Raw genomic sequence first — 57671 nt, 5'->3', positions numbered from 1 at the left:
AACCTACCACAGTTCCTCATAAAATTATGGATTCTCTACTTTTAAGAAAAGAAGGTAAAAGAAGTTATTATGTTAGAGGGCATATGTTAAATCACAATATTCATGGGCCTGGCGAATGGTATAATATGACTCCATTATCTCAAAAAGGAAATAAAAACCATTTGAGAAAAGCTGAGAAAGCGATTAAAACCGCAGTAGAGTCAGGAGCAGTAGTTGATTATACTTTAATTGTGAAATATGATCGAAATGTTTCTAAAATTAGTGATAATCAATTAGAACGAGCTGGATTTAAGAGTGGTAAAGAAAAAGAAAAAATTAATAGTCTTAGAGAAGCCGAACAATATGTGCCCGAAAAAATGATATTACGTTCCTACATGCTTAAGAAAGTTAATGGAAAGTATCAACGTACAGAACTTCTTGTAGAACAAACTAATGTGCAAAATCCAGTAGATTTAGATATTAATAATTATAAAATAAAACCAGAGAAGAGTATTGTTGATTTTAAAATTAATTCAATTGAAGAAATAAAGAAAAATACAAGTTTAGATATTGAAGAGGCGAAAATTGTAAAAAGAGCAGCAAATATAGTAGATAACCCACTAGATTTTAATCAAATAATTACTAAATTGCCTAAGGTTACTGATGATCCAATTACTATAAGTAGAATCTCTAAGATATTAAAAGAATTAAATAAATCATAATGAAGCATAGGTTTAATAAATATTTAGAATATTATTTAATCGAAGTTGAGAATGAAGAAAAAATTGAAAGCCTTAATTTTGAAATCCCTAATAATTTAGAATCCAAATTACCTCAATTAACTGCTTTGGATAAAGTACATTTCGGGATTGAAGATTTTTATGAAAATGCTTGCAATGGTTATGATATAGAATGGAGGAGGGATAGTGAATCGGAAGTTGGAGGTAGAATGAGACTTAATGACACGGAGTTTATGTTTAATGCACCTTACGAGCCAGATGAGTATATAGTGTCATTAAATCCTGAACTAGCTGATTTTAGAGATTTTGACCTATGTACAGATGAATCTCAAGTTGGTTTTCTTATTAATAAAGAAGACAATACAATTTCTAAATACTTATATTATCATATATCCGGTGATCCTGATTTGCATTTGTTAGATTTAAATTTTAGTGGATATACTCAAATGGCGGTTGAAGCTAGAGTTTTTTATGGTTGGCAACGGATATTACTTCACTATGATGGTTGGGAATATGGAAAAGAAGAAACAAAATTATTTAAAGAAGAAATGCCTAAATTATTCTCAGATTGGACATGGGAAGGTTTTATTGAGAAGTATGAGAGTTTAAGACTTTCAAAGAAATAAATTTACATAAATAGAGATATATGCCCCACAGTAACTTGTGGGGTTTTTCTTTTCGCGAAAGCGTGAAAAAGTAAATAGGATGGTTGAGATTATGTATATAAACTTTGTAAATTGAAGAGGTACTATTTCTTACTCAAATCACCATCAGTTACAAACTAATAGGAGCACTATTATACTTTCTCAAACAAAAACTACAGATTCTTGCTGTAACCCTATAAAACGTCTTTTCATAGAATTCAAGAGATATGAAATAGTATATATGCTTTTGTGAAAACGCTATAAAGCATCTAATAATCTCTTTTAATACCAACCTTACAAATCGTACTGTTTTTTAACGTTTCAATACATTATCGGAACGTATAAAACTTGTAAAATGTGATATCTAAACAAGAATATTACAAAATATAACTTCATGTTTTACAGGTATTTGAGGTTGTTTTGTATTCTACTTACTGAAACTACGGATTAGACGCTGTAAAATGTTTGGCTTTACTGGGCTCTCTACGTATGTTTGTACTGTGATTAACAAATAACACAAGAAGTACTTCACTTATTAGCAATCACATTTGTCTTACCATTCTAGAAACCAAGACAAGAGAAGCTAGTGGCACTGGCTACATACTAAATGCTTTTATATAACAATAAATCAATAAAAAGGAGACCATGATCTACGATGTATTAAGAATACTCAAAAAGGAAATAGGAAATTATCTGGATGATGAAAACCTAGTGGTATTAGAAAATATTGCCAAAGCAGAAGACGCAAGTGATACGTCATTAAATGATAAAGTGATCGTTACTTTATTAAGTACAGAAGAAGAGTCTACTCTGAAAAATACACCAAGACACGAGATTAAAAACGGAACCAAAATTTATAAAAGTGGTGCGGCGTATCTCAATGTGTATATGATGGTAGCGGCTAATAGAAGTACGTATGAAAAATCATTGCAATCTATTTCTAAAGTGGTAGAATTTTTTCAAGACAAATCCATTTTTACAAACAACAATACAGATCCTTCCATTTTTACACTTGATGATGAAGATTCTCAAATTGAGGAATTCAAATTTATGGTTGATCTCAAATCACTTCGTATCGAAGAATTGAGCTATGCTTGGACCGTATTAGGAGGAAGAACAATGCCTTCTGCTTTATATAAAGTGAGTATTGTAAAAGTGCAAAGACAGAAAATTAAAGGTGTAGGACCGGCAATCACTACAATACAAGAAACCACGCTTAATCTTACAGAAAATGAGTAGTACAATAACATACCTGCCTATATTCAATTTGAATATATTACATAATTATTTCCTAGATGTAGGAGATACTAAAATCTTTGACGATACACAGAAACCAGCTAATTTATCTAGCTATAATGTATCTGAATTTCTACACATAACACCTAGTCAAGACACCAAAAGAGTTCTTGCAAACCATAAAGTTGTTTTTAAAACAACTACAGATGGGGGAACATGCTTTATCTCGGTAGATCAAGATTCAAAACCAGTAATTGATAGTACAAATGTAACAGTAACTCTTTTAGTATATAGCAAAGATGCTTTTTTTGAAAAGTATACAGATATAAAGGCGAGTCCAAAGGGGGTTTACTTTTTTACAAATGATCCTACAGAACCTGATAATGAAATCAATGCTTTAAGTGATACAGCATCAAATCTTGACGAGTATAAAGTAGTATCTAGTATGGATCCTATGAGTAAATACCAAGAGCTTCTAGGAACATTGACAGGGAAAGAACAACGCTCTTTATTAGGGATTGTATCGATAAAACTTGATGAATTATTAGTGGCAGGAGCTGTAGGTGATACAACAGAGTTCAAGATAGTTCTCAAAAATAGAAAAACAATATGGGTATATCTGGAACAAGATGGGACAGTAGCTTCACAAACGGGGCAAACATTACCATTTACTCAAAAAGGAAATATCATTCCTAAAGATGCAGCAAATGCTGATATCCCTCACAGAATGGCAACTCCTTTTGATGCTTTTAACTATCCAGAAGATTCAAATCAGCCCATAGAAACACAAATATATATTTAAACAAGAACTTTTTTAAAATAGATAAATATGTTAACACAATTAAAAACACCAGGTGCATTTATAGAGGAAGTATCAAAATTTCCTCCTTCAGTAGCACAGGTGGAAACAGCAATTCCTGTATTTATAGGACTTACTGAGAAGGCTACAAGAAAGGTAGATGGTGATTTGTTAGAGTCGCTTGTGAGAATTACTTCATTATTGGAGTATGAAACGTTGTTTGGAGGAGCAAACAAAGAAACATTAGAATTAAAAGATGACGCCGTAAATGGACTTACACTAGTAACTCCTGATACAAAATTTCTAATGCCATATGCAATGCAAATGTACTTTGCAAATGGAGGAGGACCTTGCTATATCATATCCATAGGTGATTTTGAAGATACTTCTGATTCTAGTGCATTAAAATCAAGAATAGAAACCTGTTTAGAAGCAGTATCTAGAGAAGATGAGATCACATTATTGGTTTTTCCTGATGCTACAAAAACACTTAATGAAGGAGATTTTTATGGGATGTATCAAATCGCATTAGATCAAGCAAATGAGCTAAAAGATCGTTTTGTGATTATAGATACTTATAAAGGAAATAGCACTGAATTAACTCAGCTTATTGAAGAAGGACCTAGTAATAATACAATTTCTAATTTAAGAGATAGTATACCTGGAGATAAATATGGAGCAGCCTATTTTCCGCATGTAAAGACCATTTTAAATTATGCATATGATGAAACTGCTGCAATTACGCACACAGGTACAGGATATAATTATAGTGCTGAAGAAACACTATTAAATAATTTAATAGCTGAAATTAATGCTGATACAGCAGGAGATGATCTTGAAGAGAATCGAACAGCGCTTCTAGCCATTTTTGAAACAATCAACGAAACATATGATTTTCCATTTGATTTAACTCCATATATAGATGCTACAACTTCAGCAGAATTGGTAGCGGCATACTTTAATAATGTGATAGATGCAGGAGGATTTAGTAGTGATAACTTAGGAGCACTTAGTGGACAAAAGCTAGAAGATCTAAAAGGAACTACTGTTTACAACGAAATTCAAGCGTTAATTAATGCTGATCCGGTAGTACTACCTCCATCGGCAGCAATGGCAGGAGTATATGCTAAAGTAGACAGCACAAGAGGGGTGTGGAAAGCACCAGCTAATGTAGGCTTAAACTATGTAGTTGGACCTACAGAAAAAGTAAATAATACACAGCAAGATGGACTCAATGTAGATGTTAATGCAGGAAAATCTATTAATGTTATTCGCACATTTACAGGAAAAGGCACCTTAGTATGGGGGGCAAGAACATTAGATGGCAATAGTAATGAGTGGCGCTATATCTCAGTGCGTCGATTCTTTAACATGGTGGAAGAGTCTGTAAAAAAAGCTTCAGAGCGTTTTGTATTCGATTCTAATGATGCTAATACTTGGATCAAAGTAAAAGGAATGATCGAAAATTTCTTGAATACACAATGGAGAGCTGGTGCACTTGCAGGAGCGACACCAGAAGACGCATACTTTGTAAGTGTTGGATTAGATGAAACAATGTCTGCGCAAGATATTTTAGAGGGAAGAATGATTGTGGAAATTGGAATGGCAGCAGTACGTCCAGCAGAATTCATCATACTTCGATTCTCACATAAATTACAAGAATCATAAAAATTAAACAGTAAAAATTAAAACAGAAAGTTATGAATGAATACCCATTAGTAAAGTTTTCCTTTCAAGTAGATTGGGGAGGAACTCAAATAGGTTTCCAAGAAGTATCAGGATTAGATATCGAAGTAGAGCCTATTGAGTATCGCCAAGGGGCAAGTCCAGATTTTACAAAAATCAAGATGCCTGGGATGACCAAGTTTAGTAATATCACCTTAAAACGAGGGTCGTTTAAAGGAGATAATGAATACTTCGATTGGTTTAACAGTATCCAATTAAATACAGTAGAACGTAGAACACTTACCATCTCATTATTAGATGATACAGGAGCACCAGCAATTACTTGGAAAGTAAATAAAGCATTTCCAATCAAGGTACAATCTACAGATCTAAAAGCAGAAGGAAACGAAGTAGCCGTAGAATCTATCGAAATCGCTCACGAAGGATTAGTGATCGAAAACAGTTAATAACACATTAAAAATAAACATTAAACATTTTATATTATGAATTATAAAACACCAGGTGCATTCATAGAAGAGGTATCAATATTTCCACCTTCAGTAGCACAAGTTGAAACAGCGATCCCTGCATTTGTGGGATATACGGAAAAAGGACCCGTAAATGATCCTACTCGAATTACTTCTCTTTTGGAGTATGAAACATTATTTGGAGGAGCAGAAGCTCAAACAGGCATTTCTTTGACAATTACAGATGGAGTAGCAACAGCATCTCTTCCTACAGCAAGTGTAAGTGATTTTAAAATGTACTATGCGATGCAAATGTATTTTGCAAATGGAGGCGGTCCTTGTTATATCGTATCGGTAGGAGATTATAGTGCAATGGGAGTTGCAGTTACTGGTTTTGAAACAGGACTTGCAGAAGTAGCTAAAGAAGATGAGCCTACGTTATTAGTTTTTCCAGATGCAGTATCATTATCAGAAAGTGATGCACATTCAGTATATAATAGCGCATTAGATCAGTGTACACTATTACAAGATCGTTTTGTGATTATGGATACCGTTGCAGATAATCAGGCATCTGTAGATAGTTTTAGAACAGGAGTTACAAGTGATTTAAAATACGGAGCAGTATATTATCCACATTTACAGACGATCTTAAACTATGAATATAATGATGCAGATGTAGTTGTTACTTCAAGTACAAATAGTAGTGGAGGAGTAATTGCAGCAGAAAACTTAGCAGATTTAAAGAATGAAAATTCTGGAGCTTATAATGCAGCAAAAAATGAAATCGCTTCATCTTTACGTGTAGTGTTAGCACCATCGGCAGCTATGGCAGGAGTGTATGCAAAAGTAGACAGCACTAGCGGCGTTTGGAAAGCACCAGCAAATGTAGGATTAAACTATGTAGTAGCTCCTACAGTAAAAATTTCTAGCCAAGATCAAGAAGACCTTAACGTAGATCCAGTAGCTGGAAAATCAGTAAATGCGATCCGTACATTCACAGGAAAAGGAACCTTAGTTTGGGGAGCTAGAACACTAGATGGTAATAGTAACGAATGGCGTTATGTATCTGTTCGTCGTTTCTTTAACATGGTTGAAGAGTCTGTAAAGAAAGCTTCAGAACGTTTTGTTTTTGAATCTAATGATTCTAATACATGGGTACGTGTACGTGCGATGATTGAGAACTTTTTAAATACACAATGGAGAGCAGGTGCACTTGCAGGAGCTTCACCAGAAGATGCGTATTTCGTAAGAGTAGGATTAGGAGAAACGATGTCTGCACAAGACGTATTAGAAGGAAGAATGATTGTAGAGATTGGAATGGCAGCAGTGCGTCCAGCAGAATTTATTATCCTTCGTTTTTCTCACAAACTACAGGAATCATAAAAATAATTTAAGGATGTAAAAATATAAATACGGCGTACGCTTTCGCGAAAGCGTAAGAAGGCTCACCACACGTAATTTATATTCTTTATTACAAATTAAATTAGAAAAATTAAACAGTAAAAATTAAAACAGAAAGTTATGAATGAATACCCATTAGTAAAGTTTTCCTTTCAAGTAGATTGGGGAGGAACTCAAATAGGATTTCAAGAGGTTTCAGGTCTAGATATAGAAACAGAAGTAATTGAATATCGTCAAGGTGCAAGTCCTGATTTTACAAAAATCAAGATGCCAGGAATGATCAAGTTTAGTAACATTACCTTAAAACGTGGATCGTTTAAGGGCGATAATGAGTACTTTGATTGGATTAATTCAATCCAATTAAATACGGTAGAGCGTAGAACACTTACCATCTCATTATTAGCAGAAGATGGCGCTCCAGCAATTACATGGAAAGTAAATAAAGCATTTCCAATCAAAGTACAATCAACAGACCTAAAAGCAGAAGGAAACGAAGTAGCTGTAGAATCTATTGAGATTGCACACGAAGGATTAGTCATCGAAAACAACTAAAATCATGGCAGCAATATATCCACCCACTAGTTTCTCTTTTATTGTCAACGGAGTCTCTACTTTAGAAGGAATTGATTCTCAATTTCAATCGGTAACAGGACTTAGTACTGAGATTGGAGTTGAGGAGTATGCCGAAGGTGGAGAAAACAGATTCTTACATCAATTACCAACACGTCCTAAGTATCCAAACTTAGTTCTGAAAAGAGGGTTGATTACAAACTCTGGCTTGATTAAATGGAGTAGAGATGCTATGGAAAAATTTCAGTTTGAACCTCGAGACCTAATTATAACACTTAATGGAGGAGCAGAATCTACAGCGCCTTTGATGGTGTGGAATGTAGTAGGTGCGTATCCTGTTAAATGGGATGTGTCAGAATTTAATGCTGAAGAAAACAAATTGGCAATAGAAACTGTAGAGTTAAAATATAGATATTTTACAATACCTAGCGCTAGCTTTGGCCTGTAAGTGATCAAAAAACAACACATAGGGCGCTGATTCATAAGAGGTAAATCAAAAACATTTTTTGAATAATACATGCAGAGATTCATGGAGTATTTCATGATGCTGAGAGGGCGTGCTATGTGTTTGATTTTTGAAGATGTTGTTTTAAAAAAGAATAAAAACATAAGTAAATAAAACAATATGCCAATAGAAATTAAAGAGTTACACATAAAAATTAATGTGGACGAGAATACTACAGGAAGTGCAGGAGCAACTACTGTTGATCAGAAAAAAGTGACACGATTGATACATGAGAATGTAGAGCAAATAATGAAAATACAACACCGTAAAAAAGAAAGATAATGCAAGGAGAATTAGCAAAACTAGAAATCATTACTTACAAGGATTCTAGTTATAATAACAAAGTGTCAAGTAATGCATTTAATGCGTTCATAAATCCTGAAAATTACTCGGTTACTTATAAAACTGAATTTGATTCGCAGCAATCAATTGGTACGCCAAAAAGTGAGCAAAGATATATAGCTTCTCCTCCAACGGATCTTAATCTTGAGTTTCTTTTTGATGGAACAGGAGTCGTACAGAAAAACAGTGGAAATAGATTGTTGAATTTAATTACAGGAGGTAGTGATTTTGCAAGAGAAACCGTTAAGAAACAATTAGACGACTTCTATCAAGCTACTGGGCAATATAATGGAGGCATTCACAGACCTTATCATGTTATTATTAGTTGGGGAGAGTTTTTATTTAGAGGTGTCCTTTCAGAGTTTACTATAGAATATAAATTGTTTGACAATGAGGGACTTCCATTAAGAGCTGTAGGGAAAGCAAAATTTTGTGAATCTATCAGTTCTACTTTAGCGGAAGCCGAATGCAAAACAAATTCTCCAGATCTCACACATACAAGAATGGTCAAAGCGGGAGATACTCTACCGCTAATGACGGAACGTATTTATGGAGATGATAAATACTATTTAGAAGTAGCAAGAATCAATAACATCACAAGTTTTAGACAATTACAACCTGGAACGGAAATTTTCTTTCCACCGATTGAAAAAGTATCATAAATATGAATAATAGCGGATACATACAAACATCAAAAACTGCTGATCTAGTTACTTATAAAGTACTATCAGGAGGAAATGAATTGCCTGGAAAGTATGGTGTAAAAAGCATTGTAGTAGAGAAGGAAATCAATAGAGTTCCTCATGCTCAAATTGTTATACTAGATGGAAGTGCTTCAGATAGGGAGTTTGAATTGAGTAATGAAGAGTTACTTACACCTGGTAAAGAAATTGAAATTACAGCAGGATATCAGCTTGATGAAGAAACCATTTTTAAAGGGATTGTTATTAAACATAACATCAAAGTAAGAAAAGGGATGTCTTATCTAGTTGTAGAGTGTAAAGATGAAGCTGTCAAGATGACGGTAGGTAGAAAAAGTAACTATTTCTACGATAGTACAGACAGTGCTATTATAGAAGAACTCATAGGAAATCAGAGTTTAACAGCCGATGTTGAAGCTACTACTAACGAACATCAAGAATTAATACAATACCGTACTTCAGATTGGGATTTTATGCTTACAAGAGCACAAGTAAATGGGAAATTGTGTTTTGTTGATGATGGAATTATAAAAGTAGCAGCGCCAGAATTAAACGGTGATACAATAGAAACAGTAGTATACGGATCGTCAATTCATGAGTTTGATGGCGAGATAGATGCAAGAGATCAATTTGATCGAATCACATCATATTCTTGGAGTTATACAGATCAGGAACTATTAGAGACAGAAGCACAAGATCCAGGTGTAAATCTTAATGGAGATTTAACTGCAAGTGATTTAGCAAATGTGTTGCAATTAGAAAACTTTGAATTAAGACACGGAGGAAATCTTACTCAAGAAGAATTACAAGATTGGAGTGATGCAAAGGCATTGTATCAACAATTAGCAAAGACAAGAGGTCGTGTAAAATTTCAAGGTATTTCAACTGTAAAGCCAGGTACACTTTTACAATTAGAAGGTGTTGGTAATCGCTATAACGGTACTATTTATGTAACGGGAGTGCGTCATGAGATTGTAGACGGAAATTGGCTAGTAGATGCACAATTTGGGTTATGTCCAACATGGTTTTCAGAAACATATGACGTAACAGATATGCCTGGTTCAGGAATTATACCAGCCATAAGTGGATTACACATTGGTGTGGTGACACAATTAGAATCAGATCCAGATGGAGAAGATAGAATCTTAGTTCAAATTCCAATCATTAATAATGAACAACAGGGTATTTGGGCTCGTATAGCTACACTTGATGCAGGTGAAAATAGAGGATCTTTTTTTAGACCTGAGATAGAGGACGAGGTTATTATAGGTTTTATCAATGATGACCCTAATGATGCAGTTGTCTTAGGAATGCTCAATAGTAGTACAAAACCTGCTCCACTAACAGCTTCTGATGATAATCATGAAAAGGGATTTGTAACTCGTAGTGAGATGAAAATGATTTTTAATGATGATAAAATTTCCTATGTCTTAGAAACTCCAGCTGGTAAAAAAGTGACACTAGATGAAGATGCAGATATTGTCCAAATTGAAGATGAGCATTCAAATATTCTCACTTTTAATAGCGATGGTATTACCATGGAAAGCGCAGGAGATATAAACATTAAAGCTACTGGAGATGTTAATATAGAAGGTATGAATATTAATGGAAAAGCAAATGCCCAATTAAAAGTTGAAGGCAGTGCTGGAGCAGAAATATCATCAGGAGCAGTTACAGTTGTTAAAGGCTCTCAAGTACAAATTAATTAATAAAATAATAAATGAAACCAGCAGCCAGAATTACAGATATGCATACCTGCCCATTAGTAACGGGAACTACTCCTCACGTAGGAGGTCCTATACTACCAGCAGGAGAACCTACAGTTTTGATAGGTAAAATGCCAGCTGCTAGAGTAGGAGATAAAGCTCTGTGTACAGGGCCTCCAGATACAATAGCAACAGGATCTGGTACAGTCTTGATAGGAGGGAAACCAGCCGCAAGATTGGGCGACACTACAGTTCATGGAGGTATGATAGTAGCAGGAGAAGCAACGGTTTTAATAGGAGGATAATTATGAAAATAGATAGAGATTTTTTAGGAAGAGGGTGGAGTTTTCCTCCTGAATTCAATAAGGCTCAAAAGGAAGTAGTCATGACAACTGATGTAGAAGATATCAATAATAGTTTGATCATTTTACTTTCTACCCGATTAGGAGAACGTGTAATGCTTTCTGAATACGGGTGTGATTTACAAGAGCTATTGTTTAAACCACTTACACTCACACTTGCAACACAGATACGTGGAATAGTAGAAAGAGCTATTCTGTACCATGAACCAAGAGTGAATATTTTGAGTATTGATATTGATAGCGCTAATGAACTAGAAGGAGAAATCTTGATAGTTGTAGACTATGAAGTTAGAAACACAAATACAAGAAGTAATATCGTCTTCCCTTTCTATAAAGGAGAAGCAACAGAAATCTAAAAACATGAAGAAACAAATAGATACATTTTCACACTATAGCGACGGTAAGTCACAATCGCAACGCTTTTTAGAGACATTAGATCCTAAGAGTTTCAAACTTCATGATTTAAACATGGCAGATTGGTTGCTTTTTGCATACAATTTTGCAAAGCATGTAAATTACTTTGATAAAGATAATAATACAATTCCTGAAGGAAATTGGCAGGACTTCTTTAATTATTTTGAAATTGATCAGGAAAGTATTCCTAGAAGAGAGACTATTGCGTACAAAAAACTAGAAAAAAATGTTTTAAAGACACTCTCTGATTTTGAAAATGAAAGAGCACTTACACCACACTTAAGTCTTTTTGTATGCTTTATTAGACTACTCGAGTTTTCTCAAGAAAAGTTTAATAACCTAACAAAGAGACATCTTGATTTCTATTATGGAGAAGTGTTGAAAATTGAAAAGAAAGAAGCCGTTGAAGATAAAGCATATATCATTTTTGAACTTGCTAAAAAAGCAATGCAGGAAAGAATCCCAGAAGGAACAGCTCTAGACGGAGATAAAGATGCTCTTGGAAAAAGACGAGTATATAAAACAAATGAAGAACTCATAGCAAATCAAGCAAAAGTTGTCGAGTTGAAAAGTTTTTTGAATGATGAAAACAAACAAGAACTCAAACTTGCTAGAAAAGCAGATTCATTAGATGGCTTAGAAAAAGAACTGCCAGAAGAAAGTAATTTTTGGTGGCCTTTTGGATATAATTCTGATGAAACTAATTATGAAGAATTACCAGATGCTAATCTAGGATTTTCTATTGCGTCATCATTGTTAAACTTAAAGGAGGGAAAAAGAACAGTCACTGTAAAGATTGATTATGAAACCTCTTCAAGAGGTGTATTAGACTTTACTACAAATGACTTTAGAAATACGATTGAGATTCAATGTAGTGGAGAGGAAGAATGGTTGTCTGGTATCACATTAAAAAGTGTTACAAATGCAACCAAATCTTTAACACTATCATTTGAATTGGCAAAAGATTTTCCTGCGGTAGTGGGTTATAATCCAGAAGTGTTATTAGAAAGTTTTGATACAGAATTTCCAGTAGCTCGATTTTTAATCAAAGGAAATAAGCGCTATGAATTTTATCAAGCATTATCAGCAAAAGCAGTTAGAAATATAACAGTTACTGTAGATGTAGAAGGTATTTCAACAGCAATGATTGAGAATGATAATGGAGCTCTAAATGCAGAAAAACCTTATTTCCCATTTACAGGACAGCCTACTAGAGGGTCCAACTTTTACATTAGACATCCAGAAATATTTTCTAAAAACTGGAAAAATGTGAATGTGAAAATAAATTGGAAAAATACCCCAAATTCTATAACAGATCATTATAAGGCCTATGTTTTTAATTCTGGGGATAATCTTTCACAGCAAACTTTTAATACCATTGCACCAACGGCGAGATTAGAGTCAGATGTAGAAACATCATCATTACAAGCATTTTCATTAGCTACGGCACAACCATCAGGATCGGTGGTAAATTCAGACTCTTATTTTAGAGCAAATGCTTTTCTGTTAGATAGAAAAGAATGGAACTTGAAAAATGCCAATGTAGTGTTGTTTAATCAAACAACAGATGGATATAATACTGCTTTTACTATTACCAACACAACAAGTGATATTGGGACTGCAGAAGCAATACGATTATCTCTAAATCAAACAGCTTTACAAGATATATATCCACAGTTGTACACATTAGCATTGTTAGATGCTAATACAGGGGAAGAAGGAAATTCTGACACACTCATTCCTAATGAGCCATATATTCCAGAAGCTCAGGATATAGAGTTAAGTTATACAGCGTCAGATGTAGCATATTCTTATTTATCTAGAAGCATAAGTGCAGGACCTTCAGAAAACAAAGAGGTTACTATATATTGTGAAGATGTTTTTGGGCAATACGCAAAGACCTTTAATTCTAAACAGTTAGTGCCTGTATATGGTCCTGGTGGAGAGTTTTATGTAGGATTAGAAGCAATGCCTAATCAGAGAATATCATTACTTATTCAAACATTAGAAGGAAGTGAAAATCCATTAGTAGAAACCTTTGAAGATCGAGAAAAAATAACATGGGAAATCCTTTCAGGAAATACTTGGAGGAATTTGTCAGAATATATTCTAGAAGATGATACTAATAATTTCCTAAGATCAGGAATTGTAAAATTTGATATTCCTAGAGATTTAGATGTAAATAACACACGTCTTTCTAAAGATCTTATCTGGGTAAAAGCCAGTATGAAAAGAAGTTATGATGCTGTATGTAGAGTACAAGGTGTTTTTGCACAGGCAATTTTGGCCACATTTGAAAATAATGAAAATGAGGTGTCCCACCTAGAAACTGGGCTGGCAGCAGAAACCATTAGTAAGCTCATTACTAGAATTCCTAAAATCAAATCTGTAAGTCAAAATTACAACTCTTTTGGAGGGGTTTATGAGGAGTCAGATGCACAGTATTATAGAAGAATTAGTGAGCGTTTAAGACATAAAAACAGAGCCATTACTTCATGGGATTATGAACAACTTATTTTAGAAAACTTCCCAGAAGTATTTAAAGTAAAATGTTTAAACCACACTTCTGAAGATTCTTTTATGGTACCTGGTTATGTAAGTTTAGTTGTTGTGCCAGATACAAGAAATAAAAATGCTTTTGACATCTATCAACCTAGAGTGAGTAGAAATAGTTTAAGCGCTATAAAAGAGTATATCAATAGTTTAAATACTGCGCATGTAAATGCAACTGTTATGAACCCTAATTACCAGGAGGTAGAAGTGTCTATAACGGTAAAATTCTTTGAACAATTTGATGAAGAATTCTATAAAAAGCAACTAGATCAAGATATCAAGAAATACATTTCTCCTTGGGCTTTTGAAGCAGATCGTTCTATTGTTTTTGATGTGTCTTTAAACACAAACCTTATGTTAAATTATGTAGAGCATTTACCATATGTAGATTACATAGATAGCATAGCGGTATATGTAGATGGGCAATTGCAAAGTAGTGCTTCGATAACAGCAGATCCTAGATCTATTCTAGTATCAGCAAAACAACATCAAGTAGCTATCACTCAAAGAGTATGTGCCTCTAAATAATCATATAAAAGAAGCATAACATCAACCATTTATTGATCTGGAAAGAATGATTTATAGTAGGTGTTTACGCTTTCGCGAAAGCAAAAAAATATTAATTACAAGTACATGTCATCTTGGTTTTGTACTTAGAAAAAACATAAATAAATGTTAGAAAATCAGCATATCAGTATACCTAAAAAAGTTGAGACTCAAGATGATTTGGATTTTCAGTTTTTGAGAAGAACGGGTATTAATTATATAGAACAATTGGGGAGTGGGCTTTGGACTGATTTTAATTCTCATGATTCGGGTATTACCATATTGGAAGTGTTGAGTTATGCGATCACTGACCTAGGTATGAGAATGGATCTAGATACCGCAGATATCTTAGCCTCAAATGAAGCCGACAAAGGAATACAAAATCAATTTATCAAAGCTTCAGAAATTTTACCTGCAAAACCTTTGACGCAAATCGATTATAGAAAGTTAATCTTGGATATTGGTGATAGTTCCATGGGAGAAAAGCTAGTAAAAAATTGCTGGATTATGCCTAGAGAACAAACATTATTTGTAGACTGTAAGACAGGAGATATTGCTTTTGATAGTACAGATTTACAAACAAGTAATCCGCAAAGCTTTAATGTAAAAGGACTTTACGATGTCTTAATTGATTATAATGACGAGATCGATGATTGCGGTAGATCTACAGTGTTATCTGAGACATTAAACCGTTTTCATGATAATAGAAATCTATGTGAAGATCTTATCGAAATAAAAGAAGTGCCTACTCAAAATATTGCTGTTTGTACAAGAATTGAAGTAGAAAACAATGCAGATGAAGAGTGGGTACATGCAAATGTCTTAAAAGTAATTAATAATTACCTAGCACCAGATATTAACTTTTATTCCCTAAGTCAATTATTAGAAGAAGGGTATACTACAGATACAATATTTGAAGGGCCTTTATTAGATAATGGATTCATAAAGACAGAAGAGTTACAGAATAGTGAGTTGCGTAGAGAAATACGCGTTTCTGATCTTATTAAAGAAATCATGTCTGTAGATGGTGTAAAGGTCATTAATGAAATTTCTATTAATAACTGTGATGGAAAGATTAATGTAGATGATTGGGTAATATGTGTTGATTATGGAAAGAAACCTGTATTATGTGATTTAAGTTCTTTTAGTTATAGCAAAGGGACATTGCCTTTAAATATTAATGATGCGCAAGTAAAAGCTTTTCAAGAACAAATTCGAGAAGAGGAGGCATTAGCTAGAGAAAATGCAAGACTTAATAAGGAATTGGAAATTCCTCTAGGAACAGCTTTTGATATTGAAAATCATACAACGATATTAAATGATCTTCCAGATACATATGGAGTAGGAGAAGCTGGTATTATATCAAAATCGACACCCGAAAGAGAAGCATTAGCAAAACAACTCAAGGGGTATTTGTTATTCTTTGATAAAATGCTTGCGAGTTACTTTCAGCATTTAGGAAAAGTAAAAGAATTACTAAGCGTTAATGGATCATTAAAGCGTACGTATTTTACACAAGCTATAAAAGGTGTTAAAGGTTTTGATGAATTAGTAAACGATTATGAAACTTCTGATGATACTCAACTTACAGATACGCTGTATAAAGCATTAGATAATAGTGTAGAAAGAAGAAATCAAATCTTAGATCACCTAATTTCAAGATTCTCAGAGCAATTTAATGAGTATACTTTTTTAATGAAAGCCTTATATGGAAGAGCTTCAGATGAAATTATTCTAAATAATAAAGAAGTATTTCTACAAGATTATAAAGATATAAGTGCAGAGAGAGGTTTAGGGTATAATTATTATATGCAGCCAGATTCAGAATTATGGGACACATCAAATATATCTGGAGCGCAAAAAAGAATAGCACGATTATTAGGAATACAAAATTATGATCGTAGACATTTATCAGATTCGCCAGTAGTTATTAATAGCACTACAGATACAGATGGTAATACTACGTATACTTGGAAGGTTAAAAATGCAAATGGAAATATTGCGCTTTCATCTGTAAATACAAAGGTGCTAGAATATGCTGCTTTACAAGAAATGTATGAGGCTGTCTTTCTATCTATTCAAATAGATATGGAAGATTTAGAAACAATCTTTGAAGGGCCTCTAGCAGAAGGGGATTATGTCGGGAACTTAAAAATATGTGTATCTGGTGGCGGCAAATACTATTTTAAAGTAGTTAAAAGAGCAACGGCAGATGATGCTGAAGAGATCATAGCTAATCACAATAACTATTACGATACCCAAAGTGAGTTAAAAGATGTTATCCGAACACTCATTAATTACTTCAAGTTTGAGTTTTCAGAAGAAGGAATATTCCTAGTAGAGCATTTATTGCTAAAACCAAGAACGGCTCTTGATTATGAGCTTTTAGGAATTGGATGTATGGATGTAGATAGTAGCTTTATTGTTGCTTCAGATATTAAAACACAAGCAGAAGAAGGAAGTGAAGAGTTTATGACTTCCTGTGAAGAAGATTGTGAAAAAGACGTATTTGATCCGTATTCATATAGAGTAAGTATTGTATTGCCAGGCTATACATTTCGTTTTTCCAATCCTGACTTTAGAAAATATGCAGAGACAGTAATTAGACAAGAATTGCCAGCTCATGTGTTAGCTAAAATTTGTTGGGTAGGAGATAGACAGGATGGTACTGAAGCTGCAAATGATCTCTATGATTTTGAGAAAGTATACAAGAAATACTTAATAGATAAGTCCGGAGAAGATCTTGTGAGTTTAGCTGAAAGTACAAGAGATCTCATAACAGCAATGAATAACTTAAATAATATATACCCTCCAGGAAGACTTCTAGATTGTGATCAAGACGATAGTGATGACTTGAATGGAAAAATAATCTTAGGACAATCAAACATTTAAAAGCGTTTAAAAAAAATAAAAGATGAATACTAAATTAGATAATATAACAGCACAGTATAGAAAGTTCAACGAGAACCAGGCGCTTACAGAAGACCAGTTGAACGAATTTATAGATTATTTTGAAGACCAAGATCGCCTCTCAAGAACCCGACTTAGTGGTACAGGTATTGTTTGTGGTTTTAAAACAGCAACTGCATTTGGGTTACCTGATCCTAGTTTAAATGGTTTAGGTATCAGTCAGGGAGCTGGAGTTACTACAGATGGTGATATCATTACTTTGAGAAATAATATTGATGGCGTAAAAGATGTATCAATAGATTTTGATGGAAAAGTATTTACGCATTATAAAGCGTATACAGATATACTCAAGTATCCGCATTTTTCAGAAGTAACAAGTATTATTGAGCTAAGAAGTCAAGATGATATTTTAGAGGGAGAAACAGGATTTGCAGTTGTAGATGAAAACCTACTGAACGGAAAAGTAGTTCTTCTGTATTTAGAAAGTTATGTAAATGAAGAATCTCCATGTCAAGATGCAGATTGTGATAATCAAGGAGAAGAGCAAGTCTCAGAATTAAGAGTGTTACTTGTAGATTCTGCAGATGCTCAGAATATCATAGATGGGAATACTCAGGATACCATTTATAATAAACATAATGAGTTTGAAGAACTTTATGATGCACTACCAAATATAGAAGTGAGTAGAGCTTTTTTAACAGCAGATGTAACAACAAATAATGAAGTAAGAGCAAAGTTTACAAATGCTATAGAGAGAGATAATGTTGTAAGTAAGTTAAGCGCAGGTTTTGAATCTATTAGCCAGACTTTTAATGTAGAAATTAACTTAGGTGGTCAAACATTGAATACACTACTAACGAATCTTTTAAATACGTCTGATACAGATTTTCAGTATCGTTATGATGTACTAAAAGATTTAGTAGCAACATATAATGAGGTTAAAGATTTGCTTTTACACTTAAAAGCAGAGTGCTGTCCAAGTATTCATTCTTTTCCTAAGCACTTAATGTTAGGACCGGTAAGTGCTTCTTTAGAGTTAGGAGAAAATACAGAATATCGTCATGACTTTTATAAATCTCCAATACTTTCTGAAGAAGATGAGAATTATACAAGAGTTGTGTTATTGGCAGAACGTTTTGTGCAGAAAATTGAAAGCTTTCGAAAATTTATTGGTCCTGTTAGAATCACACCTTCTAAAAAAGATGCAAGCTTAGGAGAAAAAGCAGTTCCTTTTTATTACAATGTAACTGATGAACTATTAGAAACTTGGGATTATGAAAAATCAGAAAATGATAAAGAAGACCATAACTTAAGTTATCATAAAGGGAATTTATCAAGTGAAGATTTTATTCAAAATCCATTAAATTATACACTAGATGACAATAACTTCTTTAGAATAGAAGGTCATTTAGGCCAATCATATAAGATTGCCTACGAAAATATCAATAAGATTAAAACAGATTATGGATTGTCATTTGATATTAAAACACTAATGCTTCGTAGAAAAGCAGTAGATGTAATTAGCGGTCCAGTAAGAGGGTTTCCTATTACTTCTCCGACAAGAGCATTAGATACTCAAATAGTTTCATTAGAGCCTACTGCAGATGTAAATGATGCACAAATAGTGAGTGCAGATTTAGTAAGTGATCAAGATGTTTTACGAAGAGCAGAAGAGCTCCCAGAATTATCATTAGAATCTGAAGCAACTGAAATCTCAATTGCAGATTTAAGACAGCAATTACTGGAAGTTTCTGAAGCGTTTGTAAGTAATGCAGAGGCAGATCAACAAGAGACATTACAAACGATTGCGAATCTGGATTATCAACTAAATTTATTAAATGAAGTTGAGGCACTAACAAAACCACCATTAACTCAAGACGGAGGTGTAACTGTAGTGACGCAAGATCAGAAAGAAGATGAAATAGAAAGTGAATTATTGAGTGACTTCATGGAAAGACACTCAGGTATAGAACACTTTGCAGGGGTAGAACCAGGAGGTACATTTATTCTTGTACATGAATCTGAAGATAGACCTCAAGTCATTGCTGATTTTTCATTACCATATTTATGTTGTGATAAAAAAGACCCAGTATTCTTGGTATTACCAGTAACTCAGCTTTGTGAGAATGACGACCCTATCCTAATGACAGTAATTCCATTAGATGGAGAGATTAAAGCCTTTGCAAATGGAGTAGCAATTCCTGGGATTACTACAAATAGAGGAGGACAAAGTGTCTTTAATCCAAGCTTAGTGCCAACAGCAAATCATGGAGATCAAATTACATTTACAGTAAATGATGATCCTGTAGAAACAGTATTAACAGTAGTACCTCAATCGCAAGTAACTGTTGTTGCAGATAATATTGTGTACGATGATAATGCAGAAAGCGCAGAAGTAGATTTTGTAGTAACAGGACATAATGCAAGTTATACATATCAATGGAACTTTGGTGATGGTAGTCCATTAGTAGCAACTCAACCAGTTAATGGTATTGTTAAGCATACATACAACTTAGTCGTAGGACAAGAAGATATTTATAACCCGACGCTTACAATTACTAATGCAAATGGATGTAGTACAATGGTAAGTATAGAACCATTATCTCTTAAACTTGTGATTAATAGAAATACACAAATACGTATTTACTTTGATTCATCAGGATCTATGAATTCCTCTCTCGCACCTTTAACAACAATGAAGGACGGAGTGCTTAAGAATACATTATTGCCATTATATGATAATGATGTAGCGGCTTATGAAGATAAGGTTAGAATACGTAATTATGGAAATGAGAGAACATTCAACGTCTTGAATTTAGAAGGGGAAGCAGCTCCTGAAGGTAATGTGATTGTATTAGTATTCCAAGATGAAGCTAGTCCTGTTTATCATTCAAGTGCTATTACACCAAGAAGAACTCAATTTAATACAGATATAGCAGCATTTAAGAGTAGACTGTCTAATAATTTTGGAACAGGAAATCCAAACTATTATAGAGGAATTGTATTCCAAGTAGATGGTAACGGAACATTTAAAACATTAATGCAAGCGGTAGAAACAGGTAATCAATCGGATTATGCTTCAGTAAGTAATAATTTAATTACAGAAGTAGCAGATGGTCAAGTACAATTCCAGTATGATATTCAAGATGGAGATACAGCTCAGAACTACTTTAATATTATTAAAGCAGCATTAGAGTCATTCGGATATGACATACCAGATAGTACATTAAGAGTTGCTGCACCATCTAATCCAACTCCTCCTTCAACGCTATAATTGCTAAAAAAATAAAAGATGATGAATAATCGATTAACTAATATAACAACAGAATATAGAAAGTTCAGCAAAGGACAATATGTAGAGCATACACAATTTAATGAGTTTTTAGATTATTTTGAAGATCAAGATCGCCTTTCTAAAACCTTATTGCGAGGAGTGGGAATTGCTTGTGGGTTTGAACATCAACTTACCTATACAAATTCTATAAATAGTAGAAGAGTACGAGCAGTAAATGGGGTGGAAATATCTCAAGGAATTGGTGTCACAACAGATGGTGATCTTATTACACTAAGTGATATTATTCAAGTAAGTGATGAGTTAGGTGTAAGTGATCTTAAATCAATAGATCTAAAAAGTAAAAGATATTCTTTCTCTAAACCTTATGATAATTCTAAGGTAAATTATCCTCCTTTTTATTATGATGATGGGAATCAAATTCCTCTTTGGGAGCTATCAGAAACTAATAATAGCGCAGGTGAATTTGAACCCGTAAATGCAACAGATGAAGCTATTTTAAATGTACTATACTTACTTGTATATATAGAATCTTATGAAAAAGAGGTGCGCCCTTGTAGAGGGGTAGATTGTGATAATCATGGATTGGAACAAGTGCAAAATGTAAAAATACTTTACACTACTTTGGCAGGAATTAGGAATATTGTTGAGAAGGGGGATACACTGTACCCACATCCATTAAATACTTCTATTCCTGAACTAAAATTAAGACGAGCACTTGTAGATACTGACTTTGATAGTATTAGTGATTTTAAAAATGCGTATAGTAAAATTGCCTTAGATGAAGGTTTATTAAATAAAATGTCGCAAGGGATTGCTACAATCACCTCACATTTTAATCTAGAAAATAATTTTGATGTTGCTTCAGTTACTTCAAAATTAGAAACTGCAATAGCAATTGATAATGATGGGGCTACAGGATTTCAATATGCATATGATTTCATAAAAGATTTAGTAGATACTTATACAGAAATCAAAACATTATTACCTAAGTCATTTACAAGTTGTTTTCCAAACTTTAATGCATTTCCTAAACATATTATGATAGGAAAAGCTGTAGACAATACACCAGACAACTATAAGCATAGATTTTATAATTCTCCAGTATTGGATGATGAAGAGATAGAAGCTAAAGTAAAAGTGTTAATTCAACGATTTAATGAATTGGTAGACAACTTTGGATTGCCAGTAGTGACAAAAAAAGAACTTGAAATTAATATTACACCATCAAGAAAATCAGGGTTATTAGAGACAAAAGCTATCCCGTTTTATTATGATATAGATGAAACGTTTTTAAAACGATGGAGTTTTGATAAAACAAGACATAGAATTGCTGATAGGAATTTGACATATAATAATTTAAACCCTCTACTTTCTAATGATTTATCTATAAGTGATGCGATCAACTTTAATTTAGAAAAAAATACATTTTATAGAATTGAGGGGCATCAATCTCAACCCTATCAAACTGTTACAGGGGTATTAAACTTAAAAAAAGATGCTGCTCAATTATCTTTTGATATAATGGCGCTCTCATTAGAAGAGTTGAGTAATAATAAAGACCTTTCTAAAGCCTATTTTAAAGAATATGTAGAGAAACATCCTGGAATAGAGCATATAGCAGGAGTCGAACCAGGAGGGACATTTGTAGTTGTTTATGAATCGGAAACAAATCCTGGGGTAATTGCCGATTTTGCACTGCCATATTTATGTTGTGGTCCAAAAGTAGACGTGAGTCTAAGCTTACCTGTAGATGAAATCTGTAGCGGAAGCAAAGCAATTCCTTTTACAGTATCTCCATTAGATGGTGTTGTAGATGTTGTGAATGGTATAAGAGGGACTGGAGGAGTTATAAAAATTGGAGAGCAATATTTCTTTGACCCAACACTCATAAGTTCAGTGTTTCATAATACAGATATCGAGTTTTCTGTAAATGGTAAAGCTACAGGAACAACAATACGAGTAGTATCACAACCTAATGTTCTGATTACAATCGAAGAAATCATACCATCTGAAAATGAAACTGATGTTTTCGTGACTTATAGAATTCAAGGTTTAAACATTACAGATTATCAATATGAATTTGATTTCTTAGGGAATGATAATTATGTTTCAGTAATACCTTCTAATGGACTTGTTACCTATACCTTCTTTAATTTTAGGAATACAAAAAGTTTAGAAATACCAGTAACGAAGATAAGAGTAAGTGGAAATGGATGTTCAGATATTCTTGAAGTTCCAATAGATATTCAGTTGAATCCTGAGATTTCTGAGATCTTATTTCCAGATGGTAATTGTTGTGCAGAGAATATAATTCCAAAAGTTAGTGCTGTTAATTTCTCAACAGGTAATTGTTGTGTAGAGAATATAACTCCAAAAGTGAATGCTGTTAATTTCCTTCCAGATAATTGTTGTCAGGAAGGTGGAATAACACCAAGAGTTGTCGGAGTTATTTTCCCAGACCCTGCATGTTGTGTAACATTAATATCCTAAATAATAGATGTGTAATAAGCATCGTGAATACAATAAATAGAATAAGTATAATAGATTAAATAAATTTTAAATTATGTGTAGTATAAATTTTGCGGTAGTACCAGAGAGTACTGTTGATCCTATTCTTAAAATCAATGGGAGATATAGACTATCTGGAGAAGTAAACTGGATTCTTTTTCCGGTAACGGTATCAAATCCACAAACCCCAGATATTCCTTTAATAGGAACCTATGATATGGGTATTCAAATTGAAACTGCAGGAGGGGTTAGTGCATGGTTCGATACAGTGGCAGCCTTTAGTGTTGCTAGATCGTGTGATAAAGGTCCTATTGATACTGGCGGAGGAGATCCTATCGATACAGGAGGAGGAGACCCAATAGACACTGGCGGCGGCGGTGGCGGCGGTGGCGGTGAAATCATCGCTCCAGATGACGGCGGTCAAGCAGCGGAATAAAAAAAGCAATAATAAATATTTTGTTGATTAATAATTGGTAATTAGTAAAACCTAAGAAACACATCTTAGCACTTTTGAATTATTGTTTTTATAGAAAGGAGTTACAAAAGATTGTATAAAAGTGTGATGTGTTTTCTAGGTTCAACTTTTAAAAGAAGTAATACCCTTTAAGATAGGTCTTAAAGGGTATTTTGTATAGAGACTTGATAGTATATAATAGACGTATATATATACTCTTCTTCTACATTCAAGGGGTTTTATTATAAAATTACTGGAAAGAATTAAAAAATGTACGGATAACACGTAACATGCTGATAATCAGTAAAATTTGTTTAATTTTATAGAATAACTAATCTCATAAAACACACTATTATGCTAAAATCAATTTTAAAATTAAACGGAGTTAAAGAATTAAATAATGCGTCACAAAGACAAATAGAAGGAGGATGGATTCCTAGAAATATTTGTCACTCCGATGAAGAATGTCATCCTACACAAGAATGCATTGCTTGTATTTGTACGGCTCCTGGTGATCCAGTATAATGCAGGCATTAGCCAAGTTGGGTAAGCGAACTTTAAAAAGTTCGCTTTTTTATTTTATAAAGATGAATCTACAATAGAAAACTTGAATACGCTTTTGTTTTTATATACATCACCTGGATGTATGACAGTAGACGGAAAATGAGTATTGTTTGGCGCATCAGGAAAACATTGATTCTCAAAACATATAGCAGGATATGCGGTGTATAAAAGATTATCTTTAAAAGGTAGTTCTGGAAATATTTTTGGGGTATAAATAACCATTGCAGGTTGATTCGTTTCAACGTCCATTTGAATTCCAGACGTAGGAGCATATAAAGAGGCTTTTGTTATTTTATCTTCTAGAATAAATGTATCATCATATCCTTTAAATGTTGAATTGCCTATTTGTGATTTCTGTGATAAGTCATAATAACTATGTAATGTAGGAACATAGGTTCCTGTTGGGATAAGATTTGAATCTACCTCTAAATAATGCTTGCTCGCTACTTGTAAATAATGATCAAGAATACTACCGGATCCGTTAAGATTAAAGTAAGAATGATTGGTAAGATTTACATGAGTGGTAGTATCTGTAATTGCAGTATATGTTATAGTAACTTCATTGTTTTCTGTAAGTATAAAGCTTGCAGATACCTCTAAATTCCCAGGATATCCTTCTTCAAGATGTTTGCTTACATAACTTAAAGTGATTTCTTGAGAATTTTCCTGTGATTTAAATGTCCAGTATTTTTTATCAAATCCATGTGTACCTCCATGTAAATGAACTCCATTTTTAAAAGTGAGATTTATGTCTTTAATGAGTTTATCTTCTTTAGTGTTTGAAATACGACCCGCATACCTTCCTATAGTACATCCTAAATATAAATTATGCGCTATGTGTGAAGGTGTTGTATATGCTTGAGGAGTAGCAAGTCCTACAACAACATTGGTGATTTCGCCATATTTATTAGGAACCTTTAGAGATGTGATAGTAGCTCCATAATTAGATATTTCTATGCTACATCCATTTATATTTGTAAGAGTTCTTGTTTCAATTTTGGGCATAGAAAAAGCTATATGATCGAAATATAACTAACTTTAATGGATCACAAAAGTAATCCCATGGAGATCTTTTTATACGCTTTCGCGAAAGCGTACCCAGAAACAATACTAGTAAGGTAGCAATCCTACTTACTGAACCATTTTCGTACAGTAGCCTCGGTCGTTTTATTATTGGGCGTAAAAGCAGTATTCTCTATGCCTCTATATTCTAAATAACTAGGGAATTTCCACCATAAAATCCCTTTACACCATGGCTCATTTTGAATCCCTTCAAAAATGACTTCATAACAACGTCGCTGATGCTCATCATTAAAAGGAGTATCGCCATCTGCATGAGGGTTTTTCCAAGGCATTTCAATACTTCTAAACCCTATTTCTGTAAAAACTATTGGTTTTTTATAGGTTTGGTATACCTTTTCAATCTTAGTCTTAATAGTCTCAAAATTTGCTTTTAATTCCTCATCTGTAGGAGTGTCATTTTTACTTAAAGGATAATAAGAATTTAGCCCGATAAAATCCAATTCATTCCAAAAATCGATGGTTTCAAACTCTTCTCCCCAATTGGCTGCATACGTAAGATTACCTTGATATAAACTTCTTGTTTTTTGGAACATTTCTTTCCATTGTTCGCTATGAGTAAGTGTAGCTTTTACAAACTCAACCCCCATACACAAAGCATCTATTTCATGAATTTCTGCAAGAAAAGCATAATGTCGAATCCATCTATAATAGTAATCAAAAAATGCATTCCAATCTTCTTCGGTTTCATATTCAAGAGCACCAGGCCAGCTATTACCAAAAAACACCTGAGGTTTTAATAGTGATTGCATCCCTCTTTTTTTAGCTTCATAAGCACTATGTACAACACCTTGGTCATTTTCAGAACCAGCTCTGCTTCCTATAGAAAGATAGGTGGGTGGGTTACCCATACGGATATAGCTATAAGGTACAATGGCAAGTGCGTTACTTCCCATGTCTTGCTGTTTTGCAATAGCTTCGGTTGCTTTTTGAGATAAGTAGCCATTGTAAATACTATATCCTTCATGAGCAAAATTGAATCCTTTCAGATAGGTTAACGTAGGTTTTACTCGTTTCTTTTTAGGGTGTTTTGTAGCTTCTCTCGCAAGATATTGTTGCCATATTGGCTCTAAAGATTGTAACTCTTTTTCTGATGGGATCCAATCATTAAATCGTTGCAAGAATAACTCTTTTCCAAAGTGATCTATTAAGAAGGTAACTAGTGATCCAGACATACACTCTGTAAGTAATGGAGATTCTTTCTCCATCAATTCATTATCAAATAATTCTTTTAGAGTAAGAGTGTTTTTTGATTCATAAAGTCTTGCAGTCCAATAAGGATATCCTTCTCTTTGCCATTGATCAGTAAAATATACCGAAAGCCCTTTCGAAAGTGTTATAGAAGAAGCATTTCCAAGGGTGTGATGTAAAATGAGTTCATTCTCTTTCTCGATATAATTGTTTGAATACTTATCATTAATGATCGTATGTACTGTATTGTTTTGAATATCAATATGTGCTTGCTGCGTATTGCCTAGCATTAAACCTTTGTCTTCTGCGGTATTATAGATATGATAGGTAATCTTAGGAATACTTCCTTTATGTCCTGAAAAATTAATGATGTTTTGGTAGGTGTTCTCTAAATCAGAAACCAACGTATTTGTAGCCTCTTGTGATAGTTTTTTTTGGTGTGTCGTAATAATATAATTTTCCGATTGCGATATAGTATTGTTCCCTTCTGAATAATCAAAATGGCTAGTGGTGTCTAGCTGCCATGATGTATTGAAATTACCAAGAACTATTCTAGTAGAAGCGTTGTATACTTCATAATCCATACTTTGCCAGAAAAAAGAAGCACCAGCTTTTTGAATACTACCTTCAAAAAAGTCATAAAGTGCTTGAGGGTCATTTCCCGTAAAAAAACTGAATGGAAGTTTGTTGTTTTCTGGATTAGGATAAAAAGAAACCGATAAGATGTGTGAGTTGCTGGTATGTGTTTTTGAATGAAATGAAATTCCTTGATCAGAGATTTTAATAGGTATTGATTGTGTAAACCGATGTAGTAAAGGGTGCTCTTTAGGAGTGCCTACTAAAAAAAGAATGTTGTTTTGTATATCTGATGCTGTAATTTCTGATGCTGCTTTATAGGAAAAGGTCGCATTTCTACGTCTTCCGCTTTGAGGAATTTGATTGATAGTATCTAGAAGCGCTTTATATTTATTTTGAAGCTTAGCATCTTTAGTTCCATACACAATAAGAACTTCTCGTTTGTTAAAAAAACTACGTCTTAATTCACGACGCGTAGGCGGAGGCACTATTTCCTCTTGTGCTAATGCAATATTCTTATGTGATGCATTATCTTTTGAAGTGGTTGTAAATGCAGAAACACTAAAAATGATTAGCAAAATAGCAAATAGTATAATGCCTATATAAGTGCGTTTCATGAGGTAGTATTGTTAGAACTTTTTAAAAGTACAGCAAAAAATAACATGCAAACTTTAAATGTTTATTAAAATTAGTACTTGTCTCTAATTAGTAAGGAAAAAAAATAGATGGCTATTACTGTAATTTTAATAGTAACTTGCCTACATAATATGCATCATTAACCTTCTTGAATTGAACATTCGTACATTTATATATATAAGTTTCTTTTTGTTGAGTTATACACTTAGTAGTCAACAATTACAAATAGACGGCGGTGTATTACTTAAAGCAGAAATCACATTAGGAAATCAAAACCAATGGCTTAAAATAGGAGCGTTTGGTTTTGGAATTGCAAATTATGGCGATGTATCATTAGAAAGTGGTTTGTCTTTTGCATCCTATCAGTTTTTTAAAAAGCATACCAAAAAGAGATCAGGCCTTGCGTATAGTTATGAATTTTTTGCATTAGGAGGTATCGGTAAAAACACCAATCTTTTGGGGTCTTCTGTTTCAGAAATGAATACCGCTATTATTTTTGATCCAAGTAAAAAAGGAGGTTTTAATGGATTAGGGTTTGGTTTTGGGAAAGATTACTTGCCTAAAGATTTAAAGAGTTATGGAATAAAAAGAGGGCAATTTATCATGCGATTTAGTAATGCAAATCATAGTGTTCATGCAGTATTCTCAAACGACTTTAAGTTCGGTAACCTATTTAATGGTGAACGTACAGATTATGCTACCACAGGATCACTTACGGTAGGATTTGCTCATATTCAAAGTGATTATCGTATATATCAAGCAGGATTAGGATTAGAATTATTTACCCCACAACAAGATTATTCAAGATCTCCCAGAAATAGTATAAATTCCGATGATGGTCGAAAAAATGTATGGTTTACCTTACCTCCTTTTAAAGACCTTTTTTATGCAAACCTCTATGCTTTTGGGACCTATCAAGATGAAAATTATGTACTACATTCCAAACTAGGAATCAATAGCCAATGGATAGGCGCCTATGTACAAAATACATTGCATGACGGTTTTGGTTTAAACCCTCGTTTCCCTTGGAATATAGAAGAAAAAGACACCTTGTTTTTTGAAATCGCAGGAAGTATCATTTATAACTCAGAAGTACCCCATGATTAGAGCAACTGTCATTACAATCCTTTTGCTTGTGCTGCTATCTAGTTGTAGTACATATGATACTTTTTATGGAGAAACGGTAAGGACCACAGCAGTCGATTCTAAGACAAGACGTTTAGATCTAAGTTATCAAGATCTAAAAGAAACCCCCATTGCATTTGAAAAATTACAAGCATTACGAATGCTAAACGTATCAGGTAATACACAATTAGATGTTGGAGCTATTCTTGAATCACTCCCATCTCCAGAAACCCTAGAAGTACTTATTTTAGATAGTTTGAACCTTACTAAACTCCCCAAACAATTAAATGCCTTTAAAAATTTAAAGCAACTATCAATTGGGTATAATCCATCGCTTTCATTAACAGAAGTAATTACAGCTATTGAAGGAATGCCCTTAGAGTTTTTGAATTTAAAAGGAAACCGACTTACGCAACTACCCGAAACCATAACGCGTTTAGAAAGCCTACAAGACCTTAATTTGTCTTATAACGAAGTGCATGATATAGCCAGTTATACGTATTTAGGTAAGTTGCCTAACTTATATTCATTATGGTTGGATCATAATAAGTTACAGACACTTCCTGAAACCATTGGAGAACTATCTCAAATACGTTATTTATATATAGACCATAATGAGTTAGCTACTTTGCCAGATCTATCTACAATGAAAAGCACTTGGGTGATACATGCAGGACATAATCGTTTTACTTCATTACCAGAACAGTTAATGGGGATACCAGGACTATTTCTAGTGCATATGAATAATAATGCGATTGCTACAATTCCAAGATCGTATGAAGAGAAAGACTATTCGATGATGGCGCTAATATTGGATCATAATCCGTTGCCAGAGCAAGAACGTATTTGGGCAGAAAAAACATTTAAAAAGTTCTTTTTATTATCTTTCAAACAAACATTTTAAAAGATAAGATATACATGGTTTGAATTATTTTTTTTGGCAGGAATACAGTACATTTGATGCCAGTAAAACGATCCATGCAACCAGACCAACTTATAGCAAAATTTCAACAAAAGGACGAGAGTGCTTTTGCAGAACTTTATGAACGCTATAGTGAGAATATACTGGGTGTTATTCATAGTATATTACACGATCAAGAATTGTCTGAAGAAGTATTACAAGATGTGTTTGTTAAAGCATGGAATAATGCAAGTTCTTATAATTCTAAGAAAGGTCGATTTTTTACGTGGTTACTCAATATTGCTCGTAATGCAGCTATTGATAAAACACGTTCAAAAGCATTTAAAGACAGTAAGCAAAACCAGAGTGCTGCTTTTTTCGTAGATATCCTTGAAGACAAAAATAATTTTTCTTCAAAAGTAGATGCAATAGGTATAAAAAAGTATATAGAAGTACTAGAACCTATTTGCAAGAAGGTCATACAATTGCTGTTTTTTAAAGGGTATACACAAAAAGAAACTGCCGAAGAGTTGGACATTCCATTAGGAACCGTAAAAACTCGAAACAGAATTTGTATCAATAAATTAAGAGAAGTATTAGGAGTAACGTGATAGATATTAAAGAATATATCGACTCGGGAGTTTTAGAACTCTATGTCTACGGGACACTTTCCGAAGCAGAAAGTGCTGAGGTATCCCGACTAGTGGCGTTACACCCTGAACTCAAGGCAGAAGTAGAGCAAATTGAGACTGCATTACAACAACTCACAAGTGCCGCTGCGCCATCTACCCCTTCAAGTTTTGAAAGTATACGATCTAAAATTCAATCAAAAGAGGAGAAGTATGTGATTCCGCTTTCGCGAAAGCGTATACCAATAGCTGCCTATTTAGGATGGGCTGCCGCTGTACTATTATTAATTGTGATAGGATATCAATTTTCGGAAGGTCAGAAACTAGAAGATAAAATTACCACCTTAGAGCGAGAACAACTCCTTCAGCAAGGTAAAACAGATATGGCCGAAGAAGAATTGGCTAAGGCAAATGAATTGTTAGATGTCTTACGTACTAAAGATATCATATCAGTACCATTAGGAGCACAAGAAATAGCACCGGAAGCCTATGCTTCTATCTATTGGAATAAAGACACTGAAAAGGCCTATGTAGATGTACGTGGTTTACCAAACCCTCCAGAAGGTAAAGTATATCAATTATGGTCATTAACCCTAGATCCATTAACCCCTACAAGTATGGCGGTACTTGATCAATATGATGCAAATGGAACGCAGCTTTTTGAAGTTGATAATCCAAATGCTTCTCAAGCCTTTGGAATTACATTAGAACCAGAAGGCGGAAGTGCGTCTCCTACTTTAGAACAACTCTATGTCCTTGGAGTTGTAGAGCCTTGATATATTAAAATCATATTTTACTATGACGGAATTATCATTTCGTCAGTCTTTATAGGGTATTATCACGTATTTAGCATCATCAAAATATATGATTATGTCTAAAAAACGTCGCATTCGTCGCATCCTTAAATGGTCATTAATTACTTTTTCTGCTTTACTAGTCATACTTTTTTGTTTTGGGTTATGGTTTAAAAGTTTATTGCCACCTAAACAAATAGGCTTAGAAAATTCTTTAGCGCAGCATTTACCCTATCTATCAGAAAATAAAGTGACGAAACGAGGAAAAATACTAGCTGTTGTCACAAGTACAGATAAAATGGGTGCTAGTGAGAAATCAACGGGATATGAATTGACAGAACTAGCCAGAGCCTATTATGTATTTGAAGCTAATGGTTTTGAAGTAGATATTGCAAGTCCCTTAGGAGGGAAACCACCCGTGATTATAGATGATGATGATATGGGCGCTTATGATTATGCTTTTTTAAATGATTCAATTGCTCAGTATAAAACAAGCCATACAATTGCAGTTGAAAATATCGATCCTAGTGAATATCAAGCGGTATTTTTTGCAGGAGGAAAAGGTGCCATGTTTGACTTTCCTGATAATAAGGCTATTCAAGCGATTGTTCGTGAGTATTATCAATCTAATAAAGTAGTAGGAGCGGTATGTCATGGTCCTGCAGCATTGGTGAATGTGTTATTAGATAACAATCGTCCTTTATTAGAGGATAAAATGGTAAGTGGTTTTACTAATGAAGAAGAGTTACTTCTTATTCCTGATGCCGAAGCCATATTTCCATTCTTATTACAAGATAAATTAACTGCGCAAGGAGCGCACGTAAATGAAGGAACGATGTATTTAAAGAAAATTAGTCATGATACTAATTTGATTACGGGTCAAAATCCTTGGTCTACTTGGGAGCTTGCAGAGACCATGATCAAACAGTTGGGATATACGCCTAAGTATAGAGAAGTTACAGCAGAAGAAAATGCCGTTCGTATATTATCCGTATATCATCAACAAGGATCCCAAAAAGCTAGAGAGTTGATCAAAAAAATGATGGTCACTGAACATAAAGAAGTAAATAGGGTGCTCATTGCTTCTCATAGTATTATAGCTGCCATGAAAGGTGATATTGGACAGTTTTATGATATAATTGGTTTAGTGTCATATGCTAAAAAGCAAGTGTCGAGCTAATTGAAATATAAGTACATTTGAAAAAAATGTTTCATTGAGTTTTTTAGATATTCTTTTAATTGTCATAAGTAGTGCAGGACTTCTGCATGGGATTTTATTTGCTATTTACTTATGTGTAATCAAAAAGAAAAAAACACTACCTAATCTTTTATTAGGACTCATTTTAATATGTATGGCATTCAGAATAGGGAAATCTGTGATGCTTAATTTTGGACATGAATTAGAACCCTTATTTATATTTGCAGGATTAGCTTTCTTACTTCTTATAGGACCTCTATTGCGATGGTATGTTTTAGGAATGACGCAATATGATTTTAAATTGCCTGCTCATTATTATGTAGAACTTATTCCATTTACTATTGTGTTTGGAATGAGTTTTTTTATCTCAAAAAACTGGTTTGATGCACATGATAAACTAGCTATTGTCATATTTGGTAGCACACTTCTCTTTATTTATCTGCATTTCATAGGGTATATTTTTATTTCAGGAAGATTAATGAAAAAAGCAAAAAAAAGGTATGCAGATAGACTTCATATAAAAACATCAAAAGTGATTTTTGAATGGTTGTATATACTTTTAATTGGTTTTATTATTATCTGGTTTTCTTATGTTCTAAATATTATTGAAGATACCATTCCATACATAGTGGGACCCATTGTATATTCTGTGGTTATTTATTTTTTGAGCTACAAAGCATATGATTTAAAAATCACCGATATTGATGGAGGCGTATTTAAAGAAAATGATCACACATTATTGTTTACTAAAGTGAAACAAATTATTCTAAATCAAAAATTATATCTAGAATCTGATATTTCTCTTTCGAGTTTAGGTAAACTAATAGGAGTTAGTGCTCAGAAAACTTCAAAAATTATTAACCAGGAATCTGGTTATAATTTTAATGATTTTATAAATTATTATCGAGTGCAAGATGCAAAAGTAGCCTTACTTGATGTGACTAAGTTGCAATATACAATTTCATCTATTGCATTTGATACAGGTTTTAGTAGTTTGTCTTCTTTTAATAGTGCTTTTAAAAAATTTGAAGGAATGACACCATCCTCATTTAGAAAGCTAAAAAATAACTAACTCTATTTTATAAAAAGACGCCCTATCCAAACTACTCAGAATAGGACGTCAAACAAAACCAAAAATCAAATCAAACTTGTGGGTTTATAATTTTTTAACCACAGTAGTAGTTAATGGGCCTAATTCATAACTTGCATCTGCTAATTCTTTTTTTATAGATGCGACTTTGTAATAAAGTTTATTGGCTTTATAGATCTCTGCGAGGTGATATTGAGCTACAGGTTCAAAAGTTTGATTTGCAACATGGGTGTTTGCAATATCAAGCGCTTTTTTATAATCCCCTTTTTGATAGTATACATAGGCTAGTAAATCATAAGATAGCGGTGTAGGTCTATTCTTAACTTCTTTTTGTGCGATAGCTAATGCTTTTTCATAGGAGTTTTTTTCTTGTGCAAGAATCTCTGCGGTATGTGTATTATACATATCTCCATATTCAGGTTTTTTGATTTCTTCAAAATACTGGCTGAGGTATTCACCTTTGGCGGTTAGATCGTTTTGATATTCGGCTATTTCAGCTTTTAATAGGTAATAGTCTGGGCTTTGATGTTGATTTTGGATAATATTGAGAATACGGAGAGCTTCCGTTGGATTTTTTTCATGAGAATAAGTGATCCATGCGATCCCTTTTTTCGCGTAAGCGTTACCTGAATCTATAGATAAAGATTTTAAGTAATAGGTATAAGCATCTTTAATACGTCCTGCATGTCCATAATAATCACCAAGATTTGTATAGGTCCACAACTTTAATGTCTCATTATTGCTGTAATCTGCAATGCTTTCTGCACGTTCCATATAATGAATGGTAGCGTCTAGGTCACCTATGTAATCTTTCCATTTTGCAAGGCGAATTAGGTAATTAAAATCTGAAAAATCTGTGATTAAGTGTAAATAAGTTTCTGCTGCTTTATAGTTGCCAAGCTCCATAGCGACATCAAATTGCATATAATGAGTCTCTGGTTTGTTAGGAGAAAAGAATTGAGCTTTTTGTAATGCTTTGGCAGCTTCTTTAAATCTATGCTGTGAGATGAGGTTCTTAGCGAGTGCTCTTAAATATACATCTTTAGCAATATGAGCATTATTTGCTGCTTTTTGTAATGCTATTTCTGCATTTTTAAGAGATTCAATAGATCCATTGGTCTCAAATAGCGTTGTGTATACTTGCGCACTTTTTCCTAGTGCTATGATTTGAATACTATCTTGTTTGATTCTAGTATTCCAAAATTGTAAGTGTTGTAATGCTAGCTCTTTATTTTGTGTGTTTTCTTCCTGTAAGTAATGGTTATAGTCTTCTGGGTTTGTGATTTGTTCTTCTTGACATGAAAATAGGAAACAAATACAAAGTATTAGATATATTGATTTCATGATGTGTTTGTTTTGATGTTACTTGGTTTGTTAAAATGTTGTTTTAAAAGGAGTTTGCATATGTGGCAAACTCCTTTTAAAAGAGGCTTTTAGTTGTGAGGTGCCTCTAGGTAAGGAAATGAACTAGATGGGGTTTCTCCAGCAGCACTCACCCCATCTGTAACCAGAATAGGAAGATCAGGAGTTCCGTCGCCATCTAAGTCTTGTCCATTAAAGCGATCTCCATTTTGACCTCCAAAAAATAGGATAAGAGAAATGTCAATGACATCATCTGTAAGCGTACGTCCAGTTAAGACATTCGTCCCGTCAAAATAAGATGTAGGTGCATTGGGCGCTACTTGTAATACATCTGATGCTAAAATAGTAGTAAGCGTTGGTGCATCAAGACCTAGAATATTCGTTTCATATTCTACTCCAAAAGCAGCATGTAAGTCTACAGCGCGTTGTAAAAATGTAGACTGAAATGCAGCTCCTTGTTCTGAAGGGATGGTTACATTGAATGCATTTTCTGTGGTGTTGTCAGGACTTAATACAGTATTGATTCCTGGACGTCCCATCTGATCTTCTTGTACAAAGGTTCCAGAGAAATCAACCACCATACCTCCATCATCATCCATCATCATATCATCCGGTGTAATTGTGGCATCATCGTCATTGCTACAGCTCATAAATCCGACGAGGGCTAATAGTATAAATAGTGTTTTTAAATTAATAAGTTTCATAATATGTTTTTTATAAATTGATTATTGTTTTCTTTTTGCTTCTATCCAAGCATTAAATACTTCGACTCCTGTTCCAGCTGGATGTGGGAATGTGTTTCCTAAAAGTGTATTAGGGACTTCTACTACAATGGATAATATATTCGTTCCATCAAAGTCATCATTTCCTGGATTGTTAAATCCTTCTGGAGCCATTCCGCCTACAACTGCATTGAATTGGTTAAAATCAAAGAAGAAAGGGTCTTCACGTAATCCTGCAAAGTATGAGATGCCATTTTCTGTAGCAGTAGTGGCAGCAGTTCCTGTTGAGATATCTACTTGACCAGTAAATTGAGTGTCTTCATTAATAGTACTGTTAAGACCAGTAGTATTAGGAGTGTAAGGTCCGAAGAAATACATCACTCCATCTCTTGGAATTGCCTGAATAATAAGATCTTCTACAAGATCACCATCATTGTCAATGTTAATTTCGACAAGCACATTTTCATCAAATTGCGCTGTACTTCCTGGAGGAAGAAGTCCTTGAACATTAGCTACAAATACGGTATTATCTTGTGTAGCACCTTCAAAGGCATAAAAATCTGTAATGTCTGCTGTAGTTCCAGCTACATCGGGTGCGTCAACATGGTCTGCAGCGACCAAACCAAAAGTAAGTGCCAGTGCCATGCAACCGCCTAAAATTAATAAACTTGTTTTTTTCATAATAGTTGTTTTAAAATGTTTTACGCCGAGACTTACGAAGATGTATTGAAGGCGGTTTTCAATGAAATGTTAAAGTTTTCATAACAAGAAAATGAGATGCTCTTTTCTTACTTGTATTTTATATTTCATTTTTGAAAGAAAAGACCTAATTTAGTTCACTATCAAAAACATATTATTGTGGGGAAAAATGAGCCAAAATTAGACCTTCTCATTCCAAAAGTATTAGTCTTATTATATCTTATCATTGGCGTAGTGCCAAGGTTTAAAGCCGTAGATCCAATTGGCTCTCAATGGTTTTATTTTTCAGTAATTAATTTGCTGAGTCTTTTTTATATCTATGCAAATAGAAAAGAGATCGCTTTTTTTAGAAAACAACGACAGGTATTTTTATTTTTTGGAAGCTATATCCTCTTCTTTCTACTAGGTGGTGTTTCTATGTTTGGAGCTTTTAATGTCTCAGAAGCACTTAAAGATTTAGCAAGAATAGCGATAGCTCTTATTGCTGTTATGAATCTCTTTTTGATTTTGAAAGTAGCACCCAAAGCATTGTTTGAATATATTGTTAAGGTATCTCATATATTAATAATTTATATAGCAATCCAAGTAATTTGGGTCTTTTTAGATAGTGATACTTTTAGGAATGCATTGTTATTAAAGGATACTGCATTAGATACTTTTGGAACTCAAAATGCTACTGCTGCCTCATTAGCCATACAACTTCCTTTTGTATTGTGGGGACTTCTAAAACATACTGGAAGATGGAAAGTAGTAAGTTTTTTAAGTTTGTTTTTAGGAATTACTTCGTTATTATTTATAGGTGCTAGAACTGCAGTTTTAGGAACTATAATTTATATGACTATTTTCTTATTATATTTTCTTTACGATAATTTCTTTAAGAAATCAATGGTTATTTCTTCTAAAAAGATAATACTTCCTCTCATTGGAATCTTTATAGTGTCTTATCTTTTTGCAACAAATATTAATAGGATAGATCCATCTAGGCCTAATACATTTCAAGAATTGTTATTTGCTCCATCTATTATTACTGATACCAGTAATACGAATAAAAGTGTTGTAAGTTATGGCAGTGGACGAGCTATATATTATGAAATGGCTTTTGATGATTTTAAAGCGAATCCTATCCTAGGGTTAGGATTAGGAAACTGGAAACTTGCTAATAAAGATAAATACTTTGCAAGTGCAAAACGAGATAAATTTATATATCCATTACGTGTTCATAATGATTTTATACAAATTCTTGCAGAAGTAGGAATCGTTGGGTTTATTACATATTTACTTGTTTTTATTGTACTTATATTCTCTATTCTAAAGCTATTTTTTAAACATCAACATCATGATGATAGATGGATATATGCAGTTATCACTCTTTCTTTATTAGCCTATGGTTTTGATGCTTTGATTAACTTTCCATTAGAGAGAACTCCTATACAAGGACATTTTGTAGTGTTAGCTTCTTTAATTTTAGCTTTCTTTTATAGTACATATAAGAAAGATGATGCTAAAAAAGTGTCTGTTGGGATGCCAACAATAATTATAATAGGAATTTTTGCGTTAAGTGCTTCTGTTATTTCTTTTATGAAATATCAATCGTATGTAACGCAAAATTATGTGCTAGCAGATACATCGGGTAAAAATCTCATGAAAGATAAGTATGTACTTTCTTATAATAAAATAGCAAATGATCTTTCAGGGTTTTTTAATATAGCAGGAGTAGGTAGACCTAATGAACATGTAAAGGGAATGTATGCTATGAGTGAAGGAAGGCTTGATAAAGCATTATATCATCTCGATAAATCTATCGAGCAAGCTCCCAATCATTATGAATCCAAAATGCTTAAAGGGATTATTTATGGACAACGCAAAATTAATCATGATAGTGCTATTTTTTATGCAAAACAGGGTTTTGAAAAATATCCTGCTATAAAAAATAATTATGTCATCTTACTAAATGCATATAGAGCAAAAGGAGATACAATAAAGTATTTTAATACAATCGATACATTTCTAAAACGCAACCCTAACGATATTAGTCAGTGGCAACTTAAGAGTGAGCGAATCATGGAGTTTTATAAAGATGCTGATCGAGCTATTGCTATAATAGATGAAGCATTAGAGAAAAATCCAAATGATGAAGAATTAATTAAACATAAAGAAAAGTTTACTGTAAAAAATAGTGCTTCAGACATAAAAGATTGGTATGCAAAAGCTTTTGAATTTATAGAGCAAAAAAAATATGCCGAAGCAAAAACTGAATTCTTGAAAATATTAGAAGTAACCCCTTCTAATAATCCCACGCTCCTTAACCTAGGAATTATAGAAATAAAACTAAAAGAATACGAAGCTACCGTAAAACATCTTACGAAGGTCATAGACTCAAAAAAATATAAAGATGGTAGAGCTGAGTATAATAGGGGACTTGCTTATGAGAGATTAGGAGAGAAAAGCAAAGCCGCTAAAGATTATAAGCGAAGTAAAGAATTAGGATACAAATTAGCATTAAAGCTAAGTGATAGTAAATTTGAATAAATGCAAAAAATTTTAGGAATAGGATCTAGAATAGATCATCCAACTCATGGAGTAGGTGTAGTAACCAATGTAACCTCAGAATTGTATTGGGTTACTTTTATAAAAGACGGTTTAGAAACCATCACGATAGATGATACGTTTGAAGTTATTGAGGCTGTAGAAGATGAGGTAGATACTGTAAGTCTGTATGAAGTAGAAAAAAGTTTAAGAGAAATGCTTAAACGCTATAGTGATATCTCAGAAGTAGTACCTATTGCAGATAAATGGAAAGGTGGAACTATGATATTAAATCCGAAGGATACAAATCTAAGTTCTAAAGAAATTCCTATAGATACATTTTTTCATAAAATTGTTATGGTACGAGACCGTATACGTGTTATGGAACAAAAAATTAATTCTAGTAAAACACTTGATGACCAAGATAAAATAGATTTACAACAGTATATCACAAGAATTTATGGAAGCTTAACAACGTTTAATGTTCTCTTTAAAAATACGACTCAGAATTTTAAAGGAGAGAGCTCTAAAAAATAGATAATGTTTTTTTACGTTGTTATGGTATGCTTATAATTACTCAAGGATATGTTGAAGAATACGATTGGATAATACCATATTTAATAGGATTTTTAATTCTATGGTTTCTTTATATATTCTTTCGGATTTATGAAAATTGGTATGCCAAAAAATATGACCGTTTAATCTATAGAGATATCATCATTTTTAGAACGCTTTCGCGAAAGCAAAAAAAAATTCTTTCTAATGAGTTTCACTTTTATACCTTACTAACTTCTAAAGAAAAACGACGTTTTGAACATAGAATTGCTAGCTTTATAAAGGACAAAGAGTTCGTAGGAAGAGATGATCTAGAGGTTACAGATCGTATGATTGTACTTATTTCTGCAGTAGGTTGTATGCTTACTTTTGGAAGGAAAAATTATAAATATAAACTAATTGATTATATCTTAATTTATCCAAAAGCTTTCTATAGTAGTATGAATGGAGAGTATCATAAAGGAGAGTTCAATCCTAGAGAAAAAGCACTTGTACTATCATGGGAAGATTTTGAAGAAGGATACCGTATAACTGATGATAATCTTAATTTAGGAATACATGAGTTTATGCATGCATTACAATTAGGTGCAAAACAAAGTAGTGATGTAGATGCGTTACGATTTGAGCGTCAGTTTCAAAAAATCCTAAGACGACTTACTGATCAAGATCTTAAAGATAAACTAGATGAAGTAAAATATTTCAGAGCGTATGCTTTTACAAATGAATTTGAGTTTATGGCAGTGCTAGCCGAGTATTTTATTGAATCGCCAAAAGATTTTGCGACTCATTTCCCTCAATTATACGCGTATCAGAAATGCTTATTAAACTTTAATTTTGCAGGCTATTAAATCTAGTTAGAAAATATAATAATAACAAACAACTAATAATTAAGTCAATGGAATATCCTAAAACAATACGTGTGAGTAGCTTAACCGATGAGCGTCGTGCTACTTTTTACAGGAAGACATATACGCATGTTGCATTAGCCGTGCTTCTTTTTATAATAATAGAGTTTTTGTTTTTTCAAACACCCGCAATTGTGAATTTTGCACTTTCTTTACTAGGAGGATGGAGTTGGTTGATTCTGTTAGGAGTTTTTATGTTTGTTACCAATTATGCAGAAAATTTAGCATTAAAATCTAAAGATAAGAATACACATTATTTCGCATTAGGGATATATGTAGTGGCAGAAGCTTTTATTTTTATTCCAATGTTGTTATTTGCATTACAAGCAATAGATGGAGAAAAAATGCTACAACAAGCGGCCATTATGACAATTGCTTTATTTGCCGGTTTATCTACTATCGTATTTGTAACAAAAAAGGATTTTTCGTTTTTAAAATCAATATTAGCGATAGGCTTTTTTGTCGCATTGGGCCTTATAGTTTCAGGTGTTATATTTGGATTTGACTTAGGGTTGTGGTTTAGTGTAGGAATGGTAATTCTTGCTGCTGGATCTATACTTTATACTACATCAAATATGATTCATAAATATGATGAAGAACAATATGTGGCAGCAGCCTTAGGGTTATTTGCTTCATTAATGTTATTATTCTGGTACATTCTTAGAATTTTTATGTCAAGAGACTAACTATATTAACTATTATAAATAAAAGCGATCATATTTTTAAGTATGATCGCTTTTTTTAAGAAATAAATTGTGGGTGTGGTGCTATTTTTTTACGATAACTTTTTGTGAATTTTGGGATCCATTTTTCCCAGTAATTTTAATAAAATATATTCCTTCCGTGTAATTATACGCATCCCAGAGTATCGTATTTTTTTGTAAATCAAGGGATGTTATTTTTTGTCCTAGAACATTATATACGGTTATATTTTCTATGTCTGATTTATTTGTAAGATCTATCGTAAAGGTAGTTCCTACAGTGGGGTATATAGATACATTTTTTGTTGAAAAGTCTTCTATAGTAAGGGTTTCTTCTCTACGTACAATAGCATTTGGAGTAATTAAATTACCAGCGCCACTTTCAATAAATACCTCGACAAAAGCGCCGTCGCTAGTATATCTATTTACTGCGCTATTATTTCCGTCTCCTATTAAAAGATCTCCACTTGTATGAAAAGCATAGCCTTCAGCAAAATTTATTCCATCAATAAAGATCCCTACAAAATTACCTTCACTGTCAAATCTTTTTATGGCACCTCCATTATAATCTATAACAATCAAGTCTCCATTTTCTTCAAACCAAATGTTAGTAGGACCTTCTAGATTATTGTCTATAAAGGTTTCTATGAATATACCATTTTGATCAAATTTTTCTACCGAGTCTCCAGTAAATGAAGCGATATACAGATTTCCATCACTATCCCAATCTATTCCAATGCTCTGAGGAACTCCTATATCTGTAAATTCATCTACAAAAGTACCATCAAGCTCATATCTGAACACCCTTCCATTTCCTTGCCATTGTAATACATATAATAGATTGTCTGCCCCAATTGTCATTCGAGTAGGTCCTCCAATGCCAGAGGCAAAATTCTCAATGAATTCTCCAGTAGCTGCATTATGTATTGTTATAAGACCAGTATTAAGACTAGAGATAAGAACCGTGTTGTTTTCTTCGAGAAAAACAATGTCTTGTGGCCAAGCAATATGCCCGTCATCATCATCTATAAAGACTTCTGGGTTTTCTCCATTTTCATCAAATTTAAGTATTTGCCAAGGTGGGTTATTAAAGTTTCCAGCATCGGATACATAATAAAAGATTTCTTCTTCTTGCGCAACACTATTTGTTACAATAAAAAAGAAGCAAAAAATACAGAGTAATTTTAATGTTTTCATAAGATCAGGTTTTAAGGTTATGAAAACTAATTTCTCTGTTATTTCACAAGAAGTTGTCCAAAATTATAAAGGTTACCATGTCACGACAAAGTTTTACTCCTGTTTAAAGACTTGTATTCAAGCGGAGTACAATTGTGTTTATTTTTAAAAACATTGTAAAAAGTAGTTCTGCTATTAAAACCTAGATGAAAATACATTTGATGAATACTCATGTCAGGTTCATTTTTTAGAAGATTCTCAGCTTCTTTTAAACGATAGTCATTAATAAATTGATTAAAGTTTTTTTGAGCTATTTCATTGATAAGTTGTGAGACAATATGTGTAGGTAATCCTAGATGAGATGCAATATCTACCAGTCTTAAATCATTATTTAAATAAGGTTTAGTGGTCTCTATGTATTGGGTAAGTTGTTTGTAAAATTCTTTTTTAGTTTCTAAACGTAATGTTTCTTTTTCTTTTTTAGGAGGCTCAAAAAGACTTGTAAGTAATTCTCCATTAAATATTTTTGGTTCCATATATACCATGTAACCTATACCATATACTCCTATTGCCATAGTAAAACTAATTGCATAATCCCATGTAGCATTAAAGAACGAAAATTTAACTAGTACATAATAGCTTATATATGCAAAGACAAAAAGACTAAATAAAGAGAGGAGAAAAGTAATCCATTTACTACGTAATTGAGTCGCTAAATTTTCTTTTGATGGCTTGTGTATTTTTATAAAATCATAACATACTATGATATATATAATGAGTATACCTATACCTACCCAAGGAGATTTTAATGTCCAATAGAGTTTAAATAAAACCTCTTCTTTAATTCCTTCAAATTGAGTAAAACCTGCTGTTTTTACAAAGTAAATGACAGCCATTACAGAATATATGACAGGTATGATAAAATGGATAACATTGATTTTGTATTCTTTTATATAGAATTTTAGAATGTATACATAAAACAGAGGGCCAAAGAAAAAGTACCATACATCATCAAAAAAATAAACATATGGGTATTCATTTTTATAGTGTGTCCAAATCAGAACATATTGAATTAAGACTAATGAGAATCCTAAAATAATAAAGGCAATAGGCCAATTGTTTTTTTTGCCATTTTTATCTGTAAATAAAAGGATGGATAAGAAAGACCCTATCGCACTCACTATTAAAAACAATGAAGTCCAAGTTGTAAAAGCAGGTTCTGACATATATTACATTATTCTATGTAATATACTCAATCTCAATAATTAATTTACAAGCTTTCTTAATTCTTTTACTGTAGTAATCGGATCGTCAGACTTAAATACATAACTTCCAGCTACAAGTACATCTGCACCAGCAGCTACTAATTGTTTTGCATTTTTATTTGTGACACCTCCATCTATTTCTATAAGTGTTGATGCATTTTTGCGAGTAATAATCTCTTTAAGAGCACTTACTTTAGCATAGGTGTTTTCTATAAAGCTTTGCCCTCCAAAACCAGGATTAACACTCATAAGGCAAACCATATCTAAATCTTGAATAACGTCTTCTAGTAAGTGAACACTAGTATGTGGATTAAGAGCTACTCCAGCTTTCATTCCTGTAGCCTTAATTGCTTGTATAGTTCGATGTAAATGCGTACATGCTTCATAATGTACAGTAAGGATGTTACTCCCTAAATCTGCAAATTTTTGAATATACCTATCTGGCTCTACAATCATGAGATGTACATCAATTGTCTTTGAAGCATGTTTTACAATATCCCGTAATACAGGCATGCCAAAAGAGATATTGGGTACAAAAACACCATCCATGATATCTATATGAAACCAATCTGCATCACTATTGTTTATCATTTCTACATCACGTTGTAGATTTGCAAAATCTGCGGCAAGTACGGAAGGGGCTATTAATTTTTCAGACATAGATAGGAGTTTGTATTTATTGTAAAACTACATCTTTTTTAGAATTCTATCCAGCACTTAAAAAAGAATTCACTGTTTTAGAAAGCGCTTCCATTTCTGCCGAATCTAGATAGTTAAGTAAATTAAGGTAGGAGCGTAAACTTCTAGTCTGATTTTCACCTATAATAGATGTAAAACCAGCCTCATACCCTGTGAAGTATTGAACATCTATAGTCTTCTCAAAAAGGGTTATGATATTTTTATGTCTAGTGTCTTTCTTAATTTTTGAATAATAAAGCTCTTTTATTCTTACTTCATCTCCTTCAAAATATTGTAAGAAATTACCAGAATTATGTAATAATACACCAGTGATGCCTTTAGAAATATTTTTAGAAGAGCAAAAGTCAAATAATTCTTTTAACTCATTATCTTCTAGGGTGTTGCTTAAAGTGCTTACATAACATATACTATAAAGCATAAGTGTAATTTGGGGGATTAGTTATTATAAAGACAAGGTACAAAAAAAATCCCCGGTAATCAGCCGAGGATTCATTCATCAATCAAAAAACGAACAGTTATGATAAACTGTTGTTGCCGTAATTAGGAATATTATCCTAAATAAGTTTTTAATATTTTACTACGAGATGTATGTTTTAATCTACGTATTGCTTTTTCTTTAATCTGACGTACACGCTCACGAGTAAGGTCAAATGTTTCACCTATTTCTTCTAGAGTCATAGGATGTTGATCTCCTAAACCGAAGTATAAACGAATAACATCAGCCTCACGAGGCGTTAATGTTTCAAGTGCACGTTCAATCTCTGTACGTAATGATTCGTGTAATAATTCACGATCAGGATTTGGTGATTCTCCAGAACGTAATACATCATATAAGTTTGAATCTTCTCCTTCTACAAGAGGTGCATCCATACTTACGTGACGACCAGAGTTTTTCATAGATTCTTTTACGTCATTAATAGTCATATCTAGTTCTTTTGCAATCTCTTCAGCACTTGGTGGGCGCTCATGAGCTTGCTCAAGAAAAGCATATGTCTTATTAATTTTATTTATAGAACCAATCTTATTTAATGGTAAACGTACAATACGAGATTGCTCTGCTAGAGCTTGTAAGATAGATTGACGAATCCACCATACAGCATATGATATAAATTTAAACCCACGTGTTTCATCAAAACGTTGTGCTGCTTTGATAAGTCCAAGGTTTCCTTCATTAATTAAATCTGGTAATGTTAACCCTTGGTTTTGGTATTGCTTTGCAACAGATACAACAAAACGTAAGTTTGCTTTTGTTAATTTCTCTAATGCACGTTGATCTCCTGCTTTAATACGCTGTGCTAACTCCACCTCTTCATCTGCGGTAATCAGGTCAACTTTTCCAATTTCTTGTAGGTATTTGTCCAGGGAAGCAGTCTCACGGTTAGTAACCTGCTTGGTAATTTTGAGTTGTCTCATGTAAAAATCAACTTTAGTTTGAGTGTTGTACTTGTTATACGTATTAAAGTCGTATAATGTTACAAAAACTTTATTTTATTTTTATATTTTTTTAAAATAATCTTCTATACGCTTTCGCGAAAGCGTACGTAACCCCTTAAAATACAATAGAATCATTGTCTGCATTGATACGTTCTATGACTGATTTTATTTTTTGATGCATTTTATTAAAAAATAGAGATCGGTCTCTTTCTCCCGCGTTTACAAGGAGTTTTGAATTAAGCATCTGTTTTTGAAAAAAACGATCCATTTCTTCACAGGTTTGCCCGTGCTGAATTTTAAAATAGGTCAATACCGTAAATGGAGTAAAGAATACTTTTTGATGATTTGTTTTTACCATAATAGTATTACTCATGGTTAATAAATCACTTTTATACAATTTATAAGCTGCATTATTTTTAGAGTTGATAATCGTTTGGTTAATGGTTTGTCTTTCTACATGATCTACAATATAGGATAAGTCTTTACATATATTTAATGCTAGCTCTTTAGATAATAGGCCTGTTTCAAAGTAATACAATATTTGTTGTAATGTTCCATTAATCGTGTTGTCATTCCAAAACTCAGTAATTGAAATATAATTGTAGGTCTCTCCTAAGGCAAAAGCGCTTTCCAATAAAGAAGTTGGAATATGTTTTATAAAATCTTCAAAAGTAGTTTTAGCCATACTGCCATCTTCATTTAAAAACTTAAGCCATACGTATATTTTATATCGAGTTAGAAACGAATCTGTAAGCGTGTAAAATAGCGGGATGTCTTTTGCTGAATACGTAATAGAAGCACTTTTCATTTTAGTGAGTGGTGCTAAGTTTTGTAGAGAGGCTTTGAAATAGCCTTCTAGACCTGCTGTATTTACAATTTTTGGTGATTTTTCAGCAATGAGTGTTTGCTGTGACCCTACCTCAAATAATTTATTAAGAGAGATCTTAAAGTGTTTTGCTAAAATAACCGCTTCTTCTAACGATAAGTTTGTTTTGTTATTTACCCTTCTGTATGCAGCGTCATAGTTAATATTAAGAATGTCTGCTATCTCATCTATAATAGAGCGATCTTCAGGTAATTGATTTTTAAGATGTTGTATGAATGTTTGTTGCATATTTTAAAAATATAACACTTAATTGATATTGTATTTGCAAAAAATGCAAAATTTAAGATAAGAATTTGGTAATAAATGGAAAAGCAATTAAGCATATAAAGTTAATTTGGATGGAGTTAATCGTAAAATAGTGAGCAAATGAAATGTTTATTTTTAATACTATGTATAAGTATGAGTACACTAGTTTTTGGTCAAAAAGGTGATGTATTTGTAGGTGTTGATATAGGGTACACATATGCAGATATCATAAAACGTCCTTTTGTAGATCGTTCAATATCTCCACTTGCGTCGCCTCCTAATCTTTATGATGATGAACGAAGTTTTATGATTAGTGTTTTAGGGGAGTATTACTTTGCTAATAGCTGGGGGATACGTTCAAAAATACAATACTATCAAACAGCTCAAGTGTCTGTTGAACCATTAGGGACATTTGTAGATGTTACAGGTGGTAACACCATTTTATCATTTGAAGAGTTCAATGCAGATCGATATGAAAGAAATAGCTTATCAGTCCCTGTACAATTGATGTTTGCTTTTGGAAAAGGAAAACTAAGAGGACAAGCAGCATTAGGCCCTATGTATAGTTTTGTGCTCTCTGATAATGTGCAACAAGACGTTTTTTCTACGGGTGATGCCACTAATCTTGGGTATGCTTTTAATGTGATTCTCTCTTATGCTGTTGTTACAGATACTACATTTGTCTACTTAGATTCTAGCTACTTAAATAGTGGAGAATTTAGAGGAGAAAGTATTAAGAATAGAGCTATTTCATTAGGAATTAAATATAAACTTTAAAATGTGTCAAGATGATTTATTCAATACAACCACATAATAAGATTATAGCGCTAGAGGTTTTAAGAAAATCAATGATTGAAAACCCAAATCTTTTATGGATGACTGGGGCTTGTAAAAAGAGGTTATACAACTTATATAGCTTTTGTATACGATTTGCTATGTTATATAAAGGTGCATATCTGCATTCTGATACTAAAGGAGTCTTGTTATTTTACAAAAGAGGCGGAAGAAGTACACTTAGTGATGTTATGAAAAAAATAGGAGTCTATTCTTTTTTTATTTCTTCTGTAGTAGACATTTTTAAAATACCTAGAATTTGCAGATTGCAACAATTAATTAAGAAAAAGACACCAAATATTCCTCATCTCTATTGTTTAATTATTGCGGTAAGCCCTGAAGAAAAAAGTACGCAAACTATTATTCAATTGAGAGATTTTTTATTTGAACAAAGTGAAAAACAGCAGTTGCCTATTTATATACAAACTTCTGTAAGAAGAAATAAAATTCTTTTTGAACGCTATGGCTTTGAATGTTATGATAGCGTTGTAAATACTTCTGGAGATTATACTTTATGGTTATTAAAAAGAGATTATGAAAAAAGAAATGCCACCACTTAGATTTAAAAAAGATGATGCTTTTTTTCAGTATTTAAGAGCAGAGGTTAATACGTACTTTATAGAAAAGGGGTTAACTAAGAAAGCTACATCATTTTGGTATGTGAAAGCTTGGAGCCTTATAAGTATCTATATATTGACATATAGTAGTCTTATCATTTTTGGAAAGTATACAGTTGTATTATATACTTGTTATGCGGTTTTAGGAATTTTGGCAATACTATTGGGTTTAAATGTAGGGCACGACGCTGCTCATGGTTCTATTTCAAAAAGGCAATCTGTAAATAAACGCTATGCTATTGTTTTTGATTTATTAGGAGGTAACTCTTATATATGGCGCATAAGACATATTTATGCGCATCATCCATATCCAAATGTGATAGACTTTGATAGTGATATTAAACAGTCAAAATTGGTGCGTATTTTCCCTAAAGATGTATACTTGAAGTTTCATAAATATCAACATATATATACGCCTATACTTTTAATTTTTAGTTATACCCTTAATTGGTTTTTGATTAGAGACTTTCAGGATTTCTATACGCAACGATTTGGGAAGAAAATTATAAAGAAACATCCAAAAGGAACATTCTCAAAAATAATTTTATTTAAATGTTTGTATATAGGAATTATACTTTTTATTCCACTTTTTGTACTTGGGATTAGCTGGAGTGTATTTCTTGGTTTTTTAATGATGAATATTTTCTCTGGGATGATTATTAGTATTGCATTAGTATCAACTCATGTAGGAGATCATCACGAATTTCCTACTCCTAATATAGATGGGAATTTTGATCATACCTGGTCTACGCATCAAATAGCTACTACCTCTGATTTTTGTACAAAAAATAAGTTAACTAATTTCTTTTTTGGAGGCTTTAATCACCATGTAATTCACCATCTTTTTCCGGAGGTAAATCATGTGCATTATGTGAATATCACACCTATTTTGAAAGATGTAGCATTTCGTTACAATATAAACTATAGAGTGGAAGAAAATTTATTTCAAGTTTTTAAATCACATATCAACCTACTCAAAAGAGAAGGGTATGAACATGGGTTACTATATCAGGAAATCTAGAATTTGTATGAAATGCCAAATTGCAACCCAAAATAATAAGGTTTAAAATTACCTATGTTTTCGGTATACGGATTAAGTTGATATTTAAAAGCAGGTTCTACATCAAATCTCCAATTTTTAGAAAAATTGTATTGAGTCCCTAGACCTAAATTTAGAGCTAAACTTAAATCTTTCAGGCTAGTTTCTCTACCAATAAAAATACTTTCTCCGCTATTTGCAGTTGCAAATACCCTATTGTTTGTTAATACAAATAAACTTAATCCCGAATTAAAACTCATAGAAACCCTTTTGTTTAAAAAACGATATTGATAATCAATAGGGACTTCTACATACGATATGTTTTGTTCTATACTAACAACATTATTAGAATTGAAAAAAGCTAACGCTTCAGGACTTGGTTCAATGCCACCTGTTTGTCCTAGGTTTTGAGGATCAATCCCGGAAAGTTGAAATATATTAACATTATTATTTGTAATAAGTACTTGAAAATCATCTGTTCTGTATTGTAATGGGGCTAGACCTATCCCGAAACGAATACTGGATCTTTCAGAAAGCCTATAATCTGCTCTTATCCCATATCCTATAGTTCCTATAGCATCTCTTGGATTATCTACGAGTCTATTGTCTATAGAAGATCCTTTAGTAAGAGATCCATAGCTTAATATACTAGTGTATGGTGATACTGCAAATTTATAATTTACAGATTCTTTACGATCTTTTTCTCGCTCTTCTTCTGTTTTAGGAAGTTTTGGAACTTTTTTCTTAATTGGTTTTTCTTCTTCCTTAGTAGTAGTAGCAAGAGCAGCTTTTTTTATTTTTTCAGCTTTTTCTATTGCTTGTAAAGAATCTAGCCATTTTTGAGCTGCAATTTTATTATCCTCTTTTTGTGCGGCTATTGCTAAGGCTAATTCTTCTTTAATTTTTGCTTGATATGCTGTTTTTGCCTCAAGTTCTTTTTTCTCTCGCGCTTCTTGAGAAGCACTTTTCATAGTACGCAACACTTCTATAATCGATGTCGTTTTTTCATCGTTTTGAGCAGTAGTGTATCTACCCGTTTGATTTGAAGTAGCATTATTGGTGCGACTAGTATTTTTATCAGTACTTACTATTTGCGTGTTATTTGAATTTGTGTTTTGAGGAGGTGTACTAACACCAGCTGTATTTGTTGTTAAAGATGTATTATTAGTATCGGTTTGTACTGTTGTATTTTCTGTTATATTTTGATCTGAAGTTGTTTTTGAAGATATATTACTTGAAGACGTATTAGAAGTATGTTCTGCATTAGTTGTGGTATTCTCTATAGAAGACGATGATGAGGTAGGCGTTGTAGCATCAGGTATAGGAGCCTGAGTAGCATTAACTATAGGTTGATCATTTGTTTTTGGTGATGTTAGTGTGTCCCAAGGAGCCCAGTATAATATACCTGTTAACATTCCTACAATTAAAACACCTCCAAAGTATAACCAAAATGGAGCTATTTTTCGATCACTTTTCTGATCTAGTTCGGAAGCAATAGTATCCCATAAGTCTGCACTAGGTGCCTGTTCAAAATCTTTGAACTGCTCATTGAATAATTTGCCTATGTCTTTTCTATTACCCATTTACAATTGAGTTTTTTTGGGTGGTTGTACGTGTCGCTGTGATTTTTTCTTTTAAAATTAGTTTGGCTCTGTGCAAATTTGATTTTGAAGTGCCTACGCTAATTCCTAAGATTTCACTTATCTCCACATGCGTATGATTGTCTAGTTCATAAAGGTTAAATACCAATCTATATCTACTAGGAAGTTCTTGTATAAGTGCTAGCATTTGTTGCAGACTTATAGGAGCTTCATCAATATCTACCGTTGTGTCTTCTTTTAAATGTTGATCTGTTATAGGTTCTATAAATGGTTCTTTTTTATAACGATCTATAGCTCTATTAATAGTAATGCGTTTCATCCACCCTTCGAAAGACCCTTTGCCATTATAGGTCTTGATGCTTTGAAATATTTTAATAAAAGAATCTTGAAGGTTGTCTTCTGCCTCTGCACGATTCTTACAATATTTTAAACAAAGTGCAAAAAGCCTGTCCTTATACATATTGTATAAGGCTTGCTGTGATTTGCGATCACTTTTTTTGCATTTTTCTATGAGTTGGACGAGCTCCAATACTTTGGTTTGTTTTAGAATAGACTGAATAATGACAAATGGTTGCGTCATTATAAAATAAAAACGGGTATTTTTTTTAAAATACCCGTTTTTATTATTGATAATTTACTGTTTAGTAAATCGATATGTTGTGATTTCAGGAGTAGCACAATCAGATTGCACATCATTTAAAAATGTGATAAGGAATTCAGTATCATCATCTGCATTATAATTTTCAGGAGTATCTGTCGGTCCAAAATAATCTGCTCCAGAACTACAAGCACAATTACTTTCTTGTAAAGGAATAATAATTTCTCCACAAACAAATAATAAATTAAAATCATTAGGTGTAGAACAATAATCTGGATAGTTTGGAGTGAAAAATACACGTTCTGTATCCGTGTTTCCTACAGTTACTTCTACTATAGAACCATCTGCAAACGTAGGTCCATCTACATAAGGAGTAAGCTCTTCTATTAAATAATCTCCAACAAAAGAATTCGTATCTAGATTACAAACAACTGGAGTCACATATTGAAATGGCGAGTTAAAGAAACCAGCAGTAATGATTCCACCTGCATTATTTGTTGAGAATGTACGACCATCACTTAGATTTAAAGCAAATCTAGTAGTGAATGTATCCCCTCCAAAAAGAGCATTAGGGGTAAGATTTACTGCACTAATTAATTCTGTAGCTTCAATAGTAAAATCAAGTCTAGGTAATCCAAATGGTCCATCAGAAAATAAATCTACAGGGATATTACCTAAAAATACTTCTTCTGTTACAGCCATAGAGGTATCTCCTGTATCTGGAGAACCATCTGTAAAAGTAGTGTATACATCTACACTTTCTAGTAAAGCTCCTTCTTCTTGATCTTGTTCTTCAAGAGTAATAGATAATTGAGCAGTTCCAGTAATAATAGTTTCTCCATTTTCTATACCTATAGGAATTGAATTTTCTCTAATTTCTATAGTTCTAAGTACTGCTCCTGTTTCTACATTGTCTTGTACAGTATCTGTTACTTTATCATCACTGTCACAGGAAAATATAATACACCCAGTTAAGGCAGTAAAGAGTAATTTTTTAACGTTCATATTGATTGATTGTTTAGTTAGATTAGTTTTCTTTATAATTTATAATTGTTTCTAAATTTAAAGATAACCATAATATGGTTATATCTCCATACTTAATAGACTACAATCACAACAAATGGTTGCGTTGTTTCATAAAAAAAAGTAACCTTTACTAGAAAAGTTACTTTGTTTATTTTTTTCTTCTTGTTAGTAGGACTTAGTTGTTTGTTTTAAGAGAATCTGGTTTTACTTGATTTGCTTTTACAATCGAATCTATTACGCCTTTATCCATACTACTTATTTCTTGCCCATTTTTACTATTGTAATAGTAATATACTTTTTGAGTAGTCTGAGTAACAGGAACATCATTACTATTTAAAATTGTATCTATAACCTTTGTATTTAATCCATCTTTTCTTGAATGATTTGTTTCAGGTTTTTCTTCTTTAGTTTCTGCAATTGCTATTGGTTTTGTTTGTATTTCAGTATTTTTTGTAGACTCTTTTTTTGTCTCAGTAATACCCTCTGTAGCTGTTTTACTTACAGTTGTATTGGATAATGTTTCTTGCTGTTTTGAGATGTCAGATTTTAATTCTGTGGTTTCCTTATTTTCAAGATTTGTGCCTGTAGTGATTTCTGTTGAGACTTTATAATCGGCCTTTTTTTCTTTAGAGACACTTTTTGTGTCAGGATTTTCTATACCGATTTCTTCATCAAAAGTTGTTGTATTTTTATTGGTGTCACTAACGTAATTGATTAAAAATAAAGCGCCTATTAAAACTAATAAACCAGCAGAACCTAATCTTATATAAAAGGCAAATCTTCTTTTTTGTTTACGTTTTTCCAAAGAATGCTGTATTCGCTCCCAAGTAGCCTCATTAGAAACTTTCTCCGTTGCTTGAAGTTTCGTTTTAATTAAACTTCCTATATCTTCTTGTGGTTTCATAGGTTATAAATTCAATATTTTGGTACTAGAAAATGCTAGTATTTTATCTTTTAAAATTTGTTTAGCACGATGAAAATTAGACTTTGAAGTCCCTATAGAAATAGATAACATTTTTGCAATCTCTTTATGAGAGTAATCATCTAGTTGATATAGATTAAATACAAGACGATACCTATCTGGTAATTCTTGAATAGCTTTAAATATAAAATCAACAGGTATATCTATATTTTCTTTATCAATAGTCACTTCCCTAGTATCGCTTTCTATTTGATAGGGTAAGTCTGTCGTTTTTTTCTGTCTAAACTTATCTACAGCTTTATGAACTGCAATACGTCTTATCCATCCTTCAAAAGACCCTTTGTTTTTATATTTATGGATCGTTTCAAAAATGACAATAAAAACATCATGCACATTATCTTCAGCCTCAGCTTCATTTCTACAGTATTTTAGGGATGTTGTGTATACAAGATCCTTATACTTTAGAAATAACATTTTCTGGGCTGCTAGATCATTTTTTTTGCATCCAGCAATAAGTTGTGTTTTCTCCAATGATTTGTTATTCAGTTTATAGCTATTAAACTTACCTTAATAGTCTATTAAATAAAAAAAGGTTGCGTCACTCATGTATTAAATGTATATAATTTTGCTTTCGCGAAAGCGTATACAGGTATATTTTACTCAAAATCTAATGTCTCTGAAGCATTTATAAGATGTTCTAATGCTTGAATTTTTTTGTGAATTTTATTAAAAAAAGAGTTCCTTTCCTTTTCTCCTGCCGTATTCAAGAGCTTAGAATGTTGTAATTGCTTATCTAAATATGTTTTTGCATGATCACAGGTTATTCTATCAGATGTGCGGTAATACGAAAGTAATGTGAAAGGAATATATAATGATTGTTGATCTTCCACTTGAGCGTAAATATTATTATTCATTAATAACAACTCATTATAATAAAACATATAGGTTTTATCCTTAATGACACGTTGAGAGATGGTTGTGATGGTTTCTTTAAGACTCGCTGTGACCATTAGTGCATCTTTTTCTGTAAGATGACCGGCTTTAAAATAAAAGTAGATTTGCTTTAAAGTACCATTAATAGTTGTAAGATCCCATATTTCTGTAATAGGTAAATCCTCATAGAGCGCTCCTAGACGTTTTGCTATTTCTTGAATGTCAAGACTAGGAGTGAAGTCAGTATAACTCACGGAATGAAAGTCAAGGTCTAGTAATTTTAACCATACATATAATTTAAAGCGCATCATAGTATCGCTTTTTAAATCATAAAAAATAGGAATATCTTTTGCAGAGTAGATAAGTTTACATCCTTTTTTACCTAATAATGGGATGAGGTTTGCATATGAATTTTCAAAATAGGCCGTAAGCTCTTTTTCATTACGTATAGGGGCGGTTTTTTCTACAGATACCCAATTACTTTGCTTGCTTACAAATAGCTTGTCTAAAGATAGTTTAAAATGTTTTGCAAGTTGAATACTCTCCTGTAGCGAGAGCTTGCTTTTAAGATTTGTCCTCCTATGAGCTGCATCATAGCTAATATCTAATGCTCCAGCAACAGCATCTATAAGAGATGTGTTAGTGGGTATTAGCTGTCTTATTTCTTTTAAAAATAATTCTTGTTCCATTGTTGTAAAATACAATTTTTGTGATAATCACAAAAATTAAATCAAAATCTTGCATTTTGAACTTAAAAATATGTGAATACCGCAATAATTTTGAATTGAAAATAAAAACGATCATATGGAATATTCAAGATTATACTATTTTTTCTACCAAATATCTAGCATCAGGTTTCTGTTTGTGATAAGTTGTGCAGGTCTTGTGTTATTATCAAGTTGTGCTTCTTTTTCTAAAGAGACAATCAATCCCAATGTATTAAATACGTCAAATCTAAAAGAAATTGAAGGGACATACGCTGTTCAAGCTAATGAGGTAGTTCGGAGCGAGTATGGTGATTTTAGAGAATCATTCTATAATTATTTACATCTTAACTTACGTAAACACTCTTCACTAGCAGATACAACGGTTGTACAATCTTTTGAAATAGATGTTATAGATGATCGTAAAATGAAAATTAGGTTTAATACCGCTACAAGATCTTTATATGAATTTGATATAAAATATAAATTAAGAAAAGACGGATTTGTACACCTAAAATATAAAAATGTAAAATTAATAGGTGCTCCATATATAGCAGGTCGATTTGATTTTAAAAGAACTCGCTTAACAACCCTACCTAATGGAGATTTATTTGTTCAAGGAGCCAATCAAAATTCTGGAGCTTTTATGATAATCGTGTTCCTCAATAGCTCAGTACGTCGCAATCAAAATCATTTTAAACGCATAGAATAAAATTCAAAATAGGTATGTGTTTATATGCTTATGAGTTTAAAATGAATCATGTAGTGATACATCTTACCTAAGCGCAAATACAATACTGTTTAATACGGGAATCACTTTAACTATTTACTTATGAAATTTAGAAAATTTAAAACATCGGAGGAAGAAAAGGAGTTTTTTACGACTCTCAGAAAAAGAGTGTATAAAAAATTAGAAAATGAGTATTCAAAATATGGAGGAGTCGCTTTTTGGTTTAAAGGTCTTTTTTGGATTACAGTATCTTATACGGCTTATGCCTTTTTGTTATCGGTTGATACTTATCTTACTTTTTGGGTATTGTATTTTGTATTTCAAATTTCTGGCTTACTTATTGGTTTTAGTTTGGGGCATGATGCTTCTCATAATACTGCATTTAAGAATAAACAAGCAAATCAGATCTTACATTTTTTTAGTTTTTTGACTGTAGGTATTGACCCGTTATTATGGGGGTTAAGACATATACGTTCTCATCATTTATATGCGAATGTAGAAGGAAGTGATATAGATATTGACAAAAACCCTTTTCTTAGATTAGCTCCATCACATCCTTGGTCTAGAAAACATGCCTATCAACATATATACGCTCCATTTGTGTATATGTTGGCATTATTACATTCTGTATTTGTAGGAGATTGGATATATCTATTCTCTAAAGAATATGAATGGATGCGAAAAGGAATAGCTAGTTCACAGTTATATGTTCGCTATTTTTTATTTAAAATTTTATATTTCAGTTTGGTTCTTGTTGTTCCAATCCTATTTTCAGAATTCTCAATAGAGTTAATAGTTCTTGCATATATTAGTACATCAGCTTTTACATCAATGGTATTTGTGGTAATGCTAGTAGGGACACATTTTTTTGATGAAGCAGAATATTACCAGCCACTTACAGATGAGCTGCAATCATCTTGGGCGATACATCAATTAAAAACTAGTTGTGACTGGAATCCTAATAATAAATTTGCTCGCTTTCTAAGTGGTGGTTCAAATTGCCATGCGGCACATCATTTATTTCCATCTATTTGCCATACAAATTATAATCAAATCAATGAAGTCATTGAAAAAACGACTAGCGAGTTTAATGTCCCGTATCATAAAAAATCATTGCTAGAGATGATGAAATCCCATTTTAAACATTTGAAGAATATGGGAAAGCTAAGAGCTAAAGAAGAGAAGGGTGCTGATAAAACTACAGGAAGGTAGAGAAGAAAATATAAGTCCAAAAATTATAACAAACACTAATAAATTTTTAAAATTAAAAATTATGAAAACTATATGTTTTATCATAGCAATGAGTTTATGTTCTTTTCTGACCATTGCTCAATCAGATTCCATACCATCTAAAAAAACTACAAAAGAATATTGGGACTATGAAAAAGAATGGCAACGTCCCAAATTTGAAATAGGATTAGGGGTGTTTTTACCACAAGGCAAACTGACTAATTTTATTAACCCTTCTCCATTTGTAGATATTAATATATATATCCCTGCAAAACGAAATAAATCTATTTCAATTGTAGTTCAATTTATAAGACCTTCTCAAAATGATCAGTTTGTGATACAAAATCAAGATAATATAGATCAAGTAGAAGCTGTTTCAAGTGACTTTATCATAAACTCATTTTTGAGATTCAGTCAAAACCTTACTGCAAAAAACAGTGTTAGTAAAGTTGAATTAGGGGTAGGCGTTGGAATTTCAAGTATGTTTGTTCAAACACCATTTAGTTTTTTTAATGATGAAGGTGAAAATGCAAATAGAGGATTGGTGTCTTTCTTAGTAGCACCAGGCTTACATTGGAAATTTCAACCCACAGAAAATACGCATATAACCATAGGAGCAGATGTTCAGTACTCACCTTATAAACTAAAAGGTGCTATAGAGCAAGATTTAGGAGGACTCG

General features: G+C 32.8%; 53 protein-coding genes (2 of these 53 cut by a window edge). 36 read left to right on the top strand and 17 right to left on the bottom strand.

All coding sequences use genetic code 11. From position 1 onward, the window contains the following. From CHB80_RS19340 to CHB80_RS24765, 20 genes are all read left to right on the top strand, one after another. Positions 1 to 701, top strand: partial view of a phage tail protein gene (locus CHB80_RS19340; protein WP_089373164.1) — the 3' end only. The gene continues 3244 nt to the left of window position 1, outside the view; only the last 701 of its 3945 coding nucleotides appear in the window; its start codon lies beyond the left edge, outside the window; it ends in the stop codon at positions 699 to 701. Next, a complete protein-coding gene (locus CHB80_RS19335) occupies positions 701 to 1345 on the top strand; it encodes a hypothetical protein (RefSeq protein WP_089373163.1) in 645 nt (214 codons plus the stop codon). Before CHB80_RS19340 ends, CHB80_RS19335 begins: the two co-directional genes overlap by 1 nt. A gap of 663 nt (positions 1346 to 2008) precedes the next feature. Then, a complete protein-coding gene (locus CHB80_RS19330) occupies positions 2009 to 2602 on the top strand; it encodes a DUF4255 domain-containing protein (RefSeq protein WP_089373162.1) in 594 nt (197 codons plus the stop codon). Continuing rightward, a complete protein-coding gene (locus tag CHB80_RS19325; protein ID WP_089373161.1) occupies positions 2595 to 3401 on the top strand; it encodes a hypothetical protein in 807 nt (268 codons plus the stop codon). Before CHB80_RS19330 ends, CHB80_RS19325 begins: the two co-directional genes overlap by 8 nt. Before the next feature lie 27 nt (positions 3402 to 3428). Next, positions 3429 to 5066 (top strand): phage tail sheath family protein, encoded by a 1638-nt coding sequence (locus CHB80_RS19320; protein ID WP_089373160.1) that lies wholly within the window; start codon positions 3429 to 3431, stop codon positions 5064 to 5066. A 32-nt stretch (positions 5067 to 5098) separates the two neighbouring features. Next, positions 5099 to 5530, top strand: coding sequence for a phage tail protein (locus CHB80_RS19315; RefSeq protein WP_089373159.1), 432 nt, complete (start codon positions 5099 to 5101; stop codon positions 5528 to 5530). Positions 5531 to 5566: 36 nt separating this feature from the next. Further along, positions 5567 to 6913: a phage tail sheath family protein gene (locus CHB80_RS19310; RefSeq protein WP_089373158.1), complete on the top strand. Its 1347-nt coding sequence runs from the start codon at positions 5567 to 5569 to the stop codon at positions 6911 to 6913. 138 nt (positions 6914 to 7051) lie between these two features. After that, entirely contained in the window at positions 7052 to 7483 is a 432-nt protein-coding gene (locus CHB80_RS19305) for a phage tail protein (protein ID WP_089373157.1), read from the top strand. Between the two features lie 4 nt (positions 7484 to 7487). Next, positions 7488 to 7949: a phage tail protein gene (locus CHB80_RS19300; protein ID WP_089373156.1), complete on the top strand. Its 462-nt coding sequence runs from the start codon at positions 7488 to 7490 to the stop codon at positions 7947 to 7949. A 177-nt stretch (positions 7950 to 8126) separates the two neighbouring features. After that, positions 8127 to 8288 (top strand): DUF5908 family protein, encoded by a 162-nt coding sequence (locus CHB80_RS24770; protein WP_179218221.1) that lies wholly within the window; start codon positions 8127 to 8129, stop codon positions 8286 to 8288. Beyond that, complete coding sequence (locus CHB80_RS19295) at positions 8288 to 9010, top strand: CIS tube protein (RefSeq protein ID WP_089373155.1); 723 nt, start codon at positions 8288 to 8290, stop codon at positions 9008 to 9010. Before CHB80_RS24770 ends, CHB80_RS19295 begins: the two co-directional genes overlap by 1 nt. Positions 9011 to 9012: 2 nt before the next feature. Further along, positions 9013 to 10758: a type VI secretion system tip protein VgrG gene (gene vgrG, locus CHB80_RS19290; RefSeq protein ID WP_089373154.1), complete on the top strand. Its 1746-nt coding sequence runs from the start codon at positions 9013 to 9015 to the stop codon at positions 10756 to 10758. Positions 10759 to 10769: 11 nt separating this feature from the next. Then, positions 10770 to 11060 (top strand): PAAR domain-containing protein, encoded by a 291-nt coding sequence (locus CHB80_RS19285; RefSeq protein ID WP_089373153.1) that lies wholly within the window; start codon positions 10770 to 10772, stop codon positions 11058 to 11060. Positions 11061 to 11062: 2 nt separating this feature from the next. Continuing rightward, the gene (locus tag CHB80_RS19280) at positions 11063 to 11473 is read left to right on the top strand and encodes a GPW/gp25 family protein (protein ID WP_089373152.1); all 411 of its coding nucleotides are present in this window, start codon (positions 11063 to 11065) and stop codon (positions 11471 to 11473) included. A gap of 4 nt (positions 11474 to 11477) precedes the next feature. Then, on the top strand, positions 11478 to 14612 hold the full coding sequence (locus CHB80_RS19275; RefSeq protein ID WP_179218220.1) for a baseplate J/gp47 family protein: 3135 nt from the start codon (positions 11478 to 11480) through the stop codon (positions 14610 to 14612). Positions 14613 to 14756: 144 nt separating this feature from the next. After that, positions 14757 to 17522 (top strand): hypothetical protein, encoded by a 2766-nt coding sequence (locus tag CHB80_RS19270; RefSeq protein WP_089373150.1) that lies wholly within the window; start codon positions 14757 to 14759, stop codon positions 17520 to 17522. A gap of 22 nt (positions 17523 to 17544) precedes the next feature. Continuing rightward, a complete protein-coding gene (locus CHB80_RS19265) occupies positions 17545 to 20814 on the top strand; it encodes a PKD domain-containing protein (RefSeq protein ID WP_089373149.1) in 3270 nt (1089 codons plus the stop codon). Positions 20815 to 20832: 18 nt separating this feature from the next. Then, positions 20833 to 23325, top strand: a complete 2493-nt coding sequence (locus tag CHB80_RS19260; protein WP_143337190.1) for a hypothetical protein — start codon at positions 20833 to 20835, stop codon at positions 23323 to 23325. A 73-nt stretch (positions 23326 to 23398) separates the two neighbouring features. Continuing rightward, positions 23399 to 23779, top strand: a complete 381-nt coding sequence (locus tag CHB80_RS19255; protein WP_089373147.1) for a hypothetical protein — start codon at positions 23399 to 23401, stop codon at positions 23777 to 23779. Between the two features lie 372 nt (positions 23780 to 24151). Further along, positions 24152 to 24322: a hypothetical protein gene (locus CHB80_RS24765; protein WP_179218219.1), complete on the top strand. Its 171-nt coding sequence runs from the start codon at positions 24152 to 24154 to the stop codon at positions 24320 to 24322. A 54-nt stretch (positions 24323 to 24376) separates the two neighbouring features. Here CHB80_RS24765 and CHB80_RS19250 read toward each other — a convergent pair whose 3' ends face one another. After that, positions 24377 to 25366, bottom strand: a complete 990-nt coding sequence (locus tag CHB80_RS19250) for an aldose epimerase family protein (RefSeq protein WP_089373146.1) — start codon at positions 25364 to 25366, stop codon at positions 24377 to 24379. A 122-nt stretch (positions 25367 to 25488) separates the two neighbouring features. After that, complete coding sequence (locus tag CHB80_RS19245; RefSeq protein ID WP_089373145.1) at positions 25489 to 27825, bottom strand: glycoside hydrolase family 113; 2337 nt, start codon at positions 27823 to 27825, stop codon at positions 25489 to 25491. Positions 27826 to 28036: 211 nt separating this feature from the next. Here CHB80_RS19245 and CHB80_RS19240 point away from each other — a divergent pair, with 211 nt between their 5' ends. The 6 genes from CHB80_RS19240 to CHB80_RS19215 all read left to right on the top strand — a co-directional run bounded on the left by CHB80_RS19240 (position 28037) and on the right by CHB80_RS19215 (position 33563). Further along, positions 28037 to 28951 (top strand): hypothetical protein, encoded by a 915-nt coding sequence (locus CHB80_RS19240; protein WP_143337189.1) that lies wholly within the window; start codon positions 28037 to 28039, stop codon positions 28949 to 28951. Continuing rightward, entirely contained in the window at positions 28944 to 29873 is a 930-nt protein-coding gene (locus CHB80_RS19235) for a leucine-rich repeat domain-containing protein (protein WP_089373143.1), read from the top strand. Before CHB80_RS19240 ends, CHB80_RS19235 begins: the two co-directional genes overlap by 8 nt. 74 nt (positions 29874 to 29947) lie before the next feature. Beyond that, complete coding sequence (locus CHB80_RS19230) at positions 29948 to 30481, top strand: RNA polymerase sigma factor (protein WP_089373142.1); 534 nt, start codon at positions 29948 to 29950, stop codon at positions 30479 to 30481. Then, the gene (locus CHB80_RS19225; RefSeq protein ID WP_308489760.1) at positions 30478 to 31275 is read left to right on the top strand and encodes an anti-sigma factor; all 798 of its coding nucleotides are present in this window, start codon (positions 30478 to 30480) and stop codon (positions 31273 to 31275) included. Before CHB80_RS19230 ends, CHB80_RS19225 begins: the two co-directional genes overlap by 4 nt. 94 nt (positions 31276 to 31369) lie before the next feature. Beyond that, positions 31370 to 32473 carry a type 1 glutamine amidotransferase domain-containing protein gene (locus CHB80_RS19220; protein WP_089373141.1) on the top strand — a complete coding sequence of 368 codons (1104 nt, stop codon included), beginning with the start codon at positions 31370 to 31372 and terminating at the stop codon, positions 32471 to 32473. Between the two features lie 34 nt (positions 32474 to 32507). Beyond that, positions 32508 to 33563 (top strand): AraC family transcriptional regulator, encoded by a 1056-nt coding sequence (locus tag CHB80_RS19215; protein WP_089373140.1) that lies wholly within the window; start codon positions 32508 to 32510, stop codon positions 33561 to 33563. A gap of 84 nt (positions 33564 to 33647) precedes the next feature. Here the strand turns inward: CHB80_RS19215 and CHB80_RS19210 are convergent, their stop codons facing one another. From CHB80_RS19210 to CHB80_RS19200, 3 genes are all read right to left on the bottom strand, one after another. Continuing rightward, a complete protein-coding gene (locus CHB80_RS19210) occupies positions 33648 to 34925 on the bottom strand; it encodes a tetratricopeptide repeat protein (protein ID WP_089373139.1) in 1278 nt (425 codons plus the stop codon). Between the two features lie 89 nt (positions 34926 to 35014). Continuing rightward, a complete protein-coding gene (locus CHB80_RS19205; protein ID WP_089373138.1) occupies positions 35015 to 35647 on the bottom strand; it encodes a DUF4331 family protein in 633 nt (210 codons plus the stop codon). A 21-nt stretch (positions 35648 to 35668) separates the two neighbouring features. After that, positions 35669 to 36346, bottom strand: a complete 678-nt coding sequence (locus CHB80_RS19200; RefSeq protein ID WP_089373137.1) for a DUF4331 family protein — start codon at positions 36344 to 36346, stop codon at positions 35669 to 35671. Between the two features lie 177 nt (positions 36347 to 36523). On the opposite strand from CHB80_RS19200, the gene CHB80_RS19195 reads away from it, so the two are divergent. The 4 genes from CHB80_RS19195 to CHB80_RS19180 are packed head-to-tail and all read left to right on the top strand — an operon-like array spanning position 36524 to position 41036. Beyond that, positions 36524 to 38893, top strand: a complete 2370-nt coding sequence (locus CHB80_RS19195) for an O-antigen ligase family protein (protein WP_089373136.1) — start codon at positions 36524 to 36526, stop codon at positions 38891 to 38893. Further along, complete coding sequence (locus CHB80_RS19190; protein ID WP_089373135.1) at positions 38894 to 39427, top strand: hypothetical protein; 534 nt, start codon at positions 38894 to 38896, stop codon at positions 39425 to 39427. Between the two features lie 26 nt (positions 39428 to 39453). Continuing rightward, positions 39454 to 40293, top strand: a complete 840-nt coding sequence (locus CHB80_RS19185) for a zinc-dependent peptidase (RefSeq protein ID WP_089373134.1) — start codon at positions 39454 to 39456, stop codon at positions 40291 to 40293. Positions 40294 to 40340: 47 nt separating this feature from the next. Then, positions 40341 to 41036, top strand: coding sequence for a Bax inhibitor-1/YccA family protein (locus tag CHB80_RS19180; RefSeq protein WP_089373133.1), 696 nt, complete (start codon positions 40341 to 40343; stop codon positions 41034 to 41036). A gap of 81 nt (positions 41037 to 41117) precedes the next feature. Here CHB80_RS19180 and CHB80_RS19175 read toward each other — a convergent pair whose 3' ends face one another. The 6 genes from CHB80_RS19175 to CHB80_RS19150 form a co-directional block, all read right to left on the bottom strand. Further along, on the bottom strand, positions 41118 to 42248 hold the full coding sequence (locus CHB80_RS19175) for a T9SS type A sorting domain-containing protein (protein ID WP_089373132.1): 1131 nt from the start codon (positions 42246 to 42248) through the stop codon (positions 41118 to 41120). A gap of 80 nt (positions 42249 to 42328) precedes the next feature. Beyond that, positions 42329 to 43453, bottom strand: a complete 1125-nt coding sequence (locus tag CHB80_RS19170) for a helix-turn-helix domain-containing protein (RefSeq protein ID WP_089373131.1) — start codon at positions 43451 to 43453, stop codon at positions 42329 to 42331. 39 nt (positions 43454 to 43492) lie between these two features. Continuing rightward, on the bottom strand, positions 43493 to 44152 hold the full coding sequence (gene rpe, locus CHB80_RS19165) for a ribulose-phosphate 3-epimerase (RefSeq protein WP_089373130.1): 660 nt from the start codon (positions 44150 to 44152) through the stop codon (positions 43493 to 43495). 46 nt (positions 44153 to 44198) lie between these two features. Further along, positions 44199 to 44609 (bottom strand): BLUF domain-containing protein, encoded by a 411-nt coding sequence (locus CHB80_RS19160; protein ID WP_089373129.1) that lies wholly within the window; start codon positions 44607 to 44609, stop codon positions 44199 to 44201. Between the two features lie 131 nt (positions 44610 to 44740). Beyond that, the gene (locus tag CHB80_RS19155; RefSeq protein WP_089373128.1) at positions 44741 to 45604 is read right to left on the bottom strand and encodes a sigma-70 family RNA polymerase sigma factor; all 864 of its coding nucleotides are present in this window, start codon (positions 45602 to 45604) and stop codon (positions 44741 to 44743) included. 136 nt (positions 45605 to 45740) lie between these two features. Next, positions 45741 to 46739, bottom strand: a complete 999-nt coding sequence (locus tag CHB80_RS19150) for a hypothetical protein (RefSeq protein ID WP_089373127.1) — start codon at positions 46737 to 46739, stop codon at positions 45741 to 45743. A gap of 138 nt (positions 46740 to 46877) precedes the next feature. Here CHB80_RS19150 and CHB80_RS19145 point away from each other — a divergent pair, with 138 nt between their 5' ends. Genes CHB80_RS19145 through CHB80_RS19135 form a run of 3 tightly spaced genes read left to right on the top strand, consistent with a single transcriptional unit; the run spans position 46878 to position 49229 of the window. Then, positions 46878 to 47534, top strand: a complete 657-nt coding sequence (locus CHB80_RS19145; RefSeq protein WP_143337188.1) for an outer membrane beta-barrel protein — start codon at positions 46878 to 46880, stop codon at positions 47532 to 47534. Positions 47535 to 47545: 11 nt separating this feature from the next. Next, positions 47546 to 48151: a hypothetical protein gene (locus CHB80_RS19140; RefSeq protein WP_089373125.1), complete on the top strand. Its 606-nt coding sequence runs from the start codon at positions 47546 to 47548 to the stop codon at positions 48149 to 48151. Next, on the top strand, positions 48126 to 49229 hold the full coding sequence (locus CHB80_RS19135) for a fatty acid desaturase family protein (RefSeq protein ID WP_089373124.1): 1104 nt from the start codon (positions 48126 to 48128) through the stop codon (positions 49227 to 49229). The genes CHB80_RS19140 and CHB80_RS19135 overlap by 26 nt, the downstream gene beginning before the upstream one ends. Here CHB80_RS19135 and CHB80_RS19130 read toward each other — a convergent pair. The 6 genes from CHB80_RS19130 to CHB80_RS19105 all read right to left on the bottom strand — a co-directional run bounded on the left by CHB80_RS19130 (position 49226) and on the right by CHB80_RS19105 (position 55016). Further along, entirely contained in the window at positions 49226 to 50830 is a 1605-nt protein-coding gene (locus CHB80_RS19130) for an outer membrane beta-barrel protein (RefSeq protein ID WP_089373123.1), read from the bottom strand. The genes CHB80_RS19135 and CHB80_RS19130 overlap by 4 nt on opposite strands. Continuing rightward, positions 50823 to 51428 (bottom strand): RNA polymerase sigma factor, encoded by a 606-nt coding sequence (locus CHB80_RS19125; protein ID WP_308489767.1) that lies wholly within the window; start codon positions 51426 to 51428, stop codon positions 50823 to 50825. Before CHB80_RS19125 ends, CHB80_RS19130 begins: the two co-directional genes overlap by 8 nt. Before the next feature lie 54 nt (positions 51429 to 51482). Next, entirely contained in the window at positions 51483 to 52451 is a 969-nt protein-coding gene (locus tag CHB80_RS19120; RefSeq protein ID WP_089373122.1) for a hypothetical protein, read from the bottom strand. Between the two features lie 196 nt (positions 52452 to 52647). Beyond that, positions 52648 to 53376, bottom strand: coding sequence for a hypothetical protein (locus tag CHB80_RS19115; protein ID WP_089373121.1), 729 nt, complete (start codon positions 53374 to 53376; stop codon positions 52648 to 52650). Positions 53377 to 53379: 3 nt separating this feature from the next. Then, complete coding sequence (locus CHB80_RS19110) at positions 53380 to 53925, bottom strand: RNA polymerase sigma factor (RefSeq protein ID WP_089373120.1); 546 nt, start codon at positions 53923 to 53925, stop codon at positions 53380 to 53382. A 125-nt stretch (positions 53926 to 54050) separates the two neighbouring features. After that, entirely contained in the window at positions 54051 to 55016 is a 966-nt protein-coding gene (locus CHB80_RS19105; protein ID WP_089373119.1) for a hypothetical protein, read from the bottom strand. A gap of 115 nt (positions 55017 to 55131) precedes the next feature. On the opposite strand from CHB80_RS19105, the gene CHB80_RS19100 reads away from it, so the two are divergent. From CHB80_RS19100 to CHB80_RS19090, 3 genes are all read left to right on the top strand, one after another. Continuing rightward, entirely contained in the window at positions 55132 to 55743 is a 612-nt protein-coding gene (locus CHB80_RS19100; protein WP_089373118.1) for a hypothetical protein, read from the top strand. Positions 55744 to 55863: 120 nt separating this feature from the next. Then, positions 55864 to 56973 carry a fatty acid desaturase family protein gene (locus tag CHB80_RS19095; RefSeq protein WP_089373117.1) on the top strand — a complete coding sequence of 370 codons (1110 nt, stop codon included), beginning with the start codon at positions 55864 to 55866 and terminating at the stop codon, positions 56971 to 56973. A 61-nt stretch (positions 56974 to 57034) separates the two neighbouring features. Continuing rightward, positions 57035 to 57671, top strand: the 5' portion of a protein-coding gene (locus CHB80_RS19090; RefSeq protein ID WP_143337187.1) for a hypothetical protein. Its footprint extends 32 nt past the window's final position; only the first 637 of its 669 coding nucleotides appear in the window; its start codon is at positions 57035 to 57037; the stop codon falls past the right edge of the window.

This window comes from Dokdonia pacifica, assembly GCF_900188275.1.
Lineage (GTDB): Bacteria > Bacteroidota > Bacteroidia > Flavobacteriales > Flavobacteriaceae > Dokdonia > Dokdonia pacifica.
This window is presented reverse-complemented; position numbering and strand designations above follow the sequence as displayed.

Excerpts from the sequence above, each read along its gene's own strand:
- CHB80_RS19135 (WP_089373124.1), top strand. The coding sequence starts at position 48,126 with ATGAAAAAAGAAATGCCACCACTTAGATTTAAAAAAGATGATGCTTTT.
- CHB80_RS19270 (WP_089373150.1), top strand. The coding sequence starts at position 14,757 with ATGTTAGAAAATCAGCATATCAGTATACCTAAAAAAGTTGAGACTCAA.
- CHB80_RS19245 (WP_089373145.1), bottom strand. The coding sequence starts at position 27,825 with ATGAAACGCACTTATATAGGCATTATACTATTTGCTATTTTGCTAATC.
- CHB80_RS24765 (WP_179218219.1), top strand. The coding sequence starts at position 24,152 with ATGCTAAAATCAATTTTAAAATTAAACGGAGTTAAAGAATTAAATAAT.
- CHB80_RS19230 (WP_089373142.1), top strand. The coding sequence starts at position 29,948 with ATGCAACCAGACCAACTTATAGCAAAATTTCAACAAAAGGACGAGAGT.
- CHB80_RS19130 (WP_089373123.1), bottom strand. The coding sequence starts at position 50,830 with ATGGGTAATAGAAAAGACATAGGCAAATTATTCAATGAGCAGTTCAAA.
- CHB80_RS24770 (WP_179218221.1), top strand. The coding sequence starts at position 8,127 with ATGCCAATAGAAATTAAAGAGTTACACATAAAAATTAATGTGGACGAG.
- CHB80_RS19185 (WP_089373134.1), top strand. The coding sequence starts at position 39,454 with ATGCTTATAATTACTCAAGGATATGTTGAAGAATACGATTGGATAATA.
- CHB80_RS19220 (WP_089373141.1), top strand. The coding sequence starts at position 31,370 with ATGTCTAAAAAACGTCGCATTCGTCGCATCCTTAAATGGTCATTAATT.
- CHB80_RS19260 (WP_143337190.1), top strand. The coding sequence starts at position 20,833 with ATGATGAATAATCGATTAACTAATATAACAACAGAATATAGAAAGTTC.
- vgrG (WP_089373154.1), top strand. The coding sequence starts at position 9,013 with ATGAATAATAGCGGATACATACAAACATCAAAAACTGCTGATCTAGTT.
- CHB80_RS19105 (WP_089373119.1), bottom strand. The coding sequence starts at position 55,016 with ATGGAACAAGAATTATTTTTAAAAGAAATAAGACAGCTAATACCCACT.
- CHB80_RS19205 (WP_089373138.1), bottom strand. The coding sequence starts at position 35,647 with ATGAAACTTATTAATTTAAAAACACTATTTATACTATTAGCCCTCGTC.
- CHB80_RS19155 (WP_089373128.1), bottom strand. The coding sequence starts at position 45,604 with ATGAGACAACTCAAAATTACCAAGCAGGTTACTAACCGTGAGACTGCT.
- CHB80_RS19325 (WP_089373161.1), top strand. The coding sequence starts at position 2,595 with ATGAGTAGTACAATAACATACCTGCCTATATTCAATTTGAATATATTA.
- CHB80_RS19310 (WP_089373158.1), top strand. The coding sequence starts at position 5,567 with ATGAATTATAAAACACCAGGTGCATTCATAGAAGAGGTATCAATATTT.
- CHB80_RS19305 (WP_089373157.1), top strand. The coding sequence starts at position 7,052 with ATGAATGAATACCCATTAGTAAAGTTTTCCTTTCAAGTAGATTGGGGA.
- rpe (WP_089373130.1), bottom strand. The coding sequence starts at position 44,152 with ATGTCTGAAAAATTAATAGCCCCTTCCGTACTTGCCGCAGATTTTGCA.
- CHB80_RS19150 (WP_089373127.1), bottom strand. The coding sequence starts at position 46,739 with ATGCAACAAACATTCATACAACATCTTAAAAATCAATTACCTGAAGAT.
- CHB80_RS19180 (WP_089373133.1), top strand. The coding sequence starts at position 40,341 with ATGGAATATCCTAAAACAATACGTGTGAGTAGCTTAACCGATGAGCGT.
- CHB80_RS19125 (WP_308489767.1), bottom strand. The coding sequence starts at position 51,428 with ATGACGCAACCATTTGTCATTATTCAGTCTATTCTAAAACAAACCAAA.
- CHB80_RS19200 (WP_089373137.1), bottom strand. The coding sequence starts at position 36,346 with ATGAAAAAAACAAGTTTATTAATTTTAGGCGGTTGCATGGCACTGGCA.
- CHB80_RS19330 (WP_089373162.1), top strand. The coding sequence starts at position 2,009 with ATGATCTACGATGTATTAAGAATACTCAAAAAGGAAATAGGAAATTAT.
- CHB80_RS19300 (WP_089373156.1), top strand. The coding sequence starts at position 7,488 with ATGGCAGCAATATATCCACCCACTAGTTTCTCTTTTATTGTCAACGGA.
- CHB80_RS19210 (WP_089373139.1), bottom strand. The coding sequence starts at position 34,925 with ATGAAATCAATATATCTAATACTTTGTATTTGTTTCCTATTTTCATGT.
- CHB80_RS19255 (WP_089373147.1), top strand. The coding sequence starts at position 23,399 with ATGTGTAGTATAAATTTTGCGGTAGTACCAGAGAGTACTGTTGATCCT.
- CHB80_RS19285 (WP_089373153.1), top strand. The coding sequence starts at position 10,770 with ATGAAACCAGCAGCCAGAATTACAGATATGCATACCTGCCCATTAGTA.
- CHB80_RS19120 (WP_089373122.1), bottom strand. The coding sequence starts at position 52,451 with ATGAACGTTAAAAAATTACTCTTTACTGCCTTAACTGGGTGTATTATA.
- CHB80_RS19235 (WP_089373143.1), top strand. The coding sequence starts at position 28,944 with ATGATTAGAGCAACTGTCATTACAATCCTTTTGCTTGTGCTGCTATCT.
- CHB80_RS19250 (WP_089373146.1), bottom strand. The coding sequence starts at position 25,366 with ATGCCCAAAATTGAAACAAGAACTCTTACAAATATAAATGGATGTAGC.
- CHB80_RS19145 (WP_143337188.1), top strand. The coding sequence starts at position 46,878 with ATGAAATGTTTATTTTTAATACTATGTATAAGTATGAGTACACTAGTT.
- CHB80_RS19295 (WP_089373155.1), top strand. The coding sequence starts at position 8,288 with ATGCAAGGAGAATTAGCAAAACTAGAAATCATTACTTACAAGGATTCT.
- CHB80_RS19095 (WP_089373117.1), top strand. The coding sequence starts at position 55,864 with ATGAAATTTAGAAAATTTAAAACATCGGAGGAAGAAAAGGAGTTTTTT.
- CHB80_RS19115 (WP_089373121.1), bottom strand. The coding sequence starts at position 53,376 with ATGAAACCACAAGAAGATATAGGAAGTTTAATTAAAACGAAACTTCAA.
- CHB80_RS19320 (WP_089373160.1), top strand. The coding sequence starts at position 3,429 with ATGTTAACACAATTAAAAACACCAGGTGCATTTATAGAGGAAGTATCA.
- CHB80_RS19275 (WP_179218220.1), top strand. The coding sequence starts at position 11,478 with ATGAAGAAACAAATAGATACATTTTCACACTATAGCGACGGTAAGTCA.
- CHB80_RS19160 (WP_089373129.1), bottom strand. The coding sequence starts at position 44,609 with ATGCTTTATAGTATATGTTATGTAAGCACTTTAAGCAACACCCTAGAA.
- CHB80_RS19335 (WP_089373163.1), top strand. The coding sequence starts at position 701 with ATGAAGCATAGGTTTAATAAATATTTAGAATATTATTTAATCGAAGTT.
- CHB80_RS19175 (WP_089373132.1), bottom strand. The coding sequence starts at position 42,248 with ATGAAAACATTAAAATTACTCTGTATTTTTTGCTTCTTTTTTATTGTA.
- CHB80_RS19100 (WP_089373118.1), top strand. The coding sequence starts at position 55,132 with ATGGAATATTCAAGATTATACTATTTTTTCTACCAAATATCTAGCATC.
- CHB80_RS19315 (WP_089373159.1), top strand. The coding sequence starts at position 5,099 with ATGAATGAATACCCATTAGTAAAGTTTTCCTTTCAAGTAGATTGGGGA.
- CHB80_RS19280 (WP_089373152.1), top strand. The coding sequence starts at position 11,063 with ATGAAAATAGATAGAGATTTTTTAGGAAGAGGGTGGAGTTTTCCTCCT.
- CHB80_RS19190 (WP_089373135.1), top strand. The coding sequence starts at position 38,894 with ATGCAAAAAATTTTAGGAATAGGATCTAGAATAGATCATCCAACTCAT.
- CHB80_RS19140 (WP_089373125.1), top strand. The coding sequence starts at position 47,546 with ATGATTTATTCAATACAACCACATAATAAGATTATAGCGCTAGAGGTT.
- CHB80_RS19265 (WP_089373149.1), top strand. The coding sequence starts at position 17,545 with ATGAATACTAAATTAGATAATATAACAGCACAGTATAGAAAGTTCAAC.
- CHB80_RS19170 (WP_089373131.1), bottom strand. The coding sequence starts at position 43,453 with ATGTCAGAACCTGCTTTTACAACTTGGACTTCATTGTTTTTAATAGTG.